General features: G+C 59.2%; 46 protein-coding genes (1 of these 46 running past the window's edge). 14 read left to right on the forward strand and 32 right to left on the reverse strand.

Annotation, left to right across the window (positions count from 1 at the left end):
* Positions 1-367, forward strand: partial view of a patatin-like phospholipase family protein gene (locus V5B40_RS14095; RefSeq protein WP_332355090.1) — the final stretch only. 2234 nt of this gene lie to the left of the window's left edge; only the last 367 of its 2601 coding nucleotides appear in the window; its start codon lies beyond the left edge, outside the window; its stop codon occupies positions 365-367.
* Positions 368-539: 172 nt separating this feature from the next.
* Positions 540-1160, forward strand: coding sequence for a hypothetical protein (locus V5B40_RS14100; protein WP_332355091.1), 621 nt, complete (start codon positions 540-542; stop codon positions 1158-1160).
* Here the strand turns inward: V5B40_RS14100 and V5B40_RS14105 are convergent.
* Positions 1155-3242: a helix-turn-helix domain-containing protein gene (locus V5B40_RS14105; RefSeq protein ID WP_332353771.1), complete on the reverse strand. Its 2088-nt coding sequence runs from the start codon at positions 3240-3242 to the stop codon at positions 1155-1157. The two genes, V5B40_RS14100 and V5B40_RS14105, sit on opposite strands and share 6 nt — an antisense overlap.
* Before the next feature lie 385 nt (positions 3243-3627).
* Between V5B40_RS14105 and V5B40_RS14110 the strand changes: the two genes are divergently transcribed.
* The 6 genes from V5B40_RS14110 (at position 3628) to V5B40_RS14135 (ending at position 8531) form a co-directional block, all read left to right on the forward strand.
* Positions 3628-3906: a hypothetical protein gene (locus tag V5B40_RS14110; protein WP_332355092.1), complete on the forward strand. Its 279-nt coding sequence runs from the start codon at positions 3628-3630 to the stop codon at positions 3904-3906.
* Between the two features lie 324 nt (positions 3907-4230).
* On the forward strand, positions 4231-4662 hold the full coding sequence (locus V5B40_RS14115) for a hypothetical protein (RefSeq protein ID WP_332353602.1): 432 nt from the start codon (positions 4231-4233) through the stop codon (positions 4660-4662).
* A gap of 86 nt (positions 4663-4748) precedes the next feature.
* On the forward strand, positions 4749-5744 hold the full coding sequence (locus V5B40_RS14120) for a ParB/RepB/Spo0J family partition protein (RefSeq protein ID WP_332353601.1): 996 nt from the start codon (positions 4749-4751) through the stop codon (positions 5742-5744).
* Positions 5650-7062 (forward strand): Mu transposase domain-containing protein, encoded by a 1413-nt coding sequence (locus V5B40_RS14125; RefSeq protein WP_332353600.1) that lies wholly within the window; start codon positions 5650-5652, stop codon positions 7060-7062. The genes V5B40_RS14120 and V5B40_RS14125 overlap by 95 nt, the downstream gene beginning before the upstream one ends.
* Complete coding sequence (gene istB / locus V5B40_RS14130; RefSeq protein ID WP_332353599.1) at positions 7055-7876, forward strand: IS21-like element helper ATPase IstB; 822 nt, start codon at positions 7055-7057, stop codon at positions 7874-7876. Before V5B40_RS14125 ends, istB begins: the two co-directional genes overlap by 8 nt.
* 451 nt (positions 7877-8327) lie before the next feature.
* Entirely contained in the window at positions 8328-8531 is a 204-nt protein-coding gene (locus V5B40_RS14135; protein ID WP_332355093.1) for a hypothetical protein, read from the forward strand.
* A 121-nt stretch (positions 8532-8652) separates the two neighbouring features.
* Here the strand turns inward: V5B40_RS14135 and V5B40_RS14140 are convergent, their stop codons facing one another.
* The 30 genes from V5B40_RS14140 to V5B40_RS14285 all read right to left on the reverse strand — a co-directional run bounded on the left by V5B40_RS14140 (position 8653) and on the right by V5B40_RS14285 (position 50965).
* Complete coding sequence (locus V5B40_RS14140) at positions 8653-9000, reverse strand: capsular polysaccharide export protein, LipB/KpsS family (RefSeq protein WP_332355094.1); 348 nt, start codon at positions 8998-9000, stop codon at positions 8653-8655.
* Positions 8997-11762, reverse strand: coding sequence for a glycosyltransferase family 29 protein (locus tag V5B40_RS14145; protein ID WP_332355095.1), 2766 nt, complete (start codon positions 11760-11762; stop codon positions 8997-8999). Before V5B40_RS14145 ends, V5B40_RS14140 begins: the two co-directional genes overlap by 4 nt.
* Positions 11763-11815: 53 nt before the next feature.
* Positions 11816-12793, reverse strand: a complete 978-nt coding sequence (locus V5B40_RS14150) for a glycosyltransferase (protein WP_332355096.1) — start codon at positions 12791-12793, stop codon at positions 11816-11818.
* A 95-nt stretch (positions 12794-12888) separates the two neighbouring features.
* A complete protein-coding gene (locus tag V5B40_RS14155) occupies positions 12889-15177 on the reverse strand; it encodes a glycosyltransferase family 2 protein (RefSeq protein ID WP_332355097.1) in 2289 nt (762 codons plus the stop codon).
* A 60-nt stretch (positions 15178-15237) separates the two neighbouring features.
* Positions 15238-16725, reverse strand: a complete 1488-nt coding sequence (locus V5B40_RS14160; RefSeq protein ID WP_332355098.1) for a methyltransferase domain-containing protein — start codon at positions 16723-16725, stop codon at positions 15238-15240.
* Positions 16726-16875: 150 nt separating this feature from the next.
* Positions 16876-20004, reverse strand: a complete 3129-nt coding sequence (locus tag V5B40_RS14165; RefSeq protein ID WP_332355099.1) for a glycosyltransferase — start codon at positions 20002-20004, stop codon at positions 16876-16878.
* Positions 20005-20167: 163 nt separating this feature from the next.
* Positions 20168-22783 carry a glycosyltransferase gene (locus V5B40_RS14170; RefSeq protein WP_332355100.1) on the reverse strand — a complete coding sequence of 872 codons (2616 nt, stop codon included), beginning with the start codon at positions 22781-22783 and terminating at the stop codon, positions 20168-20170.
* A gap of 233 nt (positions 22784-23016) precedes the next feature.
* On the reverse strand, positions 23017-23853 hold the full coding sequence (locus V5B40_RS14175) for an FkbM family methyltransferase (RefSeq protein WP_332355101.1): 837 nt from the start codon (positions 23851-23853) through the stop codon (positions 23017-23019).
* Positions 23854-24374: 521 nt separating this feature from the next.
* Complete coding sequence (locus V5B40_RS14180) at positions 24375-25037, reverse strand: class I SAM-dependent methyltransferase (RefSeq protein ID WP_332355102.1); 663 nt, start codon at positions 25035-25037, stop codon at positions 24375-24377.
* Between the two features lie 37 nt (positions 25038-25074).
* On the reverse strand, positions 25075-29619 hold the full coding sequence (locus tag V5B40_RS14185) for a 6-hydroxymethylpterin diphosphokinase MptE-like protein (protein WP_332355103.1): 4545 nt from the start codon (positions 29617-29619) through the stop codon (positions 25075-25077).
* An 86-nt stretch (positions 29620-29705) separates the two neighbouring features.
* Entirely contained in the window at positions 29706-30428 is a 723-nt protein-coding gene (locus tag V5B40_RS14190) for a 6-hydroxymethylpterin diphosphokinase MptE-like protein (protein WP_332355104.1), read from the reverse strand.
* Positions 30429-30626: 198 nt separating this feature from the next.
* Positions 30627-31382: an SDR family NAD(P)-dependent oxidoreductase gene (locus tag V5B40_RS14195; protein ID WP_332355226.1), complete on the reverse strand. Its 756-nt coding sequence runs from the start codon at positions 31380-31382 to the stop codon at positions 30627-30629.
* On the reverse strand, positions 31366-31773 hold the full coding sequence (locus V5B40_RS14200; protein ID WP_332355105.1) for a HEPN domain-containing protein: 408 nt from the start codon (positions 31771-31773) through the stop codon (positions 31366-31368). Before V5B40_RS14200 ends, V5B40_RS14195 begins: the two co-directional genes overlap by 17 nt.
* Positions 31757-32116, reverse strand: a complete 360-nt coding sequence (locus V5B40_RS14205; RefSeq protein WP_332355106.1) for a nucleotidyltransferase domain-containing protein — start codon at positions 32114-32116, stop codon at positions 31757-31759. Before V5B40_RS14205 ends, V5B40_RS14200 begins: the two co-directional genes overlap by 17 nt.
* A gap of 11 nt (positions 32117-32127) precedes the next feature.
* Positions 32128-32643, reverse strand: coding sequence for an NAD(P)-dependent oxidoreductase (locus V5B40_RS14210; RefSeq protein WP_332355227.1), 516 nt, complete (start codon positions 32641-32643; stop codon positions 32128-32130).
* On the reverse strand, positions 32571-33062 hold the full coding sequence (locus tag V5B40_RS14215; RefSeq protein ID WP_332355107.1) for a hypothetical protein: 492 nt from the start codon (positions 33060-33062) through the stop codon (positions 32571-32573). Before V5B40_RS14215 ends, V5B40_RS14210 begins: the two co-directional genes overlap by 73 nt.
* Complete coding sequence (locus V5B40_RS14220) at positions 33059-33295, reverse strand: hypothetical protein (RefSeq protein WP_332355108.1); 237 nt, start codon at positions 33293-33295, stop codon at positions 33059-33061. Before V5B40_RS14220 ends, V5B40_RS14215 begins: the two co-directional genes overlap by 4 nt.
* A gap of 37 nt (positions 33296-33332) precedes the next feature.
* Positions 33333-33767: a cytidylyltransferase domain-containing protein gene (locus V5B40_RS14225; RefSeq protein ID WP_332355109.1), complete on the reverse strand. Its 435-nt coding sequence runs from the start codon at positions 33765-33767 to the stop codon at positions 33333-33335.
* A 21-nt stretch (positions 33768-33788) separates the two neighbouring features.
* The gene (locus V5B40_RS14230) at positions 33789-35456 is read right to left on the reverse strand and encodes an MBL fold metallo-hydrolase (RefSeq protein ID WP_332355110.1); all 1668 of its coding nucleotides are present in this window, start codon (positions 35454-35456) and stop codon (positions 33789-33791) included.
* Complete coding sequence (locus V5B40_RS14235; RefSeq protein ID WP_332355111.1) at positions 35453-36139, reverse strand: 6-hydroxymethylpterin diphosphokinase MptE-like protein; 687 nt, start codon at positions 36137-36139, stop codon at positions 35453-35455. The genes V5B40_RS14230 and V5B40_RS14235 overlap by 4 nt, the downstream gene beginning before the upstream one ends.
* Positions 36126-37688: a hypothetical protein gene (locus V5B40_RS14240; protein WP_332355112.1), complete on the reverse strand. Its 1563-nt coding sequence runs from the start codon at positions 37686-37688 to the stop codon at positions 36126-36128. The genes V5B40_RS14235 and V5B40_RS14240 overlap by 14 nt, the downstream gene beginning before the upstream one ends.
* The gene (locus V5B40_RS14245; RefSeq protein ID WP_332355113.1) at positions 37685-39949 is read right to left on the reverse strand and encodes a hypothetical protein; all 2265 of its coding nucleotides are present in this window, start codon (positions 39947-39949) and stop codon (positions 37685-37687) included. The genes V5B40_RS14240 and V5B40_RS14245 overlap by 4 nt, the downstream gene beginning before the upstream one ends.
* Positions 39943-42675, reverse strand: a complete 2733-nt coding sequence (locus V5B40_RS14250) for a hypothetical protein (RefSeq protein ID WP_332355114.1) — start codon at positions 42673-42675, stop codon at positions 39943-39945. The genes V5B40_RS14245 and V5B40_RS14250 overlap by 7 nt, the downstream gene beginning before the upstream one ends.
* 310 nt (positions 42676-42985) lie before the next feature.
* Entirely contained in the window at positions 42986-44800 is a 1815-nt protein-coding gene (locus V5B40_RS14255) for a polysaccharide biosynthesis/export family protein (protein ID WP_332355115.1), read from the reverse strand.
* Between the two features lie 5 nt (positions 44801-44805).
* Positions 44806-45954, reverse strand: a complete 1149-nt coding sequence (locus V5B40_RS14260) for a chain-length determining protein (RefSeq protein ID WP_332355116.1) — start codon at positions 45952-45954, stop codon at positions 44806-44808.
* Positions 45948-46616, reverse strand: a complete 669-nt coding sequence (locus tag V5B40_RS14265; protein ID WP_332355117.1) for an ABC transporter ATP-binding protein — start codon at positions 46614-46616, stop codon at positions 45948-45950. The genes V5B40_RS14260 and V5B40_RS14265 overlap by 7 nt, the downstream gene beginning before the upstream one ends.
* Positions 46613-47665: an ABC transporter permease gene (locus V5B40_RS14270; RefSeq protein WP_332355118.1), complete on the reverse strand. Its 1053-nt coding sequence runs from the start codon at positions 47663-47665 to the stop codon at positions 46613-46615. The genes V5B40_RS14265 and V5B40_RS14270 overlap by 4 nt, the downstream gene beginning before the upstream one ends.
* Before the next feature lie 244 nt (positions 47666-47909).
* Positions 47910-49430 carry a transposase family protein gene (locus tag V5B40_RS14275; RefSeq protein ID WP_332352691.1) on the reverse strand — a complete coding sequence of 507 codons (1521 nt, stop codon included), beginning with the start codon at positions 49428-49430 and terminating at the stop codon, positions 47910-47912.
* Positions 49427-50329, reverse strand: a complete 903-nt coding sequence (locus V5B40_RS14280) for a DUF4338 domain-containing protein (RefSeq protein WP_332354019.1) — start codon at positions 50327-50329, stop codon at positions 49427-49429. The genes V5B40_RS14275 and V5B40_RS14280 overlap by 4 nt, the downstream gene beginning before the upstream one ends.
* 393 nt (positions 50330-50722) lie before the next feature.
* On the reverse strand, positions 50723-50965 hold the full coding sequence (locus V5B40_RS14285; RefSeq protein ID WP_332355119.1) for a hypothetical protein: 243 nt from the start codon (positions 50963-50965) through the stop codon (positions 50723-50725).
* 716 nt (positions 50966-51681) lie between these two features.
* On the opposite strand from V5B40_RS14285, the gene V5B40_RS14290 reads away from it, so the two are divergent.
* Together V5B40_RS14290 and V5B40_RS14295 are read left to right on the forward strand one after the other, a co-directional pair.
* On the forward strand, positions 51682-52023 hold the full coding sequence (locus tag V5B40_RS14290; protein WP_332355120.1) for a type II toxin-antitoxin system RelE/ParE family toxin: 342 nt from the start codon (positions 51682-51684) through the stop codon (positions 52021-52023).
* Entirely contained in the window at positions 52004-52303 is a 300-nt protein-coding gene (locus V5B40_RS14295) for an addiction module antidote protein (protein WP_332355121.1), read from the forward strand. The genes V5B40_RS14290 and V5B40_RS14295 overlap by 20 nt, the downstream gene beginning before the upstream one ends.
* On the opposite strand, the gene V5B40_RS14300 is transcribed toward V5B40_RS14295, so the two are convergent.
* Entirely contained in the window at positions 52294-52614 is a 321-nt protein-coding gene (locus V5B40_RS14300; protein WP_332355122.1) for a hypothetical protein, read from the reverse strand. The genes V5B40_RS14295 and V5B40_RS14300 overlap by 10 nt on opposite strands.
* Positions 52615-52807: 193 nt before the next feature.
* On the opposite strand from V5B40_RS14300, the gene paaY reads away from it, so the two are divergent.
* From paaY to V5B40_RS14320, 4 genes are all read left to right on the forward strand, one after another.
* Positions 52808-53443, forward strand: a complete 636-nt coding sequence (gene paaY, locus V5B40_RS14305; RefSeq protein ID WP_332355125.1) for a phenylacetic acid degradation protein PaaY — start codon at positions 52808-52810, stop codon at positions 53441-53443.
* A 199-nt stretch (positions 53444-53642) separates the two neighbouring features.
* Positions 53643-55307, forward strand: a complete 1665-nt coding sequence (gene paaN / locus V5B40_RS14310; RefSeq protein WP_332355126.1) for a phenylacetic acid degradation protein PaaN — start codon at positions 53643-53645, stop codon at positions 55305-55307.
* 17 nt (positions 55308-55324) lie between these two features.
* Positions 55325-56134: a 2-(1,2-epoxy-1,2-dihydrophenyl)acetyl-CoA isomerase PaaG gene (gene paaG / locus V5B40_RS14315; protein ID WP_332355127.1), complete on the forward strand. Its 810-nt coding sequence runs from the start codon at positions 55325-55327 to the stop codon at positions 56132-56134.
* Between the two features lie 59 nt (positions 56135-56193).
* The gene (locus V5B40_RS14320; RefSeq protein WP_434735878.1) at positions 56194-57669 is read left to right on the forward strand and encodes a 3-hydroxyacyl-CoA dehydrogenase; all 1476 of its coding nucleotides are present in this window, start codon (positions 56194-56196) and stop codon (positions 57667-57669) included.
* Positions 57670-57671: the final 2 nt, after the last annotated feature.

Genomic DNA, 57671 nt, shown 5'->3' on the forward strand with positions numbered 1-57671 from the left:
GCTGCTGGAGTTGCTCTCGGTGGCCAACCAGGGAGCATTCAAGGTCTGGAAGCTGTACCCGCCACTGAGGATTCTCGGCTGGATCCTTATTGCCGTCCTCGCTGCCTGCGCCGCGTGGGGCCTGTGGAAGTGGCGCGACGAGGCGGTGATCACCTACCAGACGATCGGCATTTTGCTGCTGGTCCTGATTGCGAGCGCGGTTGTCGGCAAGGGCGTCATGCGCATCGCGCGCTTCCGTGAGACGGTGAGGAAGATTCTTTTCGGGATCGGGATGGCGCTCATCGGGTTCAGCGCGGCGAAGATCCACCTCGCTTTCTTCGACAAACTGTTCCTGAAGCTTGGGCGGATCGAGCGCTTGCTGCCGTAGCCCGGATTCCTCACCAAGGAGTCGATCGAGCCCTTGCCAAGGGAGAGAGAGTTGCATTCACCAGGAAGAGTGTGCACTTTGCGCACTTTGCAAACTGGCGATGGGAGTCGACGGCCACGACCCCATCTCTACTCTGCGGAGAAGCGCAAACACGGAACCGGGAGAGGTCACGATGAGCCACGACAAGAGCAACAAGTCCGACCCATGCACAGGCCACGAAGCTTCACGGATCGAGGACCTCGAACGCACCTGCTTCGTCATCATGCCTTTTGGGCGCAAGGAGGTCGACGGACGAGAGGTCGATTTCACGGCGATCTACAAACAGCTCTTCGAACCCGCAATCAACGCCGCAAGGACGCCCGAAGGCGAGGCCTTGATTCCGAAGCCGACGGACATGGAGGCTTTTTCGGGCTCGATCAACCAGGACATGTTCGAGTACATCATGTACAGCCGCGTCGCCTTCGCGGACATCAGTGGCTTCAATCCCAACGTCTTCTACGAAATCGGCGCGCGGCACGCGACCCAGGAAGCGGGCACGGTCATCTTTCGACAGGGCAGACAATCGATTCCCTTCGACATCGCCACGATCAAGGTCTTCGAGTATTGCGACCCGACCATCCCCGGCGCCGACGAGTCCCGCGACTTGATCACCAGGGTGCTCACCGATACGCTCAAACGAAATCGCCTCGACAGCCCGGTTCGCCTCGCTCTGCGGTCACAATGCAGACCTCCCGGAATCCCCGGGGAACGTGGTCTAATTTTGGACAGTAGGTCGGCGAAGGCCGTCTCATAGCGGAGACTGGCCGACCTCGATGCGCAGCCATTTTCCGCCGGGGATCCTGGCGCCGAGACCAGTGAGCTTACGGCACAGCTGTTCTTGGGCATAACGGCGTGCGGGTTGCTGTAGCGGCTCCAGGCGAACGACCACCCAGTGTTCGTCACTGCGTACCCAGCCATGGCAGTTGAAAATCGCATAGAGCAGGTCCACCCGATCGCTATCCTTGGCATAGCTGTCGTCAAGCCAATCGAGAAGCTGGCGGCGCACGTTCCATACGGAACTCGTGACGAAGTCGAAGAGATTCTTGCCCTCGTTATCGATGGCGTTGAAGGAGCGGTAATCGGACAGCCCCGTGACATTGACGCGCTCGGGCAAGCGAGCCTTGTCAGCCTGGAGTTGTTTGAGTTGCGTTTCGCTCACGGCGATGGCCGCAGCAAGCCGCCGATGCCGACTGTTGTGGCGCTCACTTCCGTCCCGATTGAAGCTGGGTTGAGTCTTGGCCTGTTGCTTGTAAAGCTTGGCGAGATGGCCCTGGGTGCTCGCAATCTGCTGCGCAAGCCCTTTGATCTGGGGATTGGCGATGTCCTGTTTGTCGCTCTCGGCCAAGCCGAAACCCGGATGGTAATGATAGGGATGACGCCCCTTGAGGTGTTTGAAAGTGTTCTCCGAGGCGCCCCAGCGACTGAGCATCGCGGTCAGCACCTCTTGCGGCGACCACTGAAGGTCAGCGTCCCAGCAGAGCACGCTGATGCGGTGATTGGTACGCAAATTCCACAACACCACCCGACGCAGGTCGAACGTATGCGCCAGCTCGGCCATGCCGGTGTCGGGATCGGGATCGGGATCGGGATCGGGATCGGTTTTAGGTGGGTAGAGGCACGCCTTGGTCTCTTCGAGCAGGCGATAATCCGTGCCGTTCATCGACACGCTGTGCGTGAAGTCTGCGGCCGGCAAGGCCCTGAGCCGCGCAGGATTGGCGTTCTTCTCCCAAGTGATGAAGGGGGTGCGGCGGCGCACGAGTTCGCTGAAAAAGCCCAGCCCATCGCCCTCACGGTCGAAGACCTGTACCGGCGGGGTTCCCAGGGACTGTTGTCGCGCATACTCGCCAAGCTTCAGAATCTGAGCGCGCAGGTCTCCCTTGCCCTCCTGAATGTCGAAATAGACGATGCGCCCCTGTTCGTCACAAGTGACCAGATTGGTCTGTCCGGGCATCGGCATCCGCCGCTGTGTATTCCAGGCCGCATGCACCTTGTCCTGTCCGGTATAAGGCAAGAGATGACCGTCCGTAAACCACAGCCGGGTGGCGACCAGGCCGCAGCGGATCTGATCGGCAAAAAACGCCTTCAACAGCGCCTCGGCCCGCGACTTGCCGGCGACGTCATGGAACCAGGACCACAGCGTGTCGAGAGCGGGTAGCCGCCCCAAGCCCAGGAGCCGTCCCGCCTCCTCGCGCCGCTCATGTTTGAGCTGCTCAATGGAGCGGATGTTACGCACCGCCATCAGCACGAACACCTGGAAGATGCGCCAACCGTTGCCGAACAGCTGGGAGAGTCGTTGCATCCACTGCCCTTGGCTCATCAGGACCAGCAAGACAGGGAAAATGCCGGCATAGCGGCTGGCTTCCCAGTCATGGTGTTCCGCATAGGGAAGCTCGATCACTGCGGCGGGAACCTGTTCCGGTGAGGCCTGCTCCGCGACTGTCTGGCGGCTCGGCTGATCGACACGCACGACCTCTTCGAGGGGCGCTTCCTCCAGCGCACACCGCGCCGCGGCTTCGCCATCCCACGCGAGTTCCTCTTGTGTTACTTCCGCGGTCAGCCTCTTCTCGGCACGCCGCAAAGCTTCGAGTTCGCGGGCCTTGGAGCCGGGGCGGCGTTTGTCAACATGCAGCCGACCTTGCCGTTCTTCGCTCACGCTGTGGCTCGGACTATAGCCATGCAGCAGGCCGGTCACCCCAAAGAGCCGATAGCACTCGCGATAGTTGTGCAGCGTCTGGCGACTGAGATTGAGCACCTCGGCCAAGCGCGTCTGGTTCAGCTTCCTCTGTAATAACTCAACCACCAGGAGGCGCCGCTCGGCCTTGTCGGCAAGATTCACCCGTTTGCTCAGACTGCCATGATGATAAAGGTCACCCTGGCTGCGAGGGCCACGCGGAAGGTGCAGACAATAGCCTCTGCCCAAGTCGAAACGGCCTTCCTGCTTAACCGCTGGTTCCAATAACTCGCTCTGCGTCACCCCTCACCCCCAGGTCCCCGCTGCCTGACGCGATTCTAGCATGAGATTTATGCTTATTGCACTTGTTATTGCGTATTTACAATAGGATATAAGCATCGTTGTCCAATAAACGTTTTCCGTTCCCGGCGTGACGAAGGTCCAAAAAACGACGATAAGGCTTTTGAATCACGCGGTTAGCGGGGCGTCTGAGTCGCAATTCCGGGAGGTCTGCAATGGGGCGGCCAGCCGGAGCCCCCCCGCGACGGCGGTGCACTGGCCTTTCCGCCCGATCAGTCTCACGATCCGCTGCGCCAGCAAGCTGCAGCAAGCCAGGCCACGCTGCAGGCGCTTCAAGATCGACCTGGGCCCCAGCGGCGACAGGCTCGAGCGCGCGGAATCGATGCGCAAGGCGCAGACGCAAGCCACGCCTCCCGCAGATACGCCGTGGTGCTTCTACGACCTTGCCGAGATCCATTTGTACCGCTGCGATCACGACGGCTTCATCAGGCAGGTAGTGGCAGGGATCCTTGACGCTCCCCGGAACTGACCCGCTCTTGCTCACCAAAGCTGACCCATCAAGCGTGACCCAGTGAGCCCTGGTTGAGGTCCGCAGCGATTCCCGGGAACCGAACTTCGTAGTCCCCCACGCTCGGTCGGTAGGCCACGCCGGTTGGGCATGCGTCAGCGGGCGGAAGCCCGGTTGCCCGCTCTGCTGATCGCGCGCTGAAGCCCCCTTCGCCAAGCTCGCCGCGTCCGCCCAGTTCGCCCGCCGCCAGGTTGCGCTCAAGCCTCGCCAGATCTCCGGCACCGCGACAGGAAGCACGGCACAGGCCCATTCTTCCCGCACGACGTCGTGTGGGGAGAAACCGTCATGGAATTCCGACAGTGCGAGGCGTGTCGTCAGCCGTTCCGGCCGCGTCCGCAGAATCCCGACCAATGCTTTTGTTCCGCCGCCGCCTGCCAGCGCGAACGACGGCGGCGTTGGCAGGCGGCCAAGCGCCAGAGCGATCCCGACTATCGCGAGAACCAGAAGCGTGCGCAGAAGGCCTGGGTGGAGCGTCACCCCGACTACTGGCGCACGTATCGAGATCAGCATCCGGAGTACGTCGCACGCAATCGGGCCCGGCAGCGGGAACGTGCGCCCGCCCCGACCGGCGTTGCAAAGATGGACGCGTCAAAGGCGGGAATTGCTTTGCCATCAGGCACTTATCGTTTGTCGCCGGTGGTGGACGCGTCGTTTGCAAAGATGGACGCGTGGATGGTCGAAATCACCGTTATTTCAGCCGGTTGCGCCTCGCCATGAAACCCCTGCCGCGGCTTGCAAAGAGAGGACTCGATCGCCTTGCGGTGGCCGCCTTGCTAGGCTGGATGCCATAGGAGGTCAAGCGCATGGATCACACGGCCGCTACGGCCCAGACTCTGGATTTGCACCGCCTGGAGTTGCGCTACGCCGAGCTTCGGGTGCTGGATACGGCGGCGATCACGCATCTGGCCCAGTCGATCGCGCTCAATGGCCAGCTCGTCCCGTGCATCGCGGTGGCCGGCGAGGGAAACTCGGCGATCCTGCTCGACGGCTATCGACGCGTCGCCGCGTTACGGCAACTCGGCAAGGATACGGCCGAGGTCGAATGCTGGGACGGCGATCCGGTGCAAGGCCTGCTGGGCGTGTTGGCACGAACCCGCAGCCGCGCGTTTGCGCCGATCGAAGAAGCGCTGCTGCTGCGCGAACTGATCGCCAGCGCCCCCCTGAGCCAGCATGAAATCGCCCGCCGCTGCGGTCGCGACGTGAGCTGGGTCAGTCGCCGCCTGCAACTCGTGACGGTCCTCTCGGATGCGGTGTTGACGGCGGTACGCCAGGGAAAGGTCTCCACCTGGGCGGCGGTCCGGATTCTCGGCCCGTTGGCGCGCGCCAACAGCGCCCACGCCGAACGGCTACTGGAGAGTTTGCGCACGGCGCCGCTGACCACACGGCAGCTGGTGACCTGGTTCGCGCAGTATCAAGGCGCTTCCCGGACCGTGCGCGAGCGGATGGTCGAGGCCCCGCAATTGTTGCTCAATTCGCTGACCGCCAAGGCCGACGAGAAGAACGCCGATCGCCTGCGCGAGGGTCCGGAAGGCGAGGTGCTGGCCGACATCCGCATTCTCGACGCGGTCAGCGCCCGCCTGGCTCGACGTTTGTCCGCCCTGGCGCCCTCGCCAGCGGACCTGCCGCCCGCCGTCACCGCCGCGGTCGGCGCCTTGCAACCGGCGCTGGCGTTTCTCCAGTGCCACCTGAGGAAGGTTTTCCCCGATGAAATCGCCCGAGATTCGTCAAGCCGTCCAGACGCTGCATCAGCAAGGTCTGGCGTTACGCGAGATCAGCCGGCTGTTGAAGCTGTCGCGTAACACCCTTCGCCGCATCCTGCGTTCTCCGGCGGCTTCCCCGCCCGGTATGCCAGCGGCCGGCACGCGTGAACCCAGCTGTCCGGCGCCGGTTCGGCTTTGGCTGCCCTCGGCCTTCGAGCGCGCGCGCGGCAATGGGGCCCGCATCCAGGAGATGCTGGCGGCAGAAATGGGCCTTCGTCCGGGCTACAGCACGCTGACCCGCTGGATCCGGGAAGCCGATCTGCGCACCCCGCCGAAACGTGCCGGCGCGTATTACTTCGCCCCGGGCCAGGAGATGCAGCACGATACCTCGCCGCATCGCGTGATCCTGGCCGGCAAGCCGCTGACGGCGCAATGCGCGTCACTGATCCTGGCGTATTCGCGGCGGCTCTTCGTTCAGTACTTTGCGCGTTTCACGCGTTTCGAGGCCAAGCAGTTCCTGCTCGATGCCGTCCGTTTCATGGCCGGCAGCTGTGCGACCTGCGTCATCGACAATACCAGCGTGATTGTCGTCGCCGGAGCCGGCGACGAGGCCGTGTTCGCACCCGAGGTGGTGGCCCTGGCACGCACACTGGGTTTCGCTTTCCGTGCGCACCCGGTGAACAATCCCGATCGCAAGGGGAGGATTGAAAGACCTTTTTCCTGGATCGAAGGCAATTTCCTGGCCGGGCGGACGTTTCGCGATTTCGCCGACCTGAACGAGCAGGTGCTGGCCTGGTGCGAGAACGTGGCCAACGCCAAACCGAAGCGGGCGCTGGGCGTGGCGCCGAGCGCCGCCTACGTCGTGGAGAAGCCTTGTCTGCAGCCGCTGCCGGCGGTGCTGCCGCCGGTCTATCAGGTCGTCGAGCGGGTGGTCGATCTGCAAGGTTTCGTGTCGATTGAGACGAATCGCTATTCGGTGCCCGAACGCTGGGTGGGCAAGGCGCTGAGCGTCTATCTGTATGCGACCGAGCTGCGGGTCTGCCGGGGTGAGCAGCTGCTCGCCGTGCATGCCCGTCTGCTCGGCGTGCGCGATGCGAAGCAGAAGCTGCCCGGGCATCACCCGACACCGCAGCCCCGGCCGCGCACGCCGCCGCGCGAGGCGGCTTTGTTGCAGGGGCACGATCCGCTGCTCGATGCGTACGTGGCGGCGCTGGTCCGGCAGGCGCATGGCCGGGGGGTACGGCCCCTGCGTCGCTTGCTGGACTTCAAGCGGACCTATCCGAAGGGGCCTTTGCTGGCGGCGGTGGCGCAGGCGCTGCAGTTCGGGCTGTTCGACCTGGGTCGTCTGGAGCACATGATCCTGCAGCAGGTGGCGGGGGATTTCTTCAATCTGGACCGGGGTGACGACGATGCGTGAGCGTTTGAAAGCCTTGATCGCGCAGATGCGTTGGTCGGGGATGGCGGCAGTGCTCGATGAGGAACTCGACCGGGCCGAGCGGCAGGGGACGCCGGTTCCGGAGGCGCTCTTTCGTTTGTTCAGCGCGGAGGACGCGGCACGGCGAGAGAAGAGTCTCGCTTATCGCCTGAGCCAGGCGCATTTGCCTTGGCCGTGGACGTTGCAGTCCTTTCCTTTCGCGCGTCAGCCGAGCGTGAACAAGGCGCAGGTGATGACGCTGGCCGGACTGGAATTCCTGCGCCGGGGCGAGAACGTGTTGTTGATCGGTCCGCCAGGGACCGGCAAGTCCGGGATCGCGGTGGGACTGCTCCGCGAGGCGTGTCTGAACGGTTATCGCGCGCGCTTCTACAACGCGCAGGCTTTGCTCGATGCCTTGTATGCTTCGCTCGCCGACCGCTCGACGGTGGGGCTTCTCAACCAGTTGTGCCGCATGCCGCTGATCGCCATCGATGAGCTGGGCTACCTCAATCTGAAACCGGAACAGGTCAACGCGTTCTTCCGCCTGATGGATCAGCGCTATAGCCTGGGGCTGTCAACGATGATTTCTACGAATCTCGATCTGCCCGACTGGTACGAGTTGTTTCAGAAGAAGCCGCTCGTCGATGCGCTGCTCGACCGACTTCAGCACCGTTGCATCATTCTGCGCTTGAGCGGACCTTCTCTGCGCAGTGAACCTGAAAGCGCTGCGACGATCGCGACCGAGGCCTCGACAGCGGCGGCTAAACGCTCGGCGTCGAGGAACATCGCCCCAACGGACGAGTCCTCAGCGTCCTGAAGGCGCGACGGCGCGTGCATTTACGCGCTCGCCGGCCGCCGACCTGCTCGCCCGCTCGCCCACTCGCCCACTCGCCCACTCGCGCCCAGAGCGTGCGCCGGGAGGGTCACGATGGTCAGTGGCTGAAGCGGCGATCGGGGCGAGTTCGACACACACACGAGTACCGGTCTCCATGGCAGTAAGCCCGATACTGCCGCGCTTACTGCCACCCCTCAGTCTCGTGCCCCTCCGCTGCGTCAAGGGAGGCTTCGCCAGGCTGCAAAAAGCCGCAGCCTGCCCTTGACCCAGCTCCGAGGCTTTCCTGCCGCACGCGCCAAGCGCATCCATCACCCCAAAAAAGAAAAGATCTGCATCGGACGGAGCGTGTCGCCGAGCCGCTGCCACACTTCGTTCGATCACTGCCGACATCGTGCAGATCGCAGACTCCCGCGCATCTCCTGGATCCGTTCCAGTGAGCGAAAAAGGGTCAGGTTTCGTGAGCGCCGAGGCAGGGATCGAGTACTCGACGGCGCCCTGGCAGCTGGAGACCTTTCGGAACACGCTGCAAGGCACTCTGGTCAACAATGGCATCGACCTGCCCGGGCTGTCGGACGGAATTCAGATTATGGACAAAGAGATCGAGAATCGGAAAGAACGCGAGCGTGAACGTTCATGACCGAATTGATCTTGAAGACGCGGTGGCCGTCAGCAACGAGTTGATCAGCCAGCCGGGCAAAGAATGGCGAACAAACGCCCTGCAGAAACAGAACGTTTAACGATTCTCACCGTTGGCCGTTTCAATCCTTCCTGAACAAGCGGCCAATCATGCGCCGCCAGATGTTCAGAAAAATGCTACGTTCCTGCCTCCAGGCCAGGAGTTCATCGACAGCTCGCTCCGGAGTGGTGAACCTGCCCGTCTGCCGCGATAAATAGGCCGGATACATGATCAGTACGCCGGCAACGAGCTGATCCAGTGTTAGCGTGCGCGTGCGCCGAAGCGGCGGCATCAGGTCTACGGTCAGCCCCCAGCCGGCATAGAACGGTTGCCCGTAGCACACCACCTTCTTGCCACGCAACAGCGCTTCGAAGCCGGTCAGCGAAGTCAAAGAATGCACCTCGTCGACTTCATTCAACAAATCACTCATGGCCACATCCACCACCACTTCGTCACACCAAGAGCGGCATCTTCCTCTTCCTCTCCCTGACGGCGCAAGCCGGCCGCGACGTCGGGATGTGGCTTGTAGATCACATAGGCATCGGGACTGGCCAGGCGTACCGCGCGAAGCAGATCCCGGTTCCGGCGAATACCTGGGGCACCATAAGCGAGAGAAGCGTCCGACTCCACTTGGCCGGGTACCAGAATCACTCGCGTCAAAGGCGACCCCGCCGAACTCCCACCGCGGGCAGCTGCGGAGCAGGCGGACGCCTGCGGCAGTGGTACATGCCTGCGAGTCTGTGCTGGTCGACACCACCCCCCTCCTCCGACGTTGTACTTGGTCACGCCGGTCGAAACCAGGCGCTTCCGCAAGAGCTGCGCCCGCGCCAGCAGGTCCGCCTCGAAACTACCGGTCTGCAACAGCACTTCAAGATCTGAAGGCCGAGTTGCATCGTAATAAATCCCTCGTCCGTCCATCACCCATGACAAGGGACGCACCAGATCCGCTCCCAGCCCCACCGAGCGCAGAAAGCCATCCTCGATCCTGACAATCCCGGTCTTTTCAGTAACCAAGGGAAGCGCGGGAAGAAGCGCCTTGCGCCCCCAGATTGCCACCACTGCCTGCTCAGGCAGGGCGTCAGCGGTGCCGGCAAAACGCACCCGGGACCCCTGAAAGAAATCTCTGACAATCGGCTTCTTCCACCCTGAAAAACCAATCGCCCCTATCTCAGGCGGAAAACGCTCACGCATCCGGCGCTGCAGACCCATCCAGTCAAGCAGGCGCTCCACTTCGCAGCGCTGGCCTGTTTCGGGATCGATATAGCGCGCATAGTCCACCAGCGTCGCATGCACCAGGCTCTCCAGCGGCACCGGCCGGCGCCGCGAAGGCGCCTTGAGAGCATCCACCGTGAGGCCCCAGCCGGCATAGAAAGGCATGCCAAAGCTGCGCACCCGCTTTCCCCAAAGCAAGCCCTCAAAACCGATTTGCGAGGTCACGACATAAACCGCCTCGGCCTTCTCCACGAGCATCACCGGATGAACATCCTGCGCCAGAACACACACCCTGGGATTCCTGGCCGAGGCGACGAGATCGAAGTGCCCCAGCTTGGTTCCCGCCGCCACCTCGGGATGGACTTTGAGTAGCACCTGGCAATCAGGATTCTCGGCCAACGCGGCCGCCAGCATCGCGTGAAAACTGGATGCGTCGGCCAAGCCATAGCGGATCGAAGCGTCACCGACCGTTTGATCGACCGCCAACACGTAGCGCCGCGCCCCGACAAAGTGCGCGGCACTCGCGCCTGATCCGGAGCATGGGGGTGTCGACGCAACGTCCCGGTCTTGAATGGGTGCCTGCAACGGCGGCAACCATTCTCGCGCGTGGTTGTATTTCGACACCCGAGCCGCCCGCCAGCGCGCGATCAAAGCTTGCGCCCGGACCTGCCGGCCATCCGTCAGCGCGGTGGCGACCAGCTCTTCCAGGCGCGATGGATTGCCTGCGTCATAGTAGATGCCGAGATCGTCGACGACAATCGAAAGCGGCGGATCACTCTTGCCCAGCCCTACCGAGCGCAGAAACCCGTCTTCCACGCGCACGACCGGCATGCCAAGGCCTTTGGCGACTTTCTCTGCCTTCGCCGCACTCGGCTTGCGGCCCCAGGCAAGCACCCCGGAGAGCCCCTGCCTGCGCGTCGTCAGGCCAAGAAACGTGACTTCCGCGTCAAGCAAGGCCGGAAGTCCCGGCAGGCGCGCCATGGCGCGCGACGTGGTGCCGAACACCGCCGTGGTCAAGGCTTCCGCCGAAAGTTCGACATTCAATCCCTGCTGCTGCCAAGTCCGCAGGAGCATGCGTTCTGCGGGCCAGTTGTGACGACTCCCTGCCAGTCGACGGCCATTGGCATGATGATAGGGTAGCGATCCGCTAGCCGTGCTGCCAAAACCCATGCCACGAACACTTGACCACGATCCCAGCAAAGACTTCGCCCAAGCCAGAAACAACAGCCCCGCGCTGGGCGGCGCCTGCAAGGCTCTCACCAGTTCGGACCAAGTTTGCAGTGGCACCGTCAGCAGCCGGGTTCCGTCCTGCCAGGACGCTTCAAATCGGCGCCAATCCTGAAGTCTGAACGCCATTTCCGGGCCGCTCACCACCACCCAGTGCACCCCTTGCGGCACCGGACCCGAAAATCCCGGCGCCGTGACCCACACATCGACGCGCGCACCAATATCGAGCGCGCGACTGGAGCCCCCGTTGAACTGGTTGAAGCGCACCACCACACCATGCCTATCGATCTCACTACCCAGGCCGGAGCCGATCAGACTCCCGCCGTTGCCAAGCACGCAGAGGCCATGTGCACTTCTGTCCAGCAGCCACCGAGCGAACTGCTCGCGCCACTCTCCTTGCATGAGTCGTACACGGCTCTTGATTTCACACTTGATTTCACACGCCGGACTGTTCCCGAATCGCTCTCCTGGCGGGTATCCCGCCTCAGTCAGCAAATCAAATGCCATCCGCTGCTGCGACCCAGCCAACTGCTCTGATGCCTGCGCCAGCAACGGTCGATGCCGCTGTGCCAACGGCCGCCCCAGATCACGCCGAAACATCAAATAGCCCAACAAGCGCTGCGGACTTCGCCCCCGGGCCCAGATTCTGCGGTACAGGCGCAGCGTGCGCTGGTCGTACCAACCTGCCACGCGGCGGCGCCGTGCGATCCATGCCAGCACTGCCAGCGGCGCCCAACGCGTCCAGCGCGGCAAGCAGTTTTGCCCACGCCAGCCAAGCCAGTTTGCTTTCGGATTCGCGATCGTCATCACGCCGCGCGGGACTTTCCCTCGACGAACTGCAGGAAAGCGTCTGCATTCCGCCAGACGTCAGCCTGCGCCAGCACTCGTGCCGAGAGTTCGTGGGTCGTCGCGGCATAACAGGCTGGCACGAGCAATTTCTGCAGCGCGGCAAGACACTCCTGAGCATCGGACGCAAACAGCGCCCCGCAGGGGAGAAAGCGCTCGGCATCGGGTAGCGGCGAACAGACGGTCGGTGTACCCCAAAAGCCCGCTTCCAGAACTTTCAGCGCCGACTTGCACTGGGTGAACGGCGTCACTTCCAGCGGCGCGAGATTGACCCATGCCGTTCGCACACGTTCAGCGAAGGCAGCGAAGGGGACTTTTTCGTGGTGCACAACCTGACCCTGGCGAGCTCGCAGGTCGAAGCGCAACGGACCGGTGACTTCCAGCCGTGCCCGAGGATTGGCGTGCAGGAAGCTTTCGATTCCCGAAGCATACACATCGAAATCTCGATCATGGCTGCGCGTGCCGGGAAAATAGGTCACCACAGGCTGATCAGGAGTTGCTCCGCAATCCCTTTTGGCATCTCGCCAGCTCATATGTACCGCGTTCGGCAACACCCGAACTGCCACGTCCGGAAAACAACGTCGTACATGCGCCGCCAAGGCCTCCGTCGAAACGCTCACCCGGTCGAAACAGGCGAGTGCGGCCGCATGCTCGGCAAACTGCCGCGCGACCTTCGGCAGCGCCATTTGCTCATTGACGACGCCAGGGCTGTAGCGCGACAGCTGCGGATCGAATATCAGATCGTCCACATCCGCCAACACGGTCGTCCCCTGACGTCGCAACCACCACAACAGCGATCGCCAGATCAGGGAATAGCGCGGGCGATGAAAGACCGCCACGTCGAAGCGCTGCCCGGGGCGCAGCTGTGACCAATGCAGCCAGGTCACTCGGTGACCGAGCTTCTGCAGCGCCAGGCCCAGGTTTTCGCAGCGATACACGAAGGAAGGGTCCCGCCAAAAGAGCTGTGGATTGCGGTTGCACGCCAGAAAGGCGATGTTCAGCACCGATGCCCGAGAATCGGCAGGCGGCACCTTTAAGGCAACCACGGCTTGCTGACTGCTGGCGAATGGCTCAAGGAGAAATCCGGCCGCTCGTAGCTCAGGTTCGGATTGTAGAACGGGTCATGATGGAGAATGCCCTGCCAACGCTTGCGCATGTATTGCACTTCTCGCCGCGCACGCCTGATTTTTTCCGGGCTGTCCTCCTTGCCCCGGGAAACCGACTCGTGGTGATATAACTCGGCATAGGGCGTCCATACCACGCGGCGCTTCGCGTCGCGAACGCGCAAGCAATAATCAACATCGTTGAATGCCACGGGCAGGTTGACGGCATCCAGCCCCCCGAGATCCTGATAGAGCTTTTTCCAGGTCAACAGGCACGCTCCGGTGACCGCTGACAGGTCTTGTGCCTGCACAGCCCGACCGCAATAGCCCGGCGCGTCGTGCGCCAGGAAGGAATGCAGATGATGGGCCAGGCCACCCGGACCGACGGTGTCACCCGCGTGCTGCACCCGACCATCGCCGAAATAAAGCTTGGCACCGACCACGCCCACATCCGCCTGGATCAGATGGCCGAGCATTTCCTCAAGCCAGTCCGGAGTGATGACTTCGGTATCGTTGTTGAGCAAGCAGAGCACCTCACCGCCGGCGTTTGCAGTAGCGAAATTGTTGATCGCCGAAAAGTTGAAGACCTGTGGATAGCGCAAGACGCGGACCTGAGAACGCCCTTCCAGTGCCCTCAGATACTGCAGGGTCTCCGCATCGCTACTCTGGTTATCGACCACCAGCAGTTCGAAATTTCGATAGGTACTCCTGGACAACACGCTCTCGACGCAGGCATGCAAATGGTGCAACTCGTCGCGCGTCGGAATGATGATGGTGACCAATGGGCCAAGCGCCGGCAACTTGTAACGCACCCGGCAATAGCGGTGTTTCGACAGCGTGGTCTCCGCGTCGACTCCCAAACGCGACAAGTGCTCAGCCACCGGCTTAATCAGCAGCGCTTCATCACCAACAGACTCGTCGCCTGCCGGCTTTGGCAAGTGCAGCAATACGGCCGTTATGTGTTGTATCGCCGCAGAAGGCATTCGCTCTGTCGCGCGCAGGAGATAAGCATGCAAACCTTCCCCCGCCATACCATTCGCGAGAGCCATGGCAACACTATCGAGCGCTACGGACGACACTTCTGCCACCAGATCCGCGCGTAGCGCGACCGCCGACTGAAGATAATTCGACGATCGCAGCAGTTCGAGCGACCAATCCGGTTTGAACTCCGGGTCAACGCGACAACCGTCAGCATCCAGATGGTCATGATCCGAGTAAAGCAGCCTGCTCTGCGGCGATGACAAGGCCGTGCTTGCGTACCAATACAAGGCGTGCTCGCCAAGGACTGCCCCGGCTGGGAGCGTCATCCACCAGTCGTGTTCGCCGAGCCCAGAAACAGAACTCTCGTCGGCACGCTGCAAGCTTTGCAGCGAGTGCACACTGAGCCACTCGGGGCCGATCGAGAGTGCTTCCCGCATGTCTGTCAGCTCGTTTTCCGGTGCCAGCACCAGCACACGCACGTGGAGATAGAGCTGACTCTGCAGCGAGCTCAAAGTGAGCTTCAGTTGATCAATCTCTGCCACCCCGGCGAAAACCAGCAGCCCGAAAGCTGGCCGTTTCCGCCACTGCTTTGAGTGCCGAAGCATACGTCGGCGGTCATCGCCGGTCAGAGCATCAACGCGCTCCAGCCATTGAGCATAGTTCAGGGTGGGATAGTAGCCCCTCAGACGACCTGCAAGCTCATACGATTTCCGCAAACCGAGGAGTGGCGTATGCCAGTGCAGACCCATTTTTTCACGCTGACTGCGTGGCTTGGTGAGGAAAATGTGCCGTACTCGCTGCGCTCGTCGCAGCGCTACCCCGGCGGCATTGACCTTTTGCAGGGAGAGGTTCAGCAGTTCAAAACTTCCGGCCCCCCCCATGGGCTGAAACTCCAGCCGTACCACACCCGGCTGAAAATAAAGGAGTTCAAGAATCGTGCCCTTGAGCGATACCGGAATGTGGTACTCGACCCAGGTTGTGAAGGGACCGGCAACTTCGGCAAGCAGTGCCGTCGTGAAGTCCATACCGCGGCGATGAAGTTCGCCTCTTAACAACACCCAGCCGCTGAGGTAGTGCCCGCTCTCCGGCAGCAATTCCAATCGCGGCTCCGGTCCCGTCACCAGCCAGGTTCCCGTGCCGTCCACATGGCCAATATCGGCCAAGCCCTGTGCTTTCAGGGTCACCCTGCGCAAAGGCTTCGGCGACGGCGAGTGGCCGGGCATGAATTTGCGCCACATTAAGCGACAGCCTGCGAAGACGAGTGCGGTGCCGCTACGGGTATCGTCATGGCACCGCTATCAGCGTCGACGCCACAGCCTTGCCCCGACTCCTGCCAAAAATTTCCGACTCAAAGACGGCTTGCCGGGCGTGCATTGCGAGATCCCGAGGCGAGCGGCCGGCATCTCTTCTCCGTTGACGATAAATCCGAATTCCATCCCCGCTGGCAGCTCGTCTTTTCTCAATCCAGCGAACTGAAATCCACAATAAGCCAGCGTCTCGGGAACCGCAGGCTGATCCTTCAGGCGCAGCTTGACGACATCTTCCCGCCGCTTCTCGAGCTTGAATACCTGCGTAACACCCTTCAAGCGAACGTAGCACCGAACCCCCTCGACATTCAGGTCGCTTGGCAATGCCCAGCCGGACACGGTGAATCCTTCATGTTCGGTAAGAACTTGACCATTGACCGGCTGGTCCAGATGCCAGCCGGAAAAAAACTGAGCCAGAGCCGGTGAGCTCACTCTCTTGACCTGAAAGGCCGCGACCGTCGCTTGGCTGGCCGTCAGGTCAAGCAGCGATTCTGCATACCTGCTCGCCTTCTTGGCGGCGTCGCCAGGGCCAGACATACTTTTTTCCATTTCCCAGTTGAGCACTACCGGTACGTAGCCTCTCTCGTCGAAAGCAGCCTTCACCTCCTGCTGATATTTTTCCGGAACGTAGGAGTCAAGCGCAAACTCGCCGCCGCCACCCTGACGGCACCATACTTCAACCAGGTCGCCCGCCAGGCCCTGCGCAAACACCTTGTCCGCTACCCGGTCATACTGCGGTGAAAAGTCCTCACATATGATCGATGCCAAGGCCTCTGACGCGGGGATCTGGCGATCTGAAAGCTTCCGGTAGGTAAGGTCGCCGGACACTACAGGTACTTTCGCTTTCGCAAAAAGAGTCCGACAGAGCGTCGTCTTGCCCGAGCCGGGTGATTCGAGAAGCAGGAACACAAAGGGCCGCTGGCGGCGCACATGGACGACGTAACGCGACAAGGGGTCGCCCGCCTGTTGAACGCTGTAGCCGACGATCTTCCAGGCATACTCCGCAAGGATTTCGGCGAGCTTGCCACGGCTGGGAAACAGGCGCTCGTCGATGCTCCTCTTGACCGAAACCCATTCACTCTTGCCCGAGGGAGCAATGCCCATCTCCAGCACCAGTGTGCCATTGTCGGACAAGGACTCCATCAAGCGATGAATCAGAGCCGCCTGATCCTCCGCATAGTGGAGTGCGGAAGCGAGCAGGATGACGTCAAACCTGCCGTCCGGCAACTGCTGCCAAGACTGCGCAAAGAAGCGGCAGTCCGGAAACCTGACCTGTGCTCGGCTGACGGCAACCCTGGATTTATCAATTCCGATAGCCTCCGATGCGCCATCAAAGCGGGCATAGCCACAAAAGAAGCCTTCATTACAGCCGACATCGAGGAAACGCTTGCCCTGAAACGAAGGCAGGCGCAACGCCTTGAGCTTGGCGAAAGACTCTGAAGCCCCATTTACGCCCGGAAAGCTTTGATACTGCGTCATTCACCTATTTCCTATTGCTTGATTCATCCAGAGCTGCGGCCCAGCCGGCGACGCGCACGGGGCCAGGAGGCGCCCAAAAAGTGGGCTTGCGATGCCGTCTTCAGCCCGCCGGATGGCGCAGAGGCACGACGAAGCTAGCTGACGAGAAGTTCACAAAAACCGCGCCAAGGCGCCGCCAAGCGCCGCTTTCAAAGCGGCTGCGTCATAGTTCCTCGCGGCATGAGTCCGCGCAGCCTCGCCCATGCGTCGCCATAGCTGCGGATCCTGAAACAGCAACTGCACCCGCGCGGCCACCGTCGTCACGTCGCCCGGTGCCACCAGGAAGCCGGTCTTGCCCTCCACCACCAGTTCCGACAAAGCGCCGCGATTGTAACAAACTACCGGCCGCCGGGCGGCCATCGCTTCCAGCACAGTGCGGCCAAACGACTCCTCGACGCTTGAAAGGCTGAGCACGACATGCGCCTCAGCCAGCGCCGCCTGCGGCGTGGCGGCGTAGCCAGCGAACATCAGGTTGCCGCTTAGTACGCCTTCGAGCTGCTGCGCTCTCAAGGCAGCGATCACTGGCGTCTCCGGGCCAATCAACAAGCAGCGTATTCCGGGCGCGAGCGTGGCCAGCTGCCGTGCCACTTCGACGAAGTCGGCCACGCCCTTCTTGGCCTCATTGCTGCTGATCATAGCCACATTGAAGCCATCATTCTGCGCTGGGAACGGCAAGTCGAAGCGGGAGCAATGCACGATGTTTGGCACCACATGCATCGGCAGCCTGGCCGTGTCTTCACTCTCACCCTGCAGGTACCGCAACACCCTCCGCGAGTTGGCAATCAAGCCGTCCGCATGCGTCAGCAGTCGCTGGCGGATTTGCTCCGCGCTGGCCCCAAGAACGCAGCAGAGAGCTGGGTCACTCTCCGGCACTTCGCGGACGTGAACTGCCGCCGGCAGCTGCAAGCTTCTTGCCGCCAATAGCGGCTCATCGTGCACCAGCGTATTCAGGTAGACGAGGTCCACCTCATGAGTTCGCATCAGGCGCTGAAAATTCATCAAGGTCGCCGCACACGGCGCCACGCCCAGCTTCCACCAACCGTATGGAAGCACCGCGATGGCAGTCGCGCGCTGCCTGATCTCAGCGAAATAACCCAGATGGTGCACGCCGGGGAGAGAGACCAACACGTTCATCCCCAGCTGATTGAGTCCGTCCAGAACATCGAGGAAAGAAATCTCGGCACCAAACAACTGTGGTCCCGCCAGATGTGCGCACACCAGAACCGTGGGAGCATTGGCGCGCCGGGTCAGCGCCCCGACAAACGTCGGTAGAGGCTCCAGGCCCTCCTCTCCGCCACGCTCGAGGTAGTCGATCAGCGCACTGATCGCAGAAGCCGTTCCCGCGCCCTTCGTTGCCTTGGCAGCACACGGGAGATGGCGTGCCCGATAGCCACTACTGCTGAAGCCCGGTCCCGGATCACGATCTTCATGCATGCCGTGGGCGAGAAAATGCCACAGGCCATCCACTCCCTTGTCAGCCAAATCCGGGTAACGCAGCAGGTACCAGTCGGAATCGAACAATCCGGAATCCAGTACCCGCCACCCAAGGGGCGGCTTCGGCAGCCCGCCGACGCGTCGTTGAACCCTGCCAGCGCAACTGATCCAGACTGGCAAGACTGGAGGCTCCCGTGGCTCGGATTGCTCGCCAAGCAGCCAGGCATGATCGAGCACCTCCACCGACGGCGCATCGTCCAGCGGCAACGCAAGCCCGGAATGCGCCCAGAGAAACAGTCTCGAACAACGCACCGTCTGGCCTGGCAAGACCGTAAGCACCCTACGCTCTCTCAGCAAAGTCCGCACAGCTTCGCTGACCCGACCCAAGGTCGGTCGGGTAACGTCCGCAAGATGGAAAACGGCAAGTTGGCCAGCAAGCTCCGACAACTGGCGCAGGCAATCCTCGATCTTCGCGGCCTGGGGCGAATCGGTCGAGAAATCAGCCACCAGCAATCGCGCGAACTCGTTGGCAGGCGGCTGACGCAACATCGTTTCTGGCGCCGGAAAAGGGCGCTTCAGCGCTTGCGCAGGCAAGGGAGAAAAGCCTGCCCGCCGTATTTGCCGGTGCCAGGATTCGAACGACTCCTGGTACTCCCGCCGCAATCCGTAATACAAGCTGCGGGCGTGCGTTTCCGATCGCTGGGTCAGTGAATGCGGGTGATGCCGCCCAAACGACAAAGGCACGCCGGGTAGGACTTCCCTGATCGCCCGCCCCCCATAAATGCTCAGGATGCGATAGTAGAATTCGGCGTCTGCACCCACCGTAACGGCATCCCAATAACCCAGGACGTCCACCGCCTCACGACGAACCATCAGCGAGGAAATATTGCAGTGTACCCACTGCGCCTGCAGACGCGGATGTTGTTGTGAGAAGACAAGCGCGGAACTACAACGCACCCAGTTGGAAACCGAGGCCTGACAGGCTGGCGAAGCGAGCACGGCCGTTACCTGCAAGGCCAGCTTCTCGGGGTGCGACCAATCGTCTGCGTCGTGCGTGGTAACAAAAGCTCCCGAGGCATGTGCCAGCCCGGTGTTGCGCGCGGCATAGGCGCCCTGGTTGGCGCCATGTTGCAGCAGGATCACGCGCTCATCATGCCTCGCCAGCTCACGCACCAACTCGACGCTGCCATCGGTACTGCAGTCGTCCACCACCAGCACTTCGAGCTTGCGCCAGGTCTGCTGCAGGACACTCTCCAATGCGGTCGTCACGGTTGCGACGGCGTTGCAGAGTGGAACGATGACACTCACCTTCGGCTGGGACCCAGTCTCGATTGCGGGAACGGGCGCAAGCGTAAGGTTATCGAGCGACAGCGCCTGCCCAAGGTCTCGAAGCCTGATTGCTGCCACCCCCCCCAGCAACAAGGCCCGATTGATCCATTCCAGGCGACGCCCAGCTGGCTCATCGAACCAGGTGTTGGCATAGGCCAAATACAGGTCAGGCGTGTTGGGTCGCTGCGTCAAGGCAAGCCTCAGCACTCGCCGGGCATCAATCAAGCGCCCCTCACGGCGCAAAGCATCGCCTTCCAACAAGACCGGTCCGGCCGGGCTCGGGCAGTTCGCCGCATGGGACTGCGCAGCAAGGCTTGCCGCCCTGCACCAATTCCCATCCTGAAATGCCAGCCAACCGGCCAGCACCCAGGCCGCATAGGCGCGCTCCTCGGGGCGCGCGCCATCGTCGACCAACAGCCTCTCCAGCGCCTCACGAGCCCACTGCGAAAAACCACCCCACAGCTTCGCTTCGAGCAAGCAGGCTCGGTTCTCCCTCGGCAATCGCCCCTCGCGGCGACCATGGCTGAGGTAGTGCTGAAGCGGATCAATTCCAGCCGCGGCGACATCGGGATAGGTATGCAAGTACCAATCTGGACAGAAATCAAGATCCGCCTCGGTCGAAGCAGGCGCAACTACCCGCCTAAGATCTCGCGCCGACATTCCACATCCCCCACTCGAGTTGTGCCGCCGTGGTCTGCGCGTTATACGCCAGCCGCGCCAATTCTTCCCCCGGCAGCTTCGCACAATGCGCCAGCACAGCTTCCAGCGATTCCTGGTCACGATAGGAGAAGCCGTTCCAGCCTTCAAGCACATACGCCGGAATCGTCCCGCAAGCGGGCGCCAGAACCGGACGGCCGCAAGTGAACCAGTGAAACAAGGTACCCGACGTCAGAATCGCGCTGTACGACAAGAAGCCAATATCTGCCGCGCGCATGCACGCGGTCAGTTCCTCGTCGCTCAAGAAACCGTCACGAACGATGACGCGCGGATGGCGATTTTCCTGCAACCACTGCCTGACGCCCGGCGAATCAACCCGCCCAGCAATCACCAGCTTCATGCGCGGCACTGTTGTCAGCTGATCCAACAGCACGGGCAAGTACTCGCCCAAGCCCTTGTAATCGCGAATCCGACCGACGTGCGTCAGCACAAAGTCGTCCTGCCCCAAGCCTAGTGACTGGCGGGCCGTACTGCGGGCAACTTGGCTGGCAGCGGCGACACCATAGCTACCGTGCTCGCACAAGCACAGCTTGTGCTGATCCGGCAACCAGTCCAGCAGGCTTGCGACCAGCGGATGATGCACGAAAACGCGGTCAGACAGACGGTACAAGGCCTGCCGGAAAGCTATCTCAGCCGCCGCGTCGCAGGATTCATGGCTGATCTGGTTGTGGATCGTCCAGTAGAGCACGAAACCGCGTTGCCTCTGCCGCGCGAGCCGCGCCAGAAAATCCTCCGCGCCGCACTTCAGGGCTTCTCGGCTTTTCCCAGCCATAGGAGTAAACAGGCGATTTATCCAGTGGATATGCAGAATGTTGCTAAGACCCACCAACGGCGCCATCGAAAGAAACTCCTCCTCGTCCGATGTACCACGCACCTGACCGCCGGCCTCGCGCAACCGCGCGTACAGCAAGTCCTGGTAGGCATTGCCTGTGTAGTGCGGATAAAAGACCACGTGGTAGCTGGCCGCTGGTCGATCCAGGTGATTTGCCGGGGAAATCCGCGATACGGCGCCGCACAGTTCATGCAGCGGCCGAATATATCGATAGACCGACTGCACTGCAGACCAGAAGCTCCCGGGATCAGCGTCGTGCGCCTGCTGCAGCAGCGCCTGTTCAGCAGCCAACTCCCCATGTCGACGCGCCAGCAAAGCCAACAGAAGCAAGCCACCCGGTTCGCCGCTGCACTCGCAAAGATCAACGCATGCCAGCTCCAGAGTGCGTCGAGCACGTGCTGCATGCGGACCGAGGCTTGTCGGATCAAACTGATGAACGATATCTACCATGGCGCTGAGCACAACCCGATCACTATGCAGACCAGCGCCGTCCGTCTGTGCCAGGCAATGCACGGTTGATTGGAGATCCCCACAGCCCAGAAAGCGCAAGGCAACTTCATTCAGCAAGACTTTTGCCGTGTCGCTGCAGGACTGCCAGGGCCCAGGGGCGACAGCATTCAGCAAACGGGCGATCCCCTCGAAACACGCCCCCTCACGCAACAGCGACAAAGCGAGCGATATATCCTGACTCAGCGGTCGCCGCAGCTTTTGGGCATTGAGCGACCCACCCTTGACCGCCAAGTCCGCGAAATCCTCCGCAATGCGCTCATCGAAACGGCGGTTGGTCGGATCCTGGCGCCAATACGAACCTTCATCGCGTAGATACAAGCCGAGCGGCGAGCTGCTGAAATGGAACAGCGTGCCACCTCGTCCGGCCCGCAACCAGAAAGCCCAATCGGCAGAGGGGCCGTAGCGCTTCTCGTCGAATTCGCCAGCCCGCGCGTGCAACAATCTGCGCCACAGCGGCATGCAATGCGGCAGATTACGTGCTGTCAGTCCATCTGGTCCTTGCTTGAAAAGCCCGCTTACGGCATAGACCTGATCGCCCATATCGGCAAACCACACCGGGCAATCCGCCGAATCAGCCCAAGCCAGATTTTTTTCGGTCGAGATGCGCAGCGCCGTACTGGCCACGTCAACCTCGGCCATCGACTTCAGGACGCCTAGCAGCTGCGCCAGATGTTCCGGGGCACGGCGATCATCCAGGTTGGCATTGGAAATGTAGCGTGCCGTCGACAAACGCACCCCGAGATTCCACACCTCATACAAGCCTGGGTCGTCCGCCAGGTTGAGATACACCGCGCCTGGATGTTCACGCACATGCCGCACCAACCTCGCATGTTCGTCGCCAGGCGACGCTGCCCTGATCAGCAGATGCTCACAGTCGGCATAGCCGTGCAGCATGGCTGCATTTTGCAAAAAACCATCAAGATACTCGTCGCCCTGAAATACCGAGCTGATCAACGTCACAGTATGGCAAGCGAGTTGCAGCGATGGCCCTGCGTCGATGACACCCCGAGCCCGCTTGGTCACCAAGCACTTCCAGCAGAGGTAAGCATCCACCTGCGCCGGCGCTTCACGCGGCTGAATGTAAATCTTCGCCACATTCAACAGCAGCTTTCGTGACAACGCCGCGCTACCGGTGAGATAGGCAAAGTTTGTCCTCGTCGCCGGCGGCAGACCGGTGAAAGATCCGATACCGGCCACCACACCCATCTCCACACACGCCCTACCCACAAAGCTCAGCCAAGCCTGTTGGTCTTCGGCGGTCAGCGCTGAAAGATCAAGCAAAAGCTCGCTGGCCGTATCCGGCTCCCCGCAAAGCCGCCTCAACAAGGTATCATCACCCAAACTACCCTAATCGCTTCACTAACCGTTAAAATTCCCACCAATTTTGAAACTCATTTAACCTCATGCCTCGGTCTTACAACAAGGTCGACTCAGCCACGACGGCCGCGATTTAGTGTCGTCACATAGTGAACAAAATCTTCGGCCTGGTCCGCTCTTACCGGAAATAAAAAAAATGCATCCAGTGACGGCGTATTGAAGGTGATTCTCTCTGGGAACTCGGCTACGTCAAACCGCTCCAAAAGTGACTCAAGAAGCACCACCGGATCCGTGCCTTGCGACTCAAGCCAAAGCGGAGCGAACTCCATCTTGATCATCCAGTCACTACGCACTCCAATGTATGGCTCCAAGCCGCGCAGCACCTTTTCCTCAAAACCTTGCGTATCTATCTTGAGAAACACGCCACCTTCATTGAAGCCGTGCTCAAGTATCAAATCCGCCACCCGAACAGTTCGTACTCGCACATGCTCCCAGCTCGGCATACTGACGCGATTGTCAAGCGAACTTGTCGGATTCAGGGAGAACGTCGTTTCATCGCTTGCCGCGTCTCCCGCTATGGCATTCACCAGAGCCGCAAACTGAAGGTTATTGGCAAGGAAATTTCTGCGAACGCAAGGCACAAGCCTTGGATCCGCCTCGACACACATCACCCGCAAGCCCTGCCTTGCTGCCAGCAAGCCCACCAATCCATAATTTGCACCCACATCGCAAAAATTCCGAAACCCCGCTTGACGAATAAGCGGGTACAAGCTTGAAACCGACTCTTCGCATGCCTTGCGCTGCTCATACCACGGTGAATCGCGGGGATCCAGTTGACACAATACAATGTCGTTCAGTTGCAATTCTGAGTTCATTTTAAGCACTTCTCTCCCGAGCAAAGCGGCATCCTGTTGCGACCTGCTCAAAAATCCGCCAAAAATCGCGCTCACCCACGGCATCGCCACTAGAAACGCATTAGCTAGGGGACAGTTTCGACGTTTGCATCGTTTCGTGTAAAATGACGACCCGGCTCAAGCCAAGCCCTTCGCGGGCCCCCACCCCTGACCCTGCCCCCGAGGACGGGAAAACTCTCCTCGCCGGACATGATCGGAAGCTGGCCGCGAAAGACCGCAACTAGACCAAAGCCCTTGCGCGTCGCGGTCTAGGGCGCGCGCGTCGTCCGTTTCGCACGAAACGATTAGAGCCTCTCGCAGGTGCTCCATGAGGCCCAGAGCTCCGGCCATTGTTGTTTGGCATACCTATGAAGCAACCGAGCACCGTTGTGTTGCGACCATAGTAGTCAGGCGCAGAGAAGTAATGCAACCCAGAAAAGAACACACATCCTTATGGATCAAGCACGCAAATTCGGGAACTAGCTGAGAAGCACCAACGCCAAGCATGCTTGCCAATAACGCAATTGACCGCAATTGCCAAAAATCACGGTGACTCACCGCAACGTTGTATTAGTTGTTCATCGTAATGCCTCAAAGTAATACGTATTTGTCATCCACGACCAATCTTCTTCACCCTTTTTGGCATCAAGCAATACCACCTTGTCTTTGAACCCGGCATCTTCCAACAACATATCAATGCCTCCGTAGTCAACCGTCCAGTCGGTAGATCTATTTTCGCTTGTTGTGGGAGAGGAAAATATGCATCTCCCCGTGTTCCGCATCATGTATCTCATCAGAGAAATAACATCCGCTCGCTTCATGTGGTAAATGAGGCCGATACAAAATCCAATATCGTGGCTACCCAGAACGTCATCTAGTTGCGCTTCCGTTTTATTCCCTAATGAAAAGGCGATGAGTTTGGTCTGCTGTTGATAGTTCGATGTGTTGTTAATTACAAACCGAAGTTGTCGGAAGAAGTGTTCACTTCCCTCGACGCACGTAACAAACGATGCACCTCTGCTAAGCATTTCAATTGTCGAGCCACCCGCGTTACATCCCAAGTCAATAACTGACTTCCCTTGAAAAAACTCTCTGCCAAGTCTTACGTCGAATAGCTTGCTGAATAACAAATCCTTGTTCCGCCCCGCTTTATGGTCTATGGACTTGGTGCTGACTCCGCGAATAGATACATCCTCCCACCACGGTTTAAGCTCTTCGATTTGGCGTTTAATTTCTAGCATGAACTAAAATCCTTTTTCCAATGAGAAACAAATTTCCTCATACAAATAGAGTACGCACAAATGCAACATCGTCAGCGCTACACGCTTGTTGAGCTTCGCAGGCTTTCATGTAAGCATCCACCGCACTGCGTTTGTAGAGGAACATCGAATCATTCGCACGCGCGAGGTCAATATAAGCCGAAACTGCGTCCGCGTACCGACCTTTGCGGTAAAGGTCGTTCGCACTGCGGAAGTCCACCGCCCCAGCGGTGCCCCTCGCTTCGGCCCCAAGCAGCTCCCTGTAGCTGACACGCTCGAAAATTTCGAGACTGCCACCAACCGTAGCGTTAAATATCTTCCTGCCTGTGGCCTCATAAACCAACTTGGCCATCTTGTAATTTAGAGCAACTCGATCCAGCTTTGGATCCTTCCAAGTTTTCCCCTTGCCAAAGTAATCCTTGTGAAAATGATTCATGTCGTCAGTATCCGACAAAAGAACATCCCCTGTCCGCTTGTGAGATTGCGGTATTACATAACCAAAATCCATCCCGATAAGATAAACCTCAGAAAACCCCATAAAATATGCAAGCTGCAGATTAATATAAGTCACAGACTGACCACAGTAAAGCACGTCTGTCGCGTCTGTGGAAAAACGTGGCACCACATAATTCGGCGACGACTTCTCATAGAAACCCCGATTCATCCGAAAAAAGAACGTATTAGGCTGTTTCGGGTGAAGTTTCCGATAGTTGGTTGGAAAAAATTTGAACGGAGCATCGAACTGTCGTATCTCCTCAATGTTTTCCTTCATGACCGAGCTATCTTCAACGACATAAAAGAAAGGTCGAAAACCAGTCTCCCTAGTTTTATAATAGAACGAATTTACTCCGAATGTGTACTCGCCCTCCAACAAAGACAGATCATGCTTATTTAATGAAGGACCATTTCCTATGATAAAACACCTTTTCCCCTTGAACGCATTGTAGAATATCCCGATTTCCTCAGAGTCGGGGAGAGGAGCGCTTTCGTAAATCTCTTTTACGGCGTAACTGTCCAGCGATTGAAAGTCTGGCGGATACGTAACGTCTGCAGTCTTGATTGGCAAAACAGAGCGCGGCACAATGCCATTGACCGACGGTTTGACGGGCTTTCTGTACAAATCTGGATCGCCGAAAGAATCGGCCCGTTCAATCATCAACCTCAACGTCTCAGAGCTCGATGGGTGATTGCAGTTCTTGTGAATGAAGTCGTAGGGCCCGAGTGTCGGATCATAATTGCAGCGGTAGTTCGACTGAAGATGTCCGTATATTTCATCGAAACGAATACGACCTTTAGCGTCGGACGCATGATGCAGGTGAACGTAAGTTTCATTAGCGACGCGAATTCGAGCAGGATCTAGGTGATTGTATAGCGTGACATCAAGCGCCCGATCCTCGCAGCTATACCCCACATATTGTTCGAAACCCTTTAAAGCGACAAAAACATCTCGCCTGATAATCAAAATACCACCAGAGATAGTCACTGGGTTCTTGATTTTCTGTGGATTGCACAAGGAATTTATGGTTCTTGTGCTTCTTACGTGCGCGGACTCCTTCTCGTCGGTGTAATAGATATTCTGATACGGGGAAATGGCGTCATATTTTGAATAACAAGCCTTGACCTCACTTACAAAATTCGCACCAGTGAGAACGTCAGTGTCCATCAAGACCACGACATCTACACTTTCGCAGAAGCGGCTGACTGCGACGTTGTAGCCCCACCCACGATTGTACTCATCGGGGTTATAGATAAACTCATGCCGCACATAACGCTTGGCGCCGAGACTAGGCAGGTCCACGCGCGTCGTTACGTCTTGTTCAATTAGCAAGACATCGAAAAGCTCCCCGTAGTAAAAATCAAGCCAGTCGAGAAGAAAACGCAGGTTGTTCGTTCGGATCTCATCAACAGGGTCGAGTCGGACGCCAATGATCAGCGTTGCTAGACAGGATTTGCACGTAACAGAGGTCAAGATAGCAGGCTTCTTCTTTGTAGTTATCCGCTCCAGTGCGCGCATACCGGAAAAAACATTTGCTTTCACCGCCACCGGTCCACCTGGTGCCACTGCCGGACGTGCTCCTACTGCATTTTTAATTCGACTCACCTCAATCACCTCTACTATTCTTTCGTATATATAGTCACTACCACGCTGAGTAAGATGCAAATTATCGCACGTGTACTCCTTGACCTCCTCCTGAGACCATTTAAGCAAATCAATGACTTTTGCTGTAGTCAGTGATTTGCTGAATAATTCCGAAAAGCCATGTACCAGAGAAATATTAGCGGGTCGCTCACGGCGGTAGTCACCGCTCCAGCCCTCGACAAATCGATTCGCGGTAATAAAAATCAAATTGGGGATAGCTTTTAGCCGAGGAAGCAGCGAGCGCCCTGCCATCTCCAAACTATACATATTGGCCGTCTTTTCTCCCTCAAAAAGCGTGCCCAGAGGCCGATCGAAGTGGCGCGCCATCTCTGCCTCACCAAACACCTCGTCGAAAACCTTCTTCTTGCAATTTACTATCTTCTTCGAATAGTCGCGCGTGTTCAGTTCGAGATTTTCGGTGTTCAAAGTCATCGGATTGTCGTAAAGATCAGCCATGGCGCTACTCCAGCGTCGCGGAGACCACTCGACAATCCCGGTGTATAGAATAACGTGATCGTAGCTCTTAAGCTTTTCCTCCTCAAAATTCTCCAGGAAATCCAGGGTCGTCGTCCACTTCATTGGGCACAAAAACAGGTCGACATCGAGTCCATCGTCGGCTGCAAGTCGTTCTCCGAAGATTGGATACTGACCACCGGCAGGCTTGTGTTGCCCACGGCTATCACAAAAAACCAGAATTCTCTTCTTGTTCTTTCGAACAGCAGGAGTCCGCGGAATATTTCCCACCGAAAGTGGCGATAGATTCGAACTTAGTGAGAGGTAACGTAACAGCGAATCAGCAGCCGAAACGATAACCGGGAACTTGGCAGCCGTTGTGACAGACGAGACAAATTTCTGAGCTACTGGCAGCCAACCAGTAGACTTGTAAATTGTTGGCGATGGATAGATCTCCTCAACCGAAAAACGCCCGAATTCGTATTGCTTGCGATAGAAGTGGTGCTCAAGTGTGCGAATGCTGCCTTCAGAAATGTTATTCTTCTCCGCAACTTCGATCGTCTTTTCAAAATTTAGACAAATATCATTCGATTGCACATCGAAAATTATGCTGTATTGTCGATCGCCAATTGGAGTAGCAACAAAAGAAGCGTCAAAATAGCGAGACTCGAGCTTCTCAGTCTTTGTCGATTCTACGACTCTACAATTAGAAGCAAACACAGAGTAGATTGCAGCCCCCGTTCGATCCAAGCGCTTGCGACTTGTAATCTGTCCGGCGAGCAAGCACACATCCCTACCAAGCGGCACGGAAAAATCAGACAGGCCACCATTTCCTTCAATAAATCCTCGCAAGAGTTGCATCAAAGGACTGTCTGCTGACACGTCCTGGCGACTCGCAACCGTATGCACAGCACCGCGAATGAAATCGAAAGCGTATGACATCAGGTGGCCGCCGATCAACCTCTCGCCTTCAGCAACAGTCATGACCCCCTTCTTAACCTGGGCGCCAAATGAGTTGAGGAGATCGCGGATAGAATAAACCGCGCTTTGGGAAATAATGTAGTTCAACTCGGCTGAACTAAGCGCAACATGCATCGCCTCAACGCCCCGCAACAGGCCAATTCTAGAGTGCGACAGCAAGCTGCGATTGCTCTCGCCCATAAAAATGTCATGTATAGCAAAAGCATTCGTAACAAGATAATTATGACATCCCGCCATCATGCTGCGGAAGCCCATCTCTGAATCCTCGTAGCCAAATGGATTGAATATTTCGGCATATTCGCCGATCTGTTTGATTACCTTGGCGTGAAAGGCGACAACACCTCCAGCACATGATCCAACCCTTATAGGCTCACCGGATTCAACCGCATGCGTCAATACTGGCAACTCACTGCGCAGGGTAGGATGAGTCGTTCGGTAGGTTTCGAGCCAATCAAATCGATCCCAAGGTGCGGAAATTTCCGGCCCTGTCGGTGGGCCAAAATGTGCTTTCCAAAGGTTGCTGACGCCTGAATGATAAATGGTCCAAATTGCCTTTTCAAGGCCTCGTTTTTCTTTGACTACTTGCCACAGGTCGTTACGCCAATCGCTGCTCCGTTTCAATTGCTCGGAAAGCCCACTCCAATCTGTCGCCTTCTCAAGAACAGGAAAGAATCTCCGAACCTCGCGCCCATCCAACAACACGGGTTGGATAAAACCCAGCTTTGGATCACGCTTTGCGAGGTCTGCGTACCCCTTGGAAAGGCGCTCAAAATAGGCTGCATCATAGATAATGTCGGTATCACACGATATGAGAAACTCTGCACCAGCATCAACGGCACGTCGAATCAGGAGATTGCGCCCTCCGGCAACGCCAAAATTAATTCCTTCACAGTGGACCGAAATATAGGAGGATACCGAAGCCGCATAGGCCCTTAGGTTTTTACAGTCTTGGTCATTGATTAGAATATGGAGCGTGAAAGTCTCGTTCAACAACGGCCGAACTTGCTCTATGAAGCACGTCGCCTTTGCAAACTCATGGCGCATGTAGAGAGTAAATATACTAGTTTTCATTTTGATCAGAACAGCGAATTAAATTCGACGCGAGGGAACAGTTCAAGCTCCCCGCCCGGAGTCGCATTAAGTATTTTTCGGCCGGCCGATTCGAACTCGAACTTTGCTCTCATGTAGCTACGCAGAACTCGCCCTAAACGCGGGTCTTTCCAGGTTTTTCCAGCCCCAAAGTAATCTTTGTGAAAGTGATTCGGATCGTCGCCGTGTGAGCGAATATGGTTGCCGTCCTGATGATGAGACGGAGGCTTCTGATAGGAAAAGTCCATTCCCACCAGAATAACTTCAGAAAACCCCATGTAATAAGCCAGTTGCATGTTTATGTACGTTACCGATTGGCCGCAATAGAATTGTGGCATGTTCGTGATATTGAACTGAGGAACTCCGAAGCGATCCGGCTTGCTCCTGTTGTAGAAGGATGTATCCATGTCGAAAACGTAGCAGTGGTCGCGACAGGTCAGCTTTTCGGCATACTGTCTTGGAAGAATCTTTATCACGCCCTCGTAGGCAGCGATTGCTTCCTGGTTTTCTGTATAGACTAGATTGTCTTCGACCACGTAGTAAGTTGGGCGAAAGCCGTTAGTTTGTGTCATCAGAAATATGGAATTGACGCCGAACGAGACTTCCGAGCGCAATCGCTCAATATCAATCTTGTTCAGCGATGGCCCGTTGCCTAAAATAAAACAGCGCCCCAAATCGCTATTCGAATATAGTTGTGTAAGATCTTTCATTGCTTCCCTCTAAAATTAACACTGGCGATCGAAAAGAGCCATGCCGGTCAGAAGACCGTCGCTTTTCTGGCGCGCTTGCTCAATGGCGGTAGCCCCATCTTCCAGCCCGGCAAGCGTTGGGTTGGGTTGGGCAGCAGGCCGAGGTTGTAGCCGAGCATGCGGCCGTAGATAGGGGGGCTTCACTAGTAGTTTTCGCGCTTAACAGTCCGGGTCGAACAGGCGGCTAGCGATGCCGCCATCCAGTCCAATGCAAGCGCCATGGAGGAAGTTCATGCCCCCTGCGGAGATGGCGAGGGCCAGTCTCGCCACCTCTTCGGGTTGGCCGATGCGTTGCTGGGGATGGCACGCTTCAAGCTGGCGATAGAGTTCTGGCTTGCCATTGAATCCGTCCTTGAGCATGGCGGTTTCGATTGCCGCGGGTTCGATCGCATTAATGCGCACGCGCGGGCCGAGGTCGACCGCAAGGGCACGGGTCATGCCGGCTAGCGCGGCTTTGCTGGTGGCGTAGGCCACGAAGTTCTTCTTGGTGAGCCGGGCGTGGATGCTACCAATGTTAACGACGCAGCCCTTGGCCGCTTCAAGTTCGGGCAGCAGCGCCTGGGTGAGCAGGAAGGGGGCGAGCAGATTGACGTCTAACGTAGTGCGCAAATCCTGTCGACTGAGGCTTTCGGCGCCGCCGAGAATCTGGATAGCGGCGTTGTTGATAAGCGTGTTCAGGCCGGCACCATGGAGGGTTTTGCGGATCGCGGAAATGACTTCACTGGCGTAGACTTGGTCCTCGACGAAGCGCGCCAAATCGGCCTGCAGGTAACAGGTGCAATGCAGGTCTTGCGGCTGCGCAGCCATGTCAGTGGCGATGATGTGGTAGCCGGCGTCGTGGAAAACTTGCACCAACGAACGACCGATACCGCCCGCCGCGCCGGTGATAAGGGCGATTTTATTGAGCTGAGTCATCACATGCGCCAGAGATCGCTTGTTCAGCCCAGTGATGGGTGGCATCAACCATTTGTTTGGCTTGCTCCTCGGTTACCCACAACATGTCGGAACCTTCATAGCGCAAGGCCACGGCATAGGGGTTGAGTTGGCGCAAAAGAGCGGTTGTAACGGGCAGTCTTATGCCTGCGACTGTCGCAAGCTCTGCCAGGTATTCAAGATCGTGAGTTCTTTCCAGAGGCACGCCATGGAGGACCAAGACGACCTTGATAAATTTCTCACATGCCTGCTGAGCCAAAAACCCTACAGTCTCGTGCGGCGCACGTGCTGATTCGACAAGCAAGTGAAACGAGGTTCGGTCTCGACTGCCTGCGCCGAATAACTGCCGTGCCTCGTCAAGTGATGCATTCATACAAGACCTTGCCGGTGCGCACCGCATCGTAGACCGGCGACGTCTGCCAATTAACGCGTCGCTCGAACTCTTTCTGGTGATATAACAGGACGTCGACGCCTGCGCCAATCGCACCGATCGCACCACGTAAACGGCTGTATTCCTCAGCCATGTCGGGGATCTCGTCTTCAACTACAAGCAGGTCCAAATCGGACTGCTCATCGGCCGTCCCTTTGGCGTAAGAGCCAAAGAGGATGACCTTTAATGGTGAATGCGCAGCGCTTACCAGGCGCTGCACGGCTGAGGCAATTGTTTCTTGATTGACCACCTTAGCACTCCTTAAATTTCTGTAGAAGTAGCCCATGACATTTGGCCTTACGCGACACCGAGAAAGCAGATTAATTTGTCGATGGCGATTTCGCTGGTGCGCGTGACGGCATCGACGGTGTTCGATGCATTGTGCGAGCCGAAGATGCAGCGCGGGTGAGTGCGCAGGTAGGAATCCATCGGCAGCGGCTCGACTTCGAAGACGTCCAGCGCGGCGGAATAGACCTTGCCAGACTGTAGCGCAGCTTCCAGGGCAGGTTCATCGATCACCGGGCCGCGGCCGACGTTGACCACGCGCACACCATCCTTGGCCTTTCGCGAGTACGCCGGCATCGAGCATGTGGCGGCTACTAAGCGTGAGCGCGCAAGTAACGACAATGAAGTCCGCGCTTCTTCGATGCGCTGCGGCCATACGGCGCGCTGCACGGTGGGTAGTTCTGGGCTATTGGGAGCGAAGGGATCGTAGGCGATGACTTTCATGTCGGCTGCGATCAGGCGCCTGGCGGCGCTTTTGCCGATATCGCCAAAGCCGATGAGGGCGACAGTCTTGCCAGAGAGCGAAATGCCGCGCGGCTTGGGCCACTGCCTTGCGCGTACGGCGCGTCGATCTCGAAAGTCTCCCGCGCAAGGGCGATGACGTAGCCCACGGCGATATCGGCGACCTCGCCACCGAACATGTTGGGGGTGTTAACGATGGGGATGCCAAGGTCTTTGCAGGCGATGAAGTCGACGTTATCAACACCAATGCCCCACTTGACGGCAGCCTTGAGCTTGCCGGCCTTGCCGGCCATAAAGACTTCACGGGTCGCGGGGTCGTCGCCGATGATCCAGCCGTCGTGCTCGGGAACGAGTTCCTTGAGCTCTTCGACGCTCAGCGTCTGCACGACCTTGGCGGCGGTAACGTCGACGCCGTGCTTTTCGAAGATTGGGCGAAAGGTGTCGATCATGCCCAGCATCGGCGGGCAGGTAACGAGGACTTTCATTGGGCGTTATGTTCGAGCAGGTAGCGGGCGGCGACGACGGCGAAGTCCCAGTCGGCAGGGGTGTCGATGTCGATGGATTCAAAGAAGGGGCCTTCGTACATCATCGGCTGCTTACCGATGCGGGCGTTGGTCTTGGCGAAACTGTCGCGAGTGAAGAGGTAAAGGTTGGAGTTCTCTTCAAACCAGGGTTCGAGGTGCTGGGTCGGAATGAGGTTGTCGGGATCGTGGTTCACCGGGCTACAATCGGCGCGGTAGAAGCGTGTTTGCACCTTATCGACGGTGAAGAGCGAATCGGCCTTGCCAGCGACTCGAGCCTCCTGGAAAGGCAGCGAGCGCCTTACTGACAGTGTCGGCGCTCATCAATGGGTTGGTGGTGTGGGTCATCAGGTAAACGTCAGCCGGGACGTTGGCAATGTCGTCGGCGAGGACGAGGTTCATGCTCACCAAGTCACCGCAGATTTCCGGCTTGCGGTCGCGGATGGTAATCCGGTCAGTGTCCGTGAGGCCGTTATCGGCAAGAATCTGGCGGGCATCGGTGTTGATGATCACTTGGTCGATCTCTTTGACTTCGAGCAGGGTGTCGAGTATCCAGCGGAACAGCGGCTTGCCGCAGAAGTCGCGGAAGTTCTTGCCTTTGACGCGCTCGCTGTTGGCCTTCATGGGCAACAGGGCGACGATACGGGATTTGGCCGGCGTAGCGCTCATTCGGATTCCTTTATCAAGTTCTCAATGGGGGAAGAAGTATTTTTCTTTCTCGGCGTGCGAGAGCTTGCGGTGTTCGTGGTTTCCTTTCCAGGAGCCAATGTATTGGTTCCAGCGGTAGCGAGCAATGTTGCTCAAGCTGACCGATGCTGTTTCATTCCTTCTGGCAACGCGCCAGTCTTTCCAGACGCTTGAAACCAGGTAACGCAGAGTGTCCATGATGCTGACATGCAACTGCGGCATGATTCTCTGCAGCGCGATGGCTTCGCGCTCGAAGCGTCGACGGACATGGGACCAGCTTTCGTTGTGGAAGTGGAAGACCGCGGCGTCTGCGACGTAGGCGAGACGCCCTCCTTTTCGTACGAGCCGCTGCGCCAACTCCATATCTTCAAGGCCCGTCAACTCTTCATCGAAAAGGTGCTGTACCCAGGTGCTGCGCAATAGCGCCGAATTGGCATTGTTGCAAAAGAAGCCATCCTGCGGAATGCGTGAGCCTTCGGGATAGTATTTGGCGAAAATGCGGCATTCGCTAAAGTGGCTGTCGGGCCCGCCGACTTGCCGCCCATAAGTGTATTCGGCCATGCCATCAAGGATCGGCTGGCACAAGCGCTGTAGCCAGTGATCGTCGGTCGGCACGCAATGCCCACTGGTGATGACGAGGATATCGCCATTGGCAGCCTGGCAGCCAATATTGAGCGACCGACCGAAAGAAAACTCCTCACGCATAATGTGAAGGATACGGCAGCCATGGCGCTCGGCAATTTCAAGCGTACCATCGGTCGAACCGGAGTCGACGATGACCACCTCGTGATTCAGACCGTTGGTGCGCTGACTTGCAATGGCCACCAAGAGATCGTCGAGGTGCCGTGCTTCGTTCAGCGTGCGAATGACGATGCTGGTCTGTGCGGTACCAAGGTTGAGGTGCTTGGGACGAATCAGCAGGGCGAAATCGGGGTTCATGCGCTGGTGAATCAGGCGGATCTCGTCAGGATCGACAGCATTGATGGCGAACATGTCCCAATGCACTGCAACGACTTTTTTGGCGCCGATTTCGCTGGCAAATTGAAACGCTTCTCGGACCGACATGTTGCCGATGATGCCGCGCCGGCCACGGAAGAAGTTGTGTTCGTTAACCGGCAGGAAGGCCGTGTCAATGGGGCCAAGAGCAAGCAAGGCGTCGATAATTTCCTGCCTCGCTGAGGTGTCACCGGCCAGGTAGATGCGCTGGCCGGCGCAATCGAGCAGGTACCCGACACAGGCTAGGTTTCCTTGTGCGTCGCGTTCGATTTCTGGGTGGGCGGCCGGAACCGCGTAAAGGCGGAGAGCCGGGGCGAGATCGATGAAGTCTTCGACCGCCAGGGCCAGGCGTGCAGAATCGATACCCCATTCAGTAAGCTTCTTGAGTACCGGGGCCGGGCCAAAGAAGCGCGCCTGCGGCGATGCCTCCGCAAGCCTGGGCAGGGTGTGCGGGTCGCAGTGGTCGATGTGCTCGTGGGTAATCAGGACGATATTGGCGTCGGTGATCTTTTCCGGAGGCAGCGGGATGGGAAGTTGACGCTCGAGGTCCGGAGCATCGAGGAGCTGCACCGAGTTGGACAGGTAGGGATCTAGATAGACGGTCGCGCCTGGGAAGGCCAGCCGACACCCAGACTGTCCGAGCATGTCAACGGGAACGCGAAGGCTTGTGGTCATTGTGGTAGATTGAATATTTCCCGGTAGTCGAACTTTTCAAAGATAGTGCACGCGCCATCCACCGTAGCGTCAATAATGCGGCGGCCGTCCGTTTCAAATTCCGCACGGGCAATTCGGTACGACTCTTCGGAATGCTCCAGATCGGGGTTATCCCATGGCTGCCCAGCGAAGTAGTCTGGACTGAAGTGGTTGGGGTCGGGGCCATCAAGCTTGCAGGCCTCGTTGGGAGCACCAGTATATTCGTAGCGGTGGTCCATACCGATAATGACCACTTCTTTGAAGCCAAGGTGGTAGGCGACTTGCAACGCCGCGTAGGTGACGGTCCACCCTTCGTGAACGCCCTGCGAAATGTCATGACAAAAGCGTGACGCGGGATTGCGGGTTTCGATGTGATAGGTCAACCCATCTTCGGGAAGGAGTTCGGCGCCACGATGACCGATGAACTTGACACAGTTCATGGACTTGATTCTCTCGACCGACTGCGCAATAACTTTTCCGTTGACTGCAACGTAGTAGCGCGGATAAAAGCCCAACTTCTTGAAACCAATAAATATTTTGTTGACGCCAATGGCGGTTTCACGGCGCAGAAACGCGAGATTCATGCGGTTTAGCGAGGGCCCGTTCGCGACGAGGACGGTTCGCTCGTTGCGGTGGCGATTGTACAAGTCCTTAAGCCTTTGCATTTTGGTGATCAGGAACAGCTCGCGTTAGTAGCGCCGCTCGGTTTCGTGCCTCGAGCAATCTGAATCCGTGATTGAGCAGGAATGGCATGGCCAAGGTGCCTTTGGCCGTCCAATTGCCATCGACAAGCCAGGTATCATCCAGGCAGACGACGCCCGTGGGTGATAGCTTAGTCAAGATAGCCTCTGCGCAGTCTAGGTGCATCTGATGACAGGCTGCTTCATTGATCGGGCTGCCCAGAAATTTCTTGTAGCGGTTTTGCCGCAGTTCACTGTGCTGACCGTGATCAAAGTCGTATGCATCAAGAAAGATGGCATCAAGGCTACCTTGATACTCGCGCAAGTAGTCTTCTCCTTTCGCGGTAATTGCCTTAAACGGGGCTCCTAGCCGGGCGAACATTTCTGCGCCCATGCGGGTGTTATGCGGATCCATGTCCACTGTGATGAACTGCAAGCTGTTTTCTTTGCAGAATTCAGCGATCTTGCGCGTGGAACCTTGGCCAGGGATGTTCTCGCGGGTTGTTCCGATCTCGAGCAAAACGGGGAGGGTCGACGATCCTGCTCTGATCTCCTTCAGGTGAGATTGAAGATATGCAAGCAATAGAGAATGGCCATGTTCGGACTTGGCCTTCGCAACCATGCGGATCTCATGGTAAGCGCCTTCGATTGCCGTTTTTTCGGCCGTTCCAAGGTACAAATCTTTAGTCTTGAGGAGCACCGTTCTAAAAGCGATGTCGGCGGCGAGTTCACTTCTCCCCAGGGCAATAAATTTTTGCATCAACAAAGATTTCAGAAACTTGTCGTCGGCGCCAGGTTGATCACCCGCGGTTTGCAGGAAGTGTAGTGCGGTGATTTTGTCGTTGAGTTGAAGAAATTGGTCTGACAGTTCGATGTAGAAAAGCACTAACTCACTCGGCGAGAGCTGTCTTGAGGCGACAATCGCGTCAACAGCGTCATGCACGTCTTCACTTTGCAAGCATTCGCGCGCCTTGGATGCAATCCTGGTCTGTGCTGCACTCTGACCGTGAAGTGTGCTCAGCGCCTGAAGGCCAGACATCACTGATGACAGTCCGAGCTGTGCGCTCTGCTCATTAATGCGCGCCTGAGTAAGCAGGCGCGCGTCGCTGCCTGGGGCGCCAACGGTGATGGCCCTTTCAAAATGCTTGATTGCTCTTGGCTGCTGACCCGTTACGAGCGCGGCACGGCCAAGGCTATTATGGACGCTGGCAACCAGGACCTGACTGACCAATCTCTTACTGCAACCCCAATCTTGGGCGAGGCGAATGAATTGCCTGGCCGCACCGGCGTTGTCGGTTTGTAGGTGACCGGCGGCAGCGAGGAGCGCCAGCCTAGCGCGGTCAGGGTGATGTTGCAGGGCGCCACATTCAATCTTGGTCAAACTGTCCCAGTCACCAAACTGCCATTGGGTACGAGCGCGTTCAAGCAGACTTTCGTCGTAGGGAACCAGGCTGTGATCTGGCTGAACTTCTACGACCTGCATCGCTTGTACTTTCTTGACCTTACGGCGCTTGCTGACAGGTTTCTTGCTCACAGCCCGGGCTCCCGCAAGAGCAAGTCCTTGATCAGGTCGATTTGCGCTTCTGCCCTGACCAGTTCTTCATGCATTAGCTGCTGACGGTGAGCGCTTTCAAGCTTGTCGCTTTCTTGCTGCTGCAGTTGTTGCTGCGCTTCGTCGAGCCGTCCTGTCAGCACTGATTTTTCTTTGTCCAGATCCGCCTTCGCCAACTTCAATTGCTCGATCTGCTGTGCCTGTTGCTTCAGCGCTTCAAGCTGCACAAGCCGCTGAGTAGCCAGCGTCGACTGCTCGTCCCGCGCCTTGGTAATCTGCTCGAGCTGCGACTGCCGTTCAGCAGCGATCTTTTCTTGGGCAACTTTCGCCTGGTTAGCCTGCTCCAGTTGTGCGGTCTGCTCGGCCAGTTGTTTGGTCGCTGCGCCACGTTCCTGCAGCGCCTTGTCCAGTTGCGCATGGCGCTCGCCGACCAGCTTGGCCTGTTCATCCCGAGCTTGCGTGAGCTGCTGAATCTGCGCTTGCCGTTCGGCGGCGAGCTTTTCCTGGGCAGTCTTGCCCTGGCTGGCTTGCCCCAGCAGAGCCTTCTGCTCGTCGAGTTGTTGGGTCGCTGAGTCGCGTTCCTGCAGCGCCTTGTCCAGTTCCGCCTGGCGCTCGCCGACCAGCTTGGCCTGTTCATCCCGAGCTTGCGTGAGCTGCTGAATCTGCGCTTGCCGTTCGGCGGCGAGTTTTTCCTGGGCAGCCTTCCCCTGGCTGGCTTGTCCCAGCAGGGCCTTGTGTTCGTCGAGTTGCTTGGTCGCTGCGTCGCGTTCCTGCAGCGCCTTGTCCAGCTGCGCCTGGCGCTCGCCGACCAGCTTGGCCTGTTCATCCCGAGCTTGCGTGAGCTGCTGAATCTGCGCTTGCCGTTCGGCGGCGAGTTTTTCCTGGGCAGCCTTCCCCTGGCTGGCTTGTCCCAGCAGGGCCTTGTGTTCGTCGAGTTGCTTGGTCGCTGCGTCGCGTTCCTGCAGCGCCTTGTCCAGCTGCGCCTGGCGCTCGCCGACCAGCTTGGCCTGTTCATCCCGAGCTTGCGTGAGCTGCTGAATCTGCGCTTGCCGTTCGGCGGCGAGTTTTTCCTGGGCAGCCTTGCCCTGGTTAGCCTGGCCCAACAGGGCCTTCTGCTCGTCGAGTTGTTTGGTCGCTGCGTCGCGTTCCTGCAGCGCCTTGTCCAGCTGCGCCTGGCGCTCGCCGACCAGCTTGGCCTGTTCATCCCGAGCTTGCGTGAGCTGCTGAATCTGCGCTTGCCGTTCGACGGCGAGTTTTTCCTGGGCAGCCTTCCCCTGGCTGGCTTGTCCCAGCAGGGCCTTGTGTTCGTCGAGTTGCTTGCTCACTGCGTCGCGTTCCTGCAGCGCCTTGTCCAGTTGCGTCTGGCGCTCGCCGACCAGCGTGGACTGTTCGTCCCGAGCTTGCGCGAGCTGCTGAATCTGCGCCAGCTGTTCAGCAGCGAGCTTTTCCTGCGTCACCCTTGCCGCCTGCGTTAGTTCTACCACCTTTTGCTGCTCGGAAAGTCTCTTAGCTTGTGCGTCGCGTGTCTGGTTTGACTGTCGCAACTGCTCTTCTAGTCCGGTCAATCGTTGCGCCAGCTCCAGGTTGCGCAACTGCAACTGATTGCGCTGGAGGGTCCAGCAGGGATAATCGGCATCGTCGCCGTCCTCTTCCCGCAACAAGTCGAACCCATGGTCTTCCAACCAGCGCAATATCTGTGCTGCCGGTTCGCCTCCGTGGTACAGCGGTTCGCGACCACAGCGCAGCTTCACCTGGTTAAACAGTTGCAATAGGGTCGCATCCCACAGAGCCCGCAGTACCGGCAGCTCTTCGCCAGCCAGGTCAACAACCAGCAGGTTGTCCTCCTCCGCTGACAACTGCAAGGGTTCGAGCAAGGTCGCCGGAGCAACCGCTTCAAGCGGCGTTTCCTCCAGGGCCTTCATGCCGGGGAAAAGTTGCAGCAAGCCACTGGCCGGGTGAAGACTGCTGGACCCGGGCAGGTTGTAACGATACAGGACGACCGGTCCTGCGCTACCCGCAACGGCATTACAGAGCACCTGCACGTTTGGCAACTGGGCCGTCCGTGCCTGCAAGGCTGTGGCGACTTGAGGATCGGCCTCAACGAGGAGCAGGCGTGCCGGTACCAAGGACAGGTAGGTATCGAGTTCACTACACAGGCCAGCACCGAGGTGTACAAGACTGTCGATGGAGGCACACGTGTCCCTGCCCTCGCTTGTCACGGCTTCTTCCATGGGGGTCAGCATCTGGTTTTCCCTGCGCATGCTTGCCTACCTTCTGAGAGGCCAAATTGAAGATAGTGGAGTAGCGGGTTGACACCCGCCGCTGCGACGTCTGGATTCGTTTGAAGATAGTACACGGTATCAAAGTTTGGAGAAGGATTCCGCCCTTCGGCAGCGCCAAAGCGGAGGTAGTGTTCAGTGGGGTTGACCGCGGCCGTAGCCACATCCTGATATGTGGAGAGATACCATTCCTCGTCAAACAGCCCAGATTGATTTAGCACTTCAAGCTGTCTGCGAAGTCTCTCTTTCTTTCTATCTGGACGCCTGAACGGTTGGACAAGTGCCCCAATGAGTTTTTTGTTTATCCAGGCAGAGGCTTTCTTCCGCTGCGCCTTTTGTTGAGGCTCGGCAACAAGCTCGGTAGCTTCCTCCGCTCCGGGAGACTCATCCTCTGGAATTGGGTCTTCACGGGTCAGGGTTTCCTGATATTTCAGGAAGTAGAATTCAAGTTCTTCCTGAACTTGGTGAAGTTGTATGAGAAGCAACTCGTTCTCTTCCCCAACTTTCTCTCCATTTCTTTCAAGCGACTGATTACTCGCTTCCAGTTCTCCACGAGCCTTGTCGAGCTCTGCCATCCGGACATGGAGCTGCTGCAACTCCAGGCTCGTCGCCGCTTGTGCCTGCCCAAGCTCTTGCTTCTCCAGGAATACCTTTTCCAGCGCCTCCTGCACCTCGTGCAGTTGTCCCATCAGCAGACCATTCTCTTCCAGCGCTTCTCGCTTACTCGCCTCCAACGACTGCTTGTTGATTTCCCCCTCTTGCCGAGCCTTCTCAAGCAGCGCCATCCGCGCTTGGACCTGCTGCAACTCCAGGCACGTCGCCGCTTGTGCCTGCCCAAGCTCTTGCTTCTCCAGCAAGACCTTCTCAAGTTCCTCCTGCACTTCGTGCAGTTGTCCGATCAGCAGAACATTCTCTTCCAGCGCTTCTCGCTTACTCGCCTCCAACGACTGCTTGTTGATTTCCCCCTCTTGCCGAGCCTTCTCAAGCAGCGCCATTCGCGCTTGGACCTGCTGCAACTCCACGCTCGTCGCCGCTTGTGCCTGCCCAAGCTCTTGCTTCTCCAGGAATACCTTCTCAAGCTCCTCCTGCACATCGTGCAGTTGTCCGAGCAGCAGACTATTCTCTTCCAGCGCTTCTCGCTTACTCGCCTCCAACGACTGCTTGTTGATTTCCCCCTCTTGCCGAGCCTGCTCAAGCAGAGCCATCCGCGCTTGGACCTGCTGCAACTCCAGGCTCGTCGCCGCCTGGGCCCGCCCAAGCTCGTGCTTCTCCAGAAATACCTTCTCAAGCTCCTCCTGCACTTCGTGCAGTTGTCCGAGCAGCAGACTATTCTCTTCCAGCGCTTCTCGCCTACTCGCCTCCAACGACTGCTTGTTAATTTCCCCCTCTTGACGAGCCAGCTCAACCAGCGCCATTCGCGCTTGAACCTGCTGCAACTCCACCCTCGTCGCCGCTTGTGCCTGCCCAAGCTCTTGCTTCTCCAGCAAGACCTTCTCAAGCTCCTCCTGCACTTCGTGCAGTTGTCCGAGCAGCAGACTATTCTCTTCCAGCGCTTCTCGCCTACTCGCCTCCAACGACTGCTTGTTAATTTCCCCCTCTTGACGAGCCAGCTCAACCAGCGCCATTCGCGCTTGAACCTGCTGCAACTCCACGCTCGTCGCCGCTTGTGCCTGCCCAAGCTCTTGCTTCTCCAGCAAGACCTTCTCAAGCTCCTCCTGCACTTCGTGCAGTTGTCTGTTCAGCAGATTTCTTTCGTCCAGCACTTCACGCCTGTTGGATTCCAGCGATTGATTGGCGCCTTCCAGCTCTTCACGAGCCTGCTCCAACTGTATCGCACGGGCTTTGTACTCCTCTAACTGCGTGTCACTCGCCGCGAGGCTTCCTTCGACCGTTTCCTTTTCCACCAGCACCTGCTCAAACTGGTACTGCACGTGATGAAATTGCGATTGAAGCAGTTCACGATCTTGCCGCGTCCGAAGATAGCATTTGAGCAAATCGTCGAGAGCCACTTCCGAGGCTTGAGGCAAGTCGCCTAATGGCTGAGCTCTGGCGTCCAACTCAGTTTCCAGAGCACCTATGGACGGATTGTCAGCCATTAAACGCCGCGCCAGAAAACGCTCCGTTTCGCCGGTTGCAGGCACTGCCCCACTTACCGATCCCGTCGAGATGTTCAGGCCAAGTCCGATGATTCGAGTCGCCTCGACAAGCGTATGTGGGTTTTCGTTGGCCGCCTCCGCACTCAGCAGGAGAGCCCGCTGACGATAACGACGCTGAAAGCGAATCAAATGACGAGTGTTGACTTCCCAGTCCTTGATGAACTGGACCGGGTCAATGCCGCACATCAAGGCCTGCGCCAAGGCGGCGTCAGCTCGTGTAAAAAACAGCAGAAACTGCGCGTCCGGATATCGGCTAGCCCAGAAGTCAAGCAGCCACGGACAGCCGTTGACGACTAGACGCTCGGAATCAGGTTGGTCGTCCACCAGCAGCGATTCCAGTTCTTCCTGCACTAACATATCCGGCTGCAGGGATTGCCGTAATTGAAGAGGATCCTCGACACCACTAGCCGCCAATAGTCGATCCTGCCACCCGGAAACGGCATCGACTACAGTTTCGAGCCCAGCGTCTATCAAAGTCGGAACTGCCAGCTCCCAACCGGTGCAAGGACAACCTGTAGCGATTACCAGCTTCATGTGTATCTGATCCCTTTATCTGCGGCAACACCACATCGCGTGACGACGACGGCCAATACAGCAGGTTTCTCTTGGATTCCGGATGTATTTCCGTCAACCGTTCTCTCAAAAATAAACTCAAACTCTCACCGACTCGGCACCAGCACAGTCGGACCTAACGTTCATGACACCTGGAGACACCCCAAATCATGAAAGTCATGACCGTCTCCCCCTCTTCCCCGGCCCTTCTCCCGCAGTGGGGAGAAGGGAGGTTCGTGAGTCGCATACGCGACTTTCACATTAAAGAATTAGTGCTCCATCGTAAAAGTGGCTAGAAATTATTCGCCACCCCCACAATAACGGCAATCCGGAACAAGGCCTCCACCACATCCCTGAATACCTGACGAGACTTCACGTCGATTTTCGGAAGCACCATGATCCGGTCGCCCGCGCGTACGGTCGGCGCGCTGCCTCCAAAAAAGCCGCTCTTGGCCTCGTCAAAGCTGCCATCGCGGTGGGCAACGACCACTCTTGAGGCATCGGCATTCTGGGTGTAACCACCCGCGTTCTGGATGTAATCCGCAAGCGTCAGAGACGGATCGTAAGCAATGGTATTCGGAAAAATGACCTCGCCACCCACCAGCACCAAACCATCCTTCGTCGGGACGCGGAGCCGGTCGCCATTCTCCAGCAACAGTTGGTCGCGATCAGCGGCCTGGGCTATGTACACCTGCCCGGACGGCTCGATCTTCTTGCCTCGTTCAACCCACTGCAGAAGAAGCTCTGCCTCTTCCTTGCGCAGTTGCGCTTCTTGATTGGTCCCCGAGCGCGCCGTCAAGGCCGCATTCTCCAGAAACAGGAGCGTCGTTTTCAGGGCTTCCCGCTGCCGTTCCTGGGCACTCAGGCGGAAGAGCTGCAGGTTCTCCGAGTCGGAGCGCTCGGAAAACTGGATCTGGCTTATGAGGGCGCCCAGCTTGGTGCCATAAGGAAGCACGTATTCGTGAACGCTTTCGTGCTCACCCTCGACCCGGACAGCGATGGTGCCGGGTCTCTTGTCGGAGGTGAACTCCAGCCCATCTCCATTTCGTAGAGAAACGATCCACGCGTCGGAAAGCGGAAAGTACTCGGTGTTCTTTACGGTCCCCGTATTGCGCACCACCCGCACGTGCGTAGCCGATGGCGAGGGCTTGGCAAGCTCGATCAGTTCAGCGACGGTCAAGGTCGGCTTGCTGAATTCGAATTGCTTGGCATTTTCTGCCAGGCCGGTGACTTTCACGGTGTTCTGGCGGGCACCAACGAAAATGACGTCACCATCCGAGAGCTGAATCAATGGAATGCGCCCCTCGAGCAAGAAATCGTAGAGGCTGACCGAGGCGCGCGTCGCATTGCCGCGCTTGACTTGAACATTGAGGAAGGAACCACGCTCGGGATCGATGCCACCTGCCTGGTCGATGAAGTGCAGCAGGCTATCCATGCTTGTACCACTGTACAGGCCGGGACGATTAACGAAGCCACTGACGAAAATGCGTACCGGCTGAGCCGCGGCCAGGCTGGCATAACTCGACACATTGGCACGAAAGACCTTGCTCGCGCCCGATGTAACGACGCGCTGCAGATCCTGATTGCGTACGCCCAATACGTGCACCGGGCCAACGTGTGGGATGAAGATGTTGCCCTTTGGATCAACGGTCAATGGCGCATCGAACTCGAAGGCACCCCACAAGCGAACCTGGATCTTGTCGCCGACAGCGATTGCGTAATCAGGATTGAACTGCGTAGCGCCTTCACGGGCAAAGGCCCCGCTGAAAAGATTGGCCCCAAAAACGTCGCTACTGACATTCGAAGAATAGTCGAAAAACTGAGGGGAAGCCGTCCTGAGGTCAGGAACGACTGCTGCAGGAACAGCGGGCAGCTGTTGCGCCTTGGGCACGGACGGTGTAACAGGCCGATTCTCGGCGCTGCCAATACCAAAGATGTCGGTATCGGCAGCGAAAGCTGCGGGGAAAGAAAGCCCAAGCAAAGCCAGCACGAGGACAAGCCATGCCAGAAATCTTCCCCACGAGTCACGCGTCCATACGACAAGCTGGGCATGGGCCTGCGCGGCGAGCATTCTGGTGGTCGTTAAGCGAGCAGGCAGCCGCATCATGAGTTTCAATCCTGGTGGTCGCGGATAATGGCGGCAAGCAACTGCAGTATGCCGGCCAGCACAAGCACGGAGAGAGCAAAAACGATTATGTTGTATGCTCTGCGCGGTTCGAGCGGATACTGCGGCAAGGTTGGGCTTTGCACGATGGAAACCTTCTTGAGGTTTCGTGCCGCATCGATACGCCCTTTTTCCAGTGCCGTCAGCGCAGTCTTGTATACGTCTTGGGCAAAGACAGTCTGCATTTCAAGGCGCTGGTACTCTTCTACCGTCCGGTTGAGTGCGCCACCGCTTGGCGAGGTCAATCGTCCTTTCTCGGTCCGCACCTGGCCTTTGATGGCGGCAATCTGCAGGTCGATCTGCGCAATATCCGGTGCTTTGGGACTCAAATAGCCGAGCATCGCTTCTCGGCTGGCCTCAAGCTGAGCAAGTTCGCCCTCCAGTCGAGCAACAATGCCACTAAGAGTTTCTGCCGCGGCCTGCGGAGAAATAAAGCCCTTGGCATTCTGGAAATCGACGACTTCTGCTCTAGCCTTGAGCACGCGTTCGCCAATCTCAGCAACTTGTTTTTCGAGAAACTCGACCTGATCACGTGCCAGACGATGGCCGATATCGTTCATGAAGCGCTCGCCCTCCTCCACCAGCGCACTGTCAATGGCCTGTGCCTTCTCCGGCGTGTAGGCCTGCACCTTGATTCGCAATACACCGACCGCTTCGTCAACCTCGATGCTTACACGCGACAGGTAATGCAAATAAAAGAACTCTTGGGAGGCGTCTTCAAACCACATGCGCGAGAGAGGATCGTGCTTCCAGTCGCTGTAATGCGCGCGCAACTGAAGCTTTGTCTCCAGCTTCTCCATCATATCCACGGAAAGGAGATGCTCGCGCATCAGCCTCAAGTCTTGATTGTTTCTGGCACCGGTAAACAAAGAGGCAATATTCCCGGCTTCGCCAGCAGCCATGTCGGTGCTATCCACGACTACCTCGGCCCGGGATACGTAGCGATCCGAGGCGATGACTCCCCAGTAGACGATTGCCATCAGGATCGCCACTAAAGCGACTCGCAATGCACGGCGGCGAACCAAGTGAGGAGCCAAGCGCCCATGCACACCACCGAAAAAGCGCGGCAAGGCACTCTGGCGGATACGGTCTAACATGTGCCGATACTCTCCTTGTAAGCCTTCAATGCATCCTCGATGTCGTCAAACCAGTGCGCGCGGCCATCATGTAGCCAGATGCCGGCGGAGCAGAATTGTCGCAACGTCCCTTCGCCGTGCGAAACCATGATCAAACCCGCGCGGTCGGCCATATTCTTGAACGCCGCGGCAGCCTTTGCTCTGAATGAGGCGTCTCCCGCAGCGGTCACTTCATCGGAAATATAGACGTCGAAGTCGAAAGCCAGCGAAAGGGCAAACTGCAACCGCGATCTCATTCCCGATGAATAGGTCTTGACCGGCTGGTCAAAAGCATCCCCTAGCTCGGAAAAGTCCATGACGTAGGCCAGACGGTCGGGAATATCGACTTCGTGACCGTGAATTCTGGAAACGAACTTGGCGTTCTGCCGACCCGTCAGGGAACCTTGCAGGCCTCCACCAAAACCCATCGGCCACGACACTCGACAATGGCGCCTGATGCTTCCACGGTTGGGCGTATCGACGCCGCCAATCAGGCGCAACAGTGTCGACTTTCCAGCACCATTGCGACCAACCAAACCAACGCTGAGGCGCGGTGGAATAGTAAACGAAATTCCCTGCAGCACCCACTTGCCTGCACCGTGATCGGTTTGGTAGCGCTTATGAACGTCTTCAACGATGATCATTGCATCAGCAGACGGCGAGCAAAGCGAACATGCAGTGCCAAGCCAAAGAAAAACGAAACAAAGGCGAAAGCCGTTACATAGCCAAGGTCAGGGCCTGTGACGGTAGTGTAGCCGGGAGAGAAAGCAGAACGGGCCAACTCCAATCCTTGCATGATCGGGTTAAGCAATAGCCACTCCCGCACCTGCGGCGGCAACATCGCAGGAGTAAACATCACCCCTGAAATGAAGTACAGGGGAAGAAAGAAGAGATTCGCCACTTTACCAACTTCCGGAATCAAAGTACTTCCAACAGAGAGCATAAGCCCGAGTCCGGTGCCAAAAAGCCAGAAAAGTACGTAAACCAACATTACCGTCAGCGGATCGTAGGGAAGGACGTCGAAGCCGAGCAACGACATCCCTGCAAACATGATCAGCCCAACAAACAACTGAATAACCCCTTCCAGAAACGCGCGCACCAGCACCACATCCGCCGGCTTGACCTGGCGATAGGCAAATAGCGCACGATTCGCCGAGATGGCAGCCATCGACCGCAGCGCCGCATTTCGGAAGAGGTTGTAGCCGAGGATACCGATCGCCAGGAACAGTGCAAAATCCATACCCAGCGTAATTCCGTGGCGAACTGCCGACAGCACCACCATCAGGATGGTCAGGTGCGCCACCGGCTCCACCAGCAGCCAGACCCAAGCCGCCCGCCCTCCGGACACCCGGCTGACCGCTTCGCGCAGAAAAATTGCGTTCCAGACCGACAGTGTGATCGAGGCTGACGAGCGAATATTGTCCGTGGGCCCAGCGATGGTTGGCGCTCCTGTAGCTTCGATGTATCCCTCGTCCAAAAACTTGGGCCCCGTCGGTCCCAGTATTCTGACCCAGGCGCCAACTGCATGTGCACGCCCACACCCGCCTAAACACTGCCAATCGTCCTCGCCAGCGCGCTGGCGCACAACCATCGCGGGTGAGCAAGCACCGGCCGCCCGCCGGGCACCGCTCAACATCTGGAAGTAGCCGCTTGAAGAGGATCGCATTTTAGCGATGCTGACGTTGGTGGTCAATTGAATCGGCACCGTAACAGCCCTGACGCATGACCCAGCCGAATCAGGCTCATTTGCCGGTAACGCCCGCTTTTGCGGTCGAGGCGGTCAAATTGCGGTTGGCTAGCGGCAAAGGACGGGTGGTGGAGTCAGCCAGGAGGATGCCGAAAGAATTTTTTGGACGGCGGTACGATCGCCAGGCGAGCCTTTCCGAACGCGGCGTACGCCGCGCTCGAGAGGATGTTTCGGGTACGCCTGTGTGAGGTCACTCAAGTTGAAGCAGGAATGGAGCGGCGAGGAGCGCGCGGATTCGTGCTGGGTCGAGCCAGGGGGCGGCGCAGGAGCTTCGAATGAAGGCGATGGCACCGCGCACGCCGAGTTGCTGATAGAGATCGCGTAGCTGTCGGGTGAAGCGTGCCAGGGTATTGAACACATGCGCCAGGCGCATGAGGAGGTGATAGCCTTTCATGGCATTCCAGTCGAGGGCAAAGGCATGCTCGTAGTGGTAGCCCTGATGTTTTTCGACGAGGAAGCCCGCTTCGATGCCCCAGCGGTGGCGGGCCCCGAGGTTGCAGCGCTCATGGACATTGTCTTGGCTGAGCGGTTGGCTGGAGAGCCAGGCGTGGCGCGATGTTTCGGTGACGGTCCTGGCCTGTTCATCGATCTTCTCCCAGCTTTCCTCACAGACCACCAGATTCAGCTTGAGACGCTGACGCCCGTTGGCAGCGAAGGCGTAGTCGATGTCGTTGACCCAGCTGAAGTGTTGTCGGCGTCTTCCCCAACCGCGCTGCACAACTTGTGGCTTCAGGGCGTGGAGCGCGCGGAACTCCTGCCAGACCGTGGACAAATCCTTGTCCTTGAGCACGATCATGAACTGCCAGTGGGCGCGCAAGCAGCGCCGCATCACCGGCCCGTTGGCGTAGAGGCCGTCGAGCAGGAGCAGGATCGGCAGGCGGGGGAACAGCGTCTTGAGCCGGTCGCTCAAGCGCACAAAGCCGCGCAGCTCGCAGTCCTGCTTTTGCGCTTCGGGTTCGCCCAGCGCGTGTTCGAGGAACTCGCTGAGCAGTGGGATGACCAGGCCGTTGTGGAAGGCAAAGCTGGCCTCGAGGACGTAGACGAAGTACTGGGTGTGACGGGTTTCGTCCTTGCCGACGGTACGTTGCAGGAGTTCCTCCGTCCAGAGGGTGTCGCCAGCGAGCTTCTGTGAGCCGTCGATGGCGATCGGATAGCAGTGGTCGATCAGATAGCGGCGAAAGTTCTTGCCGCGAATCAGCCGCCTCACCAGATCGACGTGGGCCTGTTCGAGCTGTTCAAGGTCAATGTCGCGCAACAGCCGAAACAGGGTGTCGGCGTGTGGCAGGGTATCGATCTCCGGGAACAGCAGGTGGAGGTTGGCCATGAACTGGGGACGGGATATTTCGCGGTTGGTCTCGCGCCGGGAGGAGAACTGAAAGACGAACATCAGCAAGCCGTAGAGCAGAAGCACGGTCAGCTTGTGCCGGCGCTTTTTGGGATCTCTCGGGTCGGGAATTTGTTCCAGTTGAGCGAGCAAGGCGGGCAGCTCTTTGCGCAGGAGGCGCATCTGTTTGCTCACGGCGTCCTCGCGGGCCTTTTGTTCCTCGTCGACGGTCGCGAAGGCCGAGCTTCTGTTGGGCAATGGAGCGGCTGAGTGGGGGACTTGTCCCGTTGCGCGCAGCTTCGCGTTCAGTACCTTCTCCTGCCGTTTCTTCTCTGAGCGCAGCTTCTTGATGGCCACGCGTGTCGGGCGACGGCAAGGTTTGCTCATGACCGCGGGCTCCCCGGCGCGGCACACAACGAGGCGCAAGCATCCGAGGTCAGCGCTTTGACCCACACCTGGCGGGGCGTGCTGTGATAGGACTGGCCAGGGCGGGCCAGCCCGCGCCCGCTGCTTGCCCCAAGCAACTGCCAACCGGCGGCACGGTAGCAGGTGCCGGCATAGTGACGCGGATCGACGAAGGTCTCCAGCAGCAGGGGCTCGAAGCCCCAGTGTTCGAGCCAGTCCGCGCGTGTGCGGCGCGCGAGTTGCCCGAGCACATGACTGGCCAGATGCGGCACCCGGACGTGCGGAAAGATCAGGAAGCGGCTGTTGTTCACCACCCGCGCCAGGTTCTCGCGGCGGGCCTGGGCCGTCCAGCCGATCCACTGATCGCGCACGGCCACCGCGCGGGCAGCACCGGACAGCAGGACGCAGCCCAGCCGCCGCTCGCCCGCCGTGATAAAGTAGCGCAGCCGGTAGCCGAAGGCCCCCTGGAAACCCAGCGGGTGCCAACGCGCCACCAGCGCATCCCACTGCGCCACCCGGGTCGCGTCGCGAACCACTTCCAGGGACACCGGCGCGAGCGCCGACAGGGCGCAGTGCACCGCCGGCTCGGCAACGGGGGCGACGGATGCCGAGGGCGGCGCGCAACGGCGCGGCGGCGAGGGCCTCAACGCAGGCAGTACCAGCAATCCGGCCGCCTGCAAACGCTCCAGGAAGTCCAGGCAGGCGCTGATCTTCGCCGTCCCCGTCAGGGTGGTCCAGCCCAGGTGCTCGCAGACCGTCGCCGCCAACTCCTTGCGTGCCAATCCCGGCAGCCACGCGACCGTCGCGCAGAGCTCGGCAATCTCCGTCGCGCTGAACACGCGACCACAGTGCACCCATTCCCCCGCACTCGTTGCAAGCATCGCAAAACCTCCGACTGAAGCGCAGATTGATTACGCTCCACCTATCCTGCCAGAAGTCCGCCCGGCTGTCTAGCCCTCTTGTGCGAAGGTTTTTTTTGCCTGCCCACCGCAACGCCTTGCCACTACTGGGCCGGCGTCGTCATGCTTCAGCGCTGGCACCGTAACAGCCCTGACGCATGACCCAGCCGAATCGGGCCCGTTTGCCGGTAACGCCCGCTTTTGCGGCCGAGGCGGTCAGATTGCGGTTGGCTGGCGGCAAGGGACGGGGGGGGATGGAGTCAGTCAGGAGGATGTCGAAAGGTTTTTTGGACTTCGCTACGATCGCCAGGCGAGCCTTTCCGGACGCTGCGTACGCCGCGCTTGAGAGGATGTTTCGGGTACGCCTGGGTGAGCTCACTCAAGTTGAAGCAGGAATGGCTCGGCGAGTAGCACGCGAATGCGCGCTGGGTCGAGCCAGGGGGCGGCGCAGGAGCTTCGGATGAAGGCGATGGCACCGCGCACGCCGAGTTGCTGATAGAGGTCGCGTAGCTGTCGGGTGAAGCGTGCCAGGGTATTGAACACATGCGCCAGGCGCATCAGGAGGTGATAGCCCTGCATGGCATTCCAGAGCCAGGCGTGGCGCCCCGTTTTCGTCACGGTCGCAGCCTGTTGATCGATCCACTCCCAGCTTTCCTCGCAGACCACCACGTGCCGTTTGAGACGCCGACGCCCGTTCGAACCGAAGGCATAGTCGATGGCGTTGACCCAGGTGAAGCGTTGTCGGCGTCGTCCCCAGCAGCGCTGGCCAGACGGTGGACAAATCCTGGTCCTTGAGCACGATCATGAACTGCCAGTGGTAGTCACGGCAGCGCTGCATCACCGGCCCGTTGGCGTAGAGTCCGTCGAGCAGGAGCACAATCCGCAGGCGGGGGAAGCAGGTCTTGAGGCGCTCGCTCAAGCGCGCAAAGGCGCGCAGTTCGCTCCAGCAGGAGGGGCAAGTCGGCCTGAGGAATTGCACCTCCGGCCGCTCACAGAACGGTGCGTGAACCTCTCGATTCACACCGCTCCCATCAAGTATGCATACCTATCTCACGGCAGATAGCCTCGTTGAATTCGGCGTCTGTACCTGGAGCTGGGCCAGCGCGGCATGAGCCGTGTCGTTCAGCACCTCGGCGAGCAGGTCGCCCAGGCGCCGGCACTCGGCAGACAAGGTCCCGCTGATCAGCTCTTGCAAGCAGGACACCCGAGCAATCCAGCACTACCCGGGCCACCGCAACATCCAGCACACGACCCGCTACACCGAGCTGGCAGCAGACCGGTTCAAGGATTTCTGGCGGGATTGACGCGGATTCGTTTATAGACGAAGATCGAGCATGTACGAAATCCGTCATTATCTCGCTGCGGACGGCAAGGACATCTATCTCGATTGGCTTAAGCAGGTTCGCGATCCGATTGCCAAGGTGCAACTGGTCAAGCGCGTCAACCGCGTGGAGCAAGGCAACTTCGGTGACCACAAGTTCTGCCGCGACGGCGTCTGGGAAATGCGGATCGATGTGGGCGCAGGCTATCGCGTCTATTATGCCCAGGCCGGCTCACGCATCGTGCTGCTGCTGTGCGGCGGCGACAAGCGAACCCAGGACGCCGACATCGGGCGCGCAGTGCGCTATTGGCAGGATTGGCAACGGAGGCCAGACGATGAAAGACCGAGCACATGATGATGCGATGGCCGAGATCTTCCGCGAGGACTTGGTGTTCGCAACCCAGTATCTGAACGACGTTCTGGAAGAAGGCGACCAGCCCGACCTGCTGATCGCGCTACGCCAGATCGCCAAGGCGTATGGCGGTGTCCCCGCCATCGCCGAGAAAGCGCACCTCAATCCGACTCAGCTCTATCGCACGCTGTCCGCGCAGGGCAATCCCGAGCTGCGCAGCCTCACCGCGGTGCTCAAAGCGATAGGACTGCGTCTGGCGATTCAGCCGCTCCATCACACTTGATGAACGCCAGCGTCGGCGGTCATGCTGACGCTGGCCGCCTGGATGCGATCATGGCGCGTGCGGATTTCGATGATGCTGATCAACCAGACCGGCATTCTGGCTGACGGAATTTTCTGGAGGTTGGGCTTACAACCCCATGGTGGCGCGCACCGGCGCGGCGGCGAGGGCCTCAACGCAGGCAGTACCAGCAACCCGGCCGCCTGCAAACGCTCCAGGAAGTCCAGGCAGGCGCAGATCTTCGCCGTCCCCGTCAGGGTGTGGTCCAGCCAAGGTCTGCTCTGGCGAGCTTGCTCGAGTTGGAGATGGACCATCTATTCGTGCAGATAAGGGAAGCACCCCGGGTCGAGCGAGGGTCCGGCGCAGAAAGTGTGAATTTCAGGTCGGTGACGATCACGGTATCGGTTGGCGCAATCTCTTCTCCCCCAATAGAATGGATGCGCCCGTGCCGCTAAACGCGGCCCCCCGTAACGCCGGCATCACGCGGCCCCCACCAGGAGCATCCCCATGAACCACCCCCGCGTTTTCGCCATCGACGGCATCGTCCCGGTCGTCGACCCCAGTAGCTACGTTCATCCGTCGGCCGTTCTGATCGGCGACGTGATCGTCGGCCCTGGCTGCTATGTCGGGCCCTGCGCCAGCCTGCGCGGCGACTTCGGGCGCCTGATTCTCGAGCGCGGCGTCAATGTGCAGGATACCTGCGTCATGCACGGCTTTCCCGGCACCGATACGATCATCGAGGAGAATGGCCATATCGGCCACGGCGCCGTACTGCACGGCTGTCGCATCGGCAGGAACGCGCTGGTCGGCATGAATGCGGTGATCATGGACAACGCCGTCGTCGGCGAGTCGTCGATCGTCGCCGCCTGCGCTTTTGTCAGGGCGGGAATGGACATTCCGCCGCACTCCCTGGTCGCTGGCGTTCCGGCCAAGGTCATGCGCCGGCTCAGCGAGCAGGAGATGGCCTGGAAAGTCGAGGGAACGCTGACCTACCAGGAACTCACCCGACGCTCGCTGGCGACGCTGGTTGAGACCGAGGCGCTGACCGCCGTTGAGCCGGACCGCAAACGTTTCGACATGCCCGGCGTTCAGCCGCTGATCGAGCTCCGCAAACAGGCGCGGGACGGCGACGGGTGCGAGTAGTGGGAGCCCGGCCTACGGTGTCAGCGTGGAGAGTCGCGGATTCGGGATCACCGACAAGAAGCATCCGCGCTACCGATACGCCGTTTGACAGCCAGACGCATCCTTTGTACCGTTTTGCACTGATCGCGCGCCGCACCCCGAGTCAGGGCCGTCACCCCACCCCGAGTCAGGGCCGCCACCCAACTCCCCGGAGAATGCCATGCCGCACCCCCTCTTCGACAAGCACCGCGCCACCCTCGACGCGGCGGTCAAGGCTATTCATGAGCGCACTTACTGGGCAGCGTACGCCGAAATGCCAAGCCCCAAAGTCTACGGCGAAACGGCGATGGACGATGGCAAGCGCGCCTTCGATCGCTGCCTGGGGCAGCAGTTCGCGCTTGATCAGCCGGGGCAGACCGCCTGGATGAGCAGCGGGCAGTCACCGTATGGCTTCGCTCTCGAAATCAGTTACCCGGTGTGCAAGGGGCAAGCGCTGATCGACGCCGGCCTCCAGGCGATGCCCGGCTGGCAGAAGATCGGTGCCGAAGGACGCACGGGAATCTGCCTGGAGATTCTCGAAAGGCTGAACAAGCGCAGTTTCGAGCTGGCGCACGCGGTGATGATGACCAGCGGCCAAGGCTGGATGATGGCTTTCCAGGCCGGTGCACCGCACGCCCAGGAGCGGGCGCTGGAAGCCGTCGCCTACGCCTGGCGCGAGCAGAGTTTCGTACCGCCGGAAGCGATCTGGGAGAAGCCGCAGGGCAAGAATCCGCCACTACTGATGAAGAAGCACTTCGAGATCGTCGGTCGGGGCGTCGCGCTGGTCATTGGTTGCGGTACTTTCCCGACCTGGAACACCTACCCTGGCCTGTTTGCCGCACTGGCCACCGGCAACCCGGTGATCGTCAAGCCGCACCCGAATGCCATCCTGCCGGCGGCGATGAGCGTGCGCATCATTCGTGAAGTACTCGTCGAGAACGGCATTGACGCCAATCTGGTCAGCCTGGCCGCTTTCGAGGACGAGTTGGCGACGCGCGAACTGGCGCAGCACGCGGCGATCAAGTCGATCGATTTCACCGGCGGCAATACCTTCGGCAACTGGCTGCTCGGCAACTGTCGTCAGGCGCAGGTCTATGCCGAACTCGCCGGGGTCAACAACATCGTCATCGACTCGACCGACGCCTACAAGGCGATGCTGCGCAACCTGGCCTTCACGCTTGCCCTCTACTCGGGGCAGATGTGCACCACCTCGCAAGCGCTGTTCGTGCCGGCTGACGGTATCGAAACCGACCTCGGCCACAAGAGTTTCGACGCGGTCGCCAGCGACCTCGCCGCGGCCATCGCTGCACTGCTCGGCAAACCCGAAGTCGCGCTGGCGGTACTCGGCGCGATACAGTCGCCGGAAACGTTGCAGCGCATCGCAACGGCGAGCAGCGGCGCGCTCGGCAAAGTCGTCCTCGCAACGAGAAAAATCGACCACCCCGAATTCCCGGCCGCGCAGATACGCACGCCGCTGCTGCTCGCCTGTACGGCGGACGACCCGGCATGGCGGCAGGAATGCTTCGGGCCGATCAGTTTTCTGGTCCGCGTCACCGACACCGCGGCCGCCATTGCCCTTTCCGAAGGCGTGGTCCGCGAGCAAGGCGCGCTGACGGCTGGCGTCTACTCAACCTCGGCAGAGGTCATTGAAGCGATGACTGAAGCCACCTGGCACGCGAAAGTCGCGTTGTCGATCAACCTCACGGGTGGCGTCTTCGTCAACCAATCGACCGCTTTCTCCGATTATCATGGCAGCGGAGGCAACCCGGCGGCCAACGCGTCCTACGCCGATGCCGCCTTTGTTGCGAATCGCTTTCGCGTCGTCCAACGCCGCTACCCTCTCTGATCGTCGAGGCCCGCCCAATGAGCGCCACCAGCCACTTCACCGCCATCACCTATCGCGTCGACGCTGGCACGGGAATTGCACGCCTGACGCTGAACCGTCCCGATCGCCTGAACAGCTTCACCGAAGTGATGCATGCCGAGATCCGGCAAGCCCTCGACGCCCTCGATGCCGATCTCGCGGTTCGCGTCCTCGTCCTCAGCGGGGCCGGACGCGCCTTCTGCGCCGGACAGGACCTCAACGATCGCGCAGTGACGGGCAGCGACGAGCCCCCCGACCTGGCGGCAACCATCGAGAAGAACTACAAACCGCTGGTCCTGCGCCTGCAGAATATGCCTGTTCCAACGCTGTGCGCGGTCAACGGCATCGCCGCCGGTGCCGGCGCCAGCCTGGTGCTGGCCTGCGACATCGTCGTCGCCGCACGCTCGGCGAGCTTCCTGCAAGCTTTCAGCAAGATCGGACTGATCCCCGATACCGGCGGCAGCTGGTTCCTGCCGCAACGCGTCGGCATGGCGCGCGCCATCGGCCTGGCCATGCTGGCCGACAAGCTGCCGGCAGAGAAAGCCGCCGCCTGGGGACTGATCTGGGACTGCGTCGACGACGCCGAACTGGCGCCGACGATAGAGCGCATCGCCGCGCAACTGGCCAGCGCGCCGACGCGAGCCCTGGTTCGTACCCGCCAGGCGATGCGCGCCGGGGTCAACAACCGACTCGAAACGCAACTCGACCTGGAGCGCGACATGATGCTCGAACTCGGCCGCAGTGACGACTATCGGGAAGGCGTCGCCGCCTTCGTCGGCAGGCGAACACCCACCTTCAAGGACCGCTAGCCAAAGTGACGCTCGCCCTCGACAAAGACCGCATCGTCGGCGTCATCGGCGCCGGCAGCATGGGCGCCGGCATCGCCCAGGTCGCCGCGATGGCCGGCCATCCGGTACGCCTGCTCGACGCCCGAGAAGGCGCCGCCGAACAGGCCATCAGCGGCATCGGACTGAGTTTTGCGCGCCTGGTCGGCAAGGGAAAACTCACCGCGGCCCACTCCCACGCAGCGCAGGCCCGCCTGCTGCCGGCAAGCAGCCTCGCTGAACTCGCCGACAGCGGCCTGGTGATCGAAGCCATCGTCGAGGACCTGACCGCCAAACAGGACTTGTTGCGTACGCTCGAAGCCCTGCTCCCAGCCGATTGCCTGCTCGCCAGCAATACTTCTTCACTATCGATCACGGCCATTGCGGCCGTGCTGAAAACACCGTCGCGGCTGGCCGGACTGCACTTCTTCAACCCGGTACCGTCGATGGCACTGGTCGAAGTGATCAGCGGCCTGGCCAGCGACCCGCAGATCATCGACAGACTTCAGGAGACGGCGCTCGCCTGGGGCAAGACACCGGTGCGGGCACCTTCGACGCCGGGCTTCATCGTGAACCGCGTCGCCCGCCCCTACTACGGCGAAGCGCTGCGACTGCTCAACGAAGGCGCCACCGACAGCGCCACGCTGGATGCCATTTTCCGCGAGGCTGGCGGCTTTCGCATGGGGCCTTTCGAGCTGATGGATCTGATCGGCCTGGACATCAACCTGGCGGTCAGCCAATCAGTCTGGGCTGCCTTCTTCAACGATCCGCGTTACGCGCCTTCGCCGATCCAGCAGGAAATGGTCGCCGCCGGCTTCCTCGGACGCAAGAGCGGCCGCGGCTTCTACCGCTATGGCCAGGATGCAGAACTGCGCACGCCGATCAGCGTGCCGGCACGTGCCATGCCGCCAAAACCGCTGATCTTTGCCGATGGGGCTCTGGCCAAAGCGCTTGGCGAGCGTCTGCATGAGCGTCATCTGCCGTTCCAGGCAGCCGGCAGTTCGCCTGACGGCCGGGTTGCCGAAGCCGGCGGCGCCGTGCTCTACATCACCGACGGGCGCAGCGCCAGCGAACGAGCGGCGCGCAAGGGCGTCTCGAACACCGTTCTCGTAGACCTCGCGCTCGACTACGACAGCGCCACGCGTCTGGCTATCGCCACTGCCGAGCAATGTAGCCCCGCCGCTGCCGAGGCCGCCGCCGGACTGCTGCAGGCAGCCGGTTTTGCGGTCTCGCCGCTGGCCGACGTCCCCGGCCTGGCGGTCATGCGCAGCGTCTGCATGCTGGCCAATGAAGCGGCCGATGCCGTTTACCAACAGGTCTGCGACGCCCGCACCGTCGATCTGGCGATGCGCCTGGGAACCAGCTACCCACTCGGGCCGCTGGCCTGGGCTGAAGCGATCGGTCTCAAGCAGGTGCGCCGCGTGTTATCCAACCTGGCCGCGAGTTACGGCGAAGACCGCTATCGCGTTTCTCCCCTCCTCGCGCGCAAGGTTTTTTCGCGAAAGAGCTTTCATGCCTGAAC

Origin of the sequence: Candidatus Accumulibacter meliphilus (assembly GCF_036625345.1) — a bacterium.
GTDB lineage: Bacteria > Pseudomonadota > Gammaproteobacteria > Burkholderiales > Rhodocyclaceae > Accumulibacter > Accumulibacter meliphilus.

What these genes read in the sequence shown, in the direction of transcription:
- V5B40_RS14160 (WP_332355098.1), bottom strand. Translation starts at nt 16,725, where the DNA reads ATGACGCAGTATCAAAGCTTTCCGGGCGTAAATGGGGCTTCAGAGTCT.
- V5B40_RS14260 (WP_332355116.1), bottom strand. Translation starts at nt 45,954, where the DNA reads ATGTTAGACCGTATCCGCCAGAGTGCCTTGCCGCGCTTTTTCGGTGGT.
- V5B40_RS14200 (WP_332355105.1), bottom strand. Translation starts at nt 31,773, where the DNA reads ATGAATGCATCACTTGACGAGGCACGGCAGTTATTCGGCGCAGGCAGT.
- V5B40_RS14280 (WP_332354019.1), bottom strand. Translation starts at nt 50,329, where the DNA reads ATGCTTGCAACGAGTGCGGGGGAATGGGTGCACTGTGGTCGCGTGTTC.
- V5B40_RS14245 (WP_332355113.1), bottom strand. Translation starts at nt 39,949, where the DNA reads ATGCTGACCCCCATGGAAGAAGCCGTGACAAGCGAGGGCAGGGACACG.
- V5B40_RS14250 (WP_332355114.1), bottom strand. Translation starts at nt 42,675, where the DNA reads ATGAAGCTGGTAATCGCTACAGGTTGTCCTTGCACCGGTTGGGAGCTG.
- V5B40_RS14205 (WP_332355106.1), bottom strand. Translation starts at nt 32,116, where the DNA reads ATGGGCTACTTCTACAGAAATTTAAGGAGTGCTAAGGTGGTCAATCAA.
- istB (WP_332353599.1), top strand. Translation starts at nt 7,055, where the DNA reads ATGCGTGAGCGTTTGAAAGCCTTGATCGCGCAGATGCGTTGGTCGGGG.
- V5B40_RS14100 (WP_332355091.1), top strand. Translation starts at nt 540, where the DNA reads ATGAGCCACGACAAGAGCAACAAGTCCGACCCATGCACAGGCCACGAA.
- V5B40_RS14125 (WP_332353600.1), top strand. Translation starts at nt 5,650, where the DNA reads ATGAAATCGCCCGAGATTCGTCAAGCCGTCCAGACGCTGCATCAGCAA.
- V5B40_RS14195 (WP_332355226.1), bottom strand. Translation starts at nt 31,382, where the DNA reads ATGACTCAGCTCAATAAAATCGCCCTTATCACCGGCGCGGCGGGCGGT.
- V5B40_RS14300 (WP_332355122.1), bottom strand. Translation starts at nt 52,614, where the DNA reads ATGGTCCATCTCCAACTCGAGCAAGCTCGCCAGAGCAGACCTTGGCTG.
- V5B40_RS14120 (WP_332353601.1), top strand. Translation starts at nt 4,749, where the DNA reads ATGGATCACACGGCCGCTACGGCCCAGACTCTGGATTTGCACCGCCTG.
- V5B40_RS14265 (WP_332355117.1), bottom strand. Translation starts at nt 46,616, where the DNA reads ATGATCATCGTTGAAGACGTTCATAAGCGCTACCAAACCGATCACGGT.
- V5B40_RS14155 (WP_332355097.1), bottom strand. Translation starts at nt 15,177, where the DNA reads ATGTGGCGCAAATTCATGCCCGGCCACTCGCCGTCGCCGAAGCCTTTG.
- V5B40_RS14295 (WP_332355121.1), top strand. Translation starts at nt 52,004, where the DNA reads ATGAAAGACCGAGCACATGATGATGCGATGGCCGAGATCTTCCGCGAG.
- V5B40_RS14290 (WP_332355120.1), top strand. Translation starts at nt 51,682, where the DNA reads ATGTACGAAATCCGTCATTATCTCGCTGCGGACGGCAAGGACATCTAT.
- V5B40_RS14235 (WP_332355111.1), bottom strand. Translation starts at nt 36,139, where the DNA reads ATGCAAAGGCTTAAGGACTTGTACAATCGCCACCGCAACGAGCGAACC.
- V5B40_RS14225 (WP_332355109.1), bottom strand. Translation starts at nt 33,767, where the DNA reads ATGAGCGCTACGCCGGCCAAATCCCGTATCGTCGCCCTGTTGCCCATG.
- V5B40_RS14215 (WP_332355107.1), bottom strand. Translation starts at nt 33,062, where the DNA reads ATGAAAGTCCTCGTTACCTGCCCGCCGATGCTGGGCATGATCGACACC.
- V5B40_RS14230 (WP_332355110.1), bottom strand. Translation starts at nt 35,456, where the DNA reads ATGACCACAAGCCTTCGCGTTCCCGTTGACATGCTCGGACAGTCTGGG.
- V5B40_RS14190 (WP_332355104.1), bottom strand. Translation starts at nt 30,428, where the DNA reads ATGAAAGATCTTACACAACTATATTCGAATAGCGATTTGGGGCGCTGT.
- V5B40_RS14115 (WP_332353602.1), top strand. Translation starts at nt 4,231, where the DNA reads ATGGAATTCCGACAGTGCGAGGCGTGTCGTCAGCCGTTCCGGCCGCGT.
- V5B40_RS14140 (WP_332355094.1), bottom strand. Translation starts at nt 9,000, where the DNA reads ATGAGTGATTTGTTGAATGAAGTCGACGAGGTGCATTCTTTGACTTCG.
- paaY (WP_332355125.1), top strand. Translation starts at nt 52,808, where the DNA reads ATGAACCACCCCCGCGTTTTCGCCATCGACGGCATCGTCCCGGTCGTC.
- V5B40_RS14275 (WP_332352691.1), bottom strand. Translation starts at nt 49,430, where the DNA reads ATGAGCAAACCTTGCCGTCGCCCGACACGCGTGGCCATCAAGAAGCTG.
- V5B40_RS14255 (WP_332355115.1), bottom strand. Translation starts at nt 44,800, where the DNA reads ATGATGCGGCTGCCTGCTCGCTTAACGACCACCAGAATGCTCGCCGCG.
- V5B40_RS14180 (WP_332355102.1), bottom strand. Translation starts at nt 25,037, where the DNA reads ATGCTAGAAATTAAACGCCAAATCGAAGAGCTTAAACCGTGGTGGGAG.
- paaG (WP_332355127.1), top strand. Translation starts at nt 55,325, where the DNA reads ATGAGCGCCACCAGCCACTTCACCGCCATCACCTATCGCGTCGACGCT.
- paaN (WP_332355126.1), top strand. Translation starts at nt 53,643, where the DNA reads ATGCCGCACCCCCTCTTCGACAAGCACCGCGCCACCCTCGACGCGGCG.
- V5B40_RS14320 (WP_434735878.1), top strand. Translation starts at nt 56,194, where the DNA reads ATGGGCGCCGGCATCGCCCAGGTCGCCGCGATGGCCGGCCATCCGGTA.